59 protein-coding genes and 1 pseudogene (1 of these 60 running past the window's edge) are annotated in these 53,903 nt (G+C 71.1%); 27 read left to right on the top strand and 33 right to left on the bottom strand.

Annotation, left to right across the window (positions count from 1 at the left end):
- The 5 genes from FV226_RS12655 to FV226_RS12635 form a co-directional block, all read left to right on the top strand.
- Positions 1-317, top strand: partial view of a prepilin-type N-terminal cleavage/methylation domain-containing protein gene (locus tag FV226_RS12655; RefSeq protein ID WP_147763172.1) — the 3' portion only. Its footprint begins 85 nt before the window's first position; 317 of the gene's 402 nt are visible here — the last part of the coding sequence; its start codon lies off the left edge, out of view; the stop codon is at positions 315-317.
- Complete coding sequence (locus tag FV226_RS12650; protein ID WP_147763171.1) at positions 310-921, top strand: prepilin-type N-terminal cleavage/methylation domain-containing protein; 612 nt, start codon at positions 310-312, stop codon at positions 919-921. Before FV226_RS12655 ends, FV226_RS12650 begins: the two co-directional genes overlap by 8 nt.
- Positions 918-1,814: a type II secretion system protein GspK gene (locus FV226_RS12645; RefSeq protein WP_246685525.1), complete on the top strand. Its 897-nt coding sequence runs from the start codon at positions 918-920 to the stop codon at positions 1,812-1,814. The genes FV226_RS12650 and FV226_RS12645 overlap by 4 nt, the downstream gene beginning before the upstream one ends.
- Positions 1,815-2,041: 227 nt before the next feature.
- Complete coding sequence (locus tag FV226_RS12640) at positions 2,042-2,725, top strand: SCO family protein (RefSeq protein WP_147763170.1); 684 nt, start codon at positions 2,042-2,044, stop codon at positions 2,723-2,725.
- Between the two features lie 252 nt (positions 2,726-2,977).
- Positions 2,978-5,683, top strand: a complete 2,706-nt coding sequence (locus FV226_RS12635; RefSeq protein ID WP_246691588.1) for an RICIN domain-containing protein — start codon at positions 2,978-2,980, stop codon at positions 5,681-5,683.
- A 177-nt stretch (positions 5,684-5,860) separates the two neighbouring features.
- On the opposite strand, the gene FV226_RS12630 is transcribed toward FV226_RS12635, so the two are convergent.
- The 15 genes from FV226_RS12630 to FV226_RS27960 all read right to left on the bottom strand — a co-directional run bounded on the left by FV226_RS12630 (position 5,861) and on the right by FV226_RS27960 (position 21,645).
- Complete coding sequence (locus tag FV226_RS12630; RefSeq protein WP_147763168.1) at positions 5,861-7,180, bottom strand: MFS transporter; 1,320 nt, start codon at positions 7,178-7,180, stop codon at positions 5,861-5,863.
- A gap of 190 nt (positions 7,181-7,370) precedes the next feature.
- Positions 7,371-8,294, bottom strand: coding sequence for a hydroxymethylglutaryl-CoA lyase (locus tag FV226_RS12625; RefSeq protein WP_147752079.1), 924 nt, complete (start codon positions 8,292-8,294; stop codon positions 7,371-7,373).
- Complete coding sequence (locus FV226_RS12620) at positions 8,291-9,508, bottom strand: CaiB/BaiF CoA-transferase family protein (RefSeq protein WP_147763167.1); 1,218 nt, start codon at positions 9,506-9,508, stop codon at positions 8,291-8,293. The genes FV226_RS12625 and FV226_RS12620 overlap by 4 nt, the downstream gene beginning before the upstream one ends.
- A 109-nt stretch (positions 9,509-9,617) precedes the next feature.
- Positions 9,618-10,541 (bottom strand): LysR family transcriptional regulator, encoded by a 924-nt coding sequence (locus FV226_RS12615; RefSeq protein ID WP_147763166.1) that lies wholly within the window; start codon positions 10,539-10,541, stop codon positions 9,618-9,620.
- A gap of 28 nt (positions 10,542-10,569) precedes the next feature.
- Positions 10,570-11,619 carry a 2-dehydropantoate 2-reductase N-terminal domain-containing protein gene (locus tag FV226_RS12610; RefSeq protein ID WP_147752076.1) on the bottom strand — a complete coding sequence of 350 codons (1,050 nt, stop codon included), beginning with the start codon at positions 11,617-11,619 and terminating at the stop codon, positions 10,570-10,572.
- A gap of 162 nt (positions 11,620-11,781) precedes the next feature.
- Entirely contained in the window at positions 11,782-12,921 is a 1,140-nt protein-coding gene (locus tag FV226_RS12605) for a metallophosphoesterase (RefSeq protein WP_147763165.1), read from the bottom strand.
- A gap of 96 nt (positions 12,922-13,017) precedes the next feature.
- A complete protein-coding gene (locus tag FV226_RS12600) occupies positions 13,018-14,160 on the bottom strand; it encodes an FAD-binding domain-containing protein (RefSeq protein WP_246691587.1) in 1,143 nt (380 codons plus the stop codon).
- Positions 14,161-14,257: 97 nt separating this feature from the next.
- On the bottom strand, positions 14,258-16,477 hold the full coding sequence (gene paoC / locus FV226_RS12595; RefSeq protein WP_147752073.1) for an aldehyde oxidoreductase molybdenum-binding subunit PaoC: 2,220 nt from the start codon (positions 16,475-16,477) through the stop codon (positions 14,258-14,260).
- A 3-nt stretch (positions 16,478-16,480) separates the two neighbouring features.
- Positions 16,481-17,431, bottom strand: coding sequence for a xanthine dehydrogenase family protein subunit M (locus FV226_RS12590; protein ID WP_147752072.1), 951 nt, complete (start codon positions 17,429-17,431; stop codon positions 16,481-16,483).
- Positions 17,428-18,078, bottom strand: coding sequence for an aldehyde dehydrogenase iron-sulfur subunit PaoA (gene paoA / locus FV226_RS12585; protein ID WP_147763164.1), 651 nt, complete (start codon positions 18,076-18,078; stop codon positions 17,428-17,430). The genes FV226_RS12590 and paoA overlap by 4 nt, the downstream gene beginning before the upstream one ends.
- 886 nt (positions 18,079-18,964) lie before the next feature.
- On the bottom strand, positions 18,965-19,207 hold the full coding sequence (locus FV226_RS12580; RefSeq protein ID WP_147752071.1) for a hypothetical protein: 243 nt from the start codon (positions 19,205-19,207) through the stop codon (positions 18,965-18,967).
- A gap of 334 nt (positions 19,208-19,541) precedes the next feature.
- On the bottom strand, positions 19,542-19,952 hold the full coding sequence (locus FV226_RS12575; protein WP_147752070.1) for a helix-turn-helix transcriptional regulator: 411 nt from the start codon (positions 19,950-19,952) through the stop codon (positions 19,542-19,544).
- A gap of 374 nt (positions 19,953-20,326) precedes the next feature.
- Positions 20,327-20,635 (bottom strand): hypothetical protein, encoded by a 309-nt coding sequence (locus FV226_RS12570; protein WP_147752069.1) that lies wholly within the window; start codon positions 20,633-20,635, stop codon positions 20,327-20,329.
- A gap of 12 nt (positions 20,636-20,647) precedes the next feature.
- Positions 20,648-20,935 (bottom strand): hypothetical protein, encoded by a 288-nt coding sequence (locus FV226_RS12565; protein ID WP_147752068.1) that lies wholly within the window; start codon positions 20,933-20,935, stop codon positions 20,648-20,650.
- A gap of 542 nt (positions 20,936-21,477) precedes the next feature.
- Positions 21,478-21,645: a hypothetical protein gene (locus FV226_RS27960; protein WP_187273660.1), complete on the bottom strand. Its 168-nt coding sequence runs from the start codon at positions 21,643-21,645 to the stop codon at positions 21,478-21,480.
- 157 nt (positions 21,646-21,802) lie between these two features.
- Here FV226_RS27960 and FV226_RS12560 point away from each other — a divergent pair, with 157 nt between their 5' ends.
- Entirely contained in the window at positions 21,803-22,078 is a 276-nt protein-coding gene (locus FV226_RS12560) for a hypothetical protein (RefSeq protein WP_147752067.1), read from the top strand.
- 111 nt (positions 22,079-22,189) lie between these two features.
- On the opposite strand, the gene FV226_RS12555 is transcribed toward FV226_RS12560, so the two are convergent.
- The 6 genes from FV226_RS12555 to FV226_RS12530 all read right to left on the bottom strand — a co-directional run bounded on the left by FV226_RS12555 (position 22,190) and on the right by FV226_RS12530 (position 25,513).
- On the bottom strand, positions 22,190-22,927 hold the full coding sequence (locus tag FV226_RS12555; RefSeq protein ID WP_246686182.1) for a Crp/Fnr family transcriptional regulator: 738 nt from the start codon (positions 22,925-22,927) through the stop codon (positions 22,190-22,192).
- Positions 22,928-23,404: 477 nt separating this feature from the next.
- Complete coding sequence (locus tag FV226_RS12550) at positions 23,405-23,653, bottom strand: hypothetical protein (protein WP_147752066.1); 249 nt, start codon at positions 23,651-23,653, stop codon at positions 23,405-23,407.
- A 141-nt stretch (positions 23,654-23,794) separates the two neighbouring features.
- Complete coding sequence (locus FV226_RS12545) at positions 23,795-23,980, bottom strand: hypothetical protein (RefSeq protein WP_147752065.1); 186 nt, start codon at positions 23,978-23,980, stop codon at positions 23,795-23,797.
- 334 nt (positions 23,981-24,314) lie between these two features.
- Positions 24,315-24,614 carry a hypothetical protein gene (locus FV226_RS12540; RefSeq protein WP_147752064.1) on the bottom strand — a complete coding sequence of 100 codons (300 nt, stop codon included), beginning with the start codon at positions 24,612-24,614 and terminating at the stop codon, positions 24,315-24,317.
- A 33-nt stretch (positions 24,615-24,647) separates the two neighbouring features.
- On the bottom strand, positions 24,648-24,944 hold the full coding sequence (locus FV226_RS12535) for a hypothetical protein (RefSeq protein WP_147752063.1): 297 nt from the start codon (positions 24,942-24,944) through the stop codon (positions 24,648-24,650).
- A 101-nt stretch (positions 24,945-25,045) separates the two neighbouring features.
- Positions 25,046-25,513 (bottom strand): hypothetical protein, encoded by a 468-nt coding sequence (locus tag FV226_RS12530; protein WP_147752062.1) that lies wholly within the window; start codon positions 25,511-25,513, stop codon positions 25,046-25,048.
- Positions 25,514-25,724: 211 nt separating this feature from the next.
- Between FV226_RS12530 and FV226_RS12525 the strand changes: the two genes are divergently transcribed.
- Genes FV226_RS12525 through FV226_RS12515 form a run of 3 tightly spaced genes read left to right on the top strand, consistent with a single transcriptional unit; the run spans position 25,725 to position 28,439 of the window.
- Positions 25,725-26,477, top strand: a complete 753-nt coding sequence (locus FV226_RS12525; RefSeq protein ID WP_147752061.1) for an NUDIX domain-containing protein — start codon at positions 25,725-25,727, stop codon at positions 26,475-26,477.
- A gap of 21 nt (positions 26,478-26,498) precedes the next feature.
- Positions 26,499-27,485 (top strand): SPFH domain-containing protein, encoded by a 987-nt coding sequence (locus FV226_RS12520; protein WP_147752060.1) that lies wholly within the window; start codon positions 26,499-26,501, stop codon positions 27,483-27,485.
- Positions 27,486-27,545: 60 nt separating this feature from the next.
- Positions 27,546-28,439: an NAD(+)/NADH kinase gene (locus FV226_RS12515; RefSeq protein WP_147752059.1), complete on the top strand. Its 894-nt coding sequence runs from the start codon at positions 27,546-27,548 to the stop codon at positions 28,437-28,439.
- 12 nt (positions 28,440-28,451) lie between these two features.
- Here FV226_RS12515 and FV226_RS12510 read toward each other — a convergent pair whose 3' ends face one another.
- A complete protein-coding gene (locus FV226_RS12510) occupies positions 28,452-28,895 on the bottom strand; it encodes a PACE efflux transporter (RefSeq protein WP_147752058.1) in 444 nt (147 codons plus the stop codon).
- 90 nt (positions 28,896-28,985) lie between these two features.
- On the opposite strand from FV226_RS12510, the gene FV226_RS12505 reads away from it, so the two are divergent.
- Positions 28,986-29,894, top strand: coding sequence for a LysR family transcriptional regulator (locus tag FV226_RS12505; RefSeq protein ID WP_147752057.1), 909 nt, complete (start codon positions 28,986-28,988; stop codon positions 29,892-29,894).
- Between the two features lie 33 nt (positions 29,895-29,927).
- Here FV226_RS12505 and FV226_RS12500 read toward each other — a convergent pair whose 3' ends face one another.
- Both FV226_RS12500 and FV226_RS12495 read right to left on the bottom strand, forming a co-directional pair.
- On the bottom strand, positions 29,928-30,572 hold the full coding sequence (locus FV226_RS12500; RefSeq protein WP_147752056.1) for a hypothetical protein: 645 nt from the start codon (positions 30,570-30,572) through the stop codon (positions 29,928-29,930).
- Positions 30,573-30,582: 10 nt separating this feature from the next.
- Positions 30,583-31,215: a hypothetical protein gene (locus FV226_RS12495; RefSeq protein ID WP_147752055.1), complete on the bottom strand. Its 633-nt coding sequence runs from the start codon at positions 31,213-31,215 to the stop codon at positions 30,583-30,585.
- Between the two features lie 98 nt (positions 31,216-31,313).
- Here FV226_RS12495 and FV226_RS12490 point away from each other — a divergent pair, with 98 nt between their 5' ends.
- Entirely contained in the window at positions 31,314-32,297 is a 984-nt protein-coding gene (locus FV226_RS12490) for a hypothetical protein (protein ID WP_147763176.1), read from the top strand.
- Positions 32,298-32,319: 22 nt separating this feature from the next.
- On the opposite strand, the gene FV226_RS12485 is transcribed toward FV226_RS12490, so the two are convergent.
- Both FV226_RS12485 and FV226_RS12480 read right to left on the bottom strand, forming a co-directional pair.
- Positions 32,320-33,513, bottom strand: a complete 1,194-nt coding sequence (locus FV226_RS12485) for a glycosyltransferase family 4 protein (protein ID WP_147763163.1) — start codon at positions 33,511-33,513, stop codon at positions 32,320-32,322.
- Positions 33,513-34,553, bottom strand: coding sequence for a glycosyltransferase family 4 protein (locus tag FV226_RS12480; protein ID WP_147751370.1), 1,041 nt, complete (start codon positions 34,551-34,553; stop codon positions 33,513-33,515). Before FV226_RS12480 ends, FV226_RS12485 begins: the two co-directional genes overlap by 1 nt.
- 60 nt (positions 34,554-34,613) lie before the next feature.
- On the opposite strand from FV226_RS12480, the gene FV226_RS12475 reads away from it, so the two are divergent.
- The 10 genes from FV226_RS12475 to FV226_RS12430 all read left to right on the top strand — a co-directional run bounded on the left by FV226_RS12475 (position 34,614) and on the right by FV226_RS12430 (position 44,941).
- Positions 34,614-36,668: an HAD-IIB family hydrolase gene (locus FV226_RS12475; RefSeq protein WP_147763162.1), complete on the top strand. Its 2,055-nt coding sequence runs from the start codon at positions 34,614-34,616 to the stop codon at positions 36,666-36,668.
- Positions 36,658-37,545 carry a glycosyltransferase family 2 protein gene (locus tag FV226_RS12470; RefSeq protein WP_187273659.1) on the top strand — a complete coding sequence of 296 codons (888 nt, stop codon included), beginning with the start codon at positions 36,658-36,660 and terminating at the stop codon, positions 37,543-37,545. Before FV226_RS12475 ends, FV226_RS12470 begins: the two co-directional genes overlap by 11 nt.
- A 21-nt stretch (positions 37,546-37,566) precedes the next feature.
- Positions 37,567-38,724: a glycosyltransferase gene (locus tag FV226_RS12465; protein WP_147763161.1), complete on the top strand. Its 1,158-nt coding sequence runs from the start codon at positions 37,567-37,569 to the stop codon at positions 38,722-38,724.
- A 23-nt stretch (positions 38,725-38,747) separates the two neighbouring features.
- Positions 38,748-39,665 carry a galactosyltransferase-related protein gene (locus FV226_RS12460; protein ID WP_147751364.1) on the top strand — a complete coding sequence of 306 codons (918 nt, stop codon included), beginning with the start codon at positions 38,748-38,750 and terminating at the stop codon, positions 39,663-39,665.
- Positions 39,662-40,732: a glycosyltransferase gene (locus tag FV226_RS12455; protein ID WP_147763160.1), complete on the top strand. Its 1,071-nt coding sequence runs from the start codon at positions 39,662-39,664 to the stop codon at positions 40,730-40,732. The genes FV226_RS12460 and FV226_RS12455 overlap by 4 nt, the downstream gene beginning before the upstream one ends.
- A gap of 229 nt (positions 40,733-40,961) precedes the next feature.
- Positions 40,962-41,303, top strand: coding sequence for a hypothetical protein (locus FV226_RS12450; RefSeq protein WP_147751362.1), 342 nt, complete (start codon positions 40,962-40,964; stop codon positions 41,301-41,303).
- 44 nt (positions 41,304-41,347) lie between these two features.
- Positions 41,348-42,628: a DUF3829 domain-containing protein gene (locus FV226_RS12445; protein ID WP_238272795.1), complete on the top strand. Its 1,281-nt coding sequence runs from the start codon at positions 41,348-41,350 to the stop codon at positions 42,626-42,628.
- A 76-nt stretch (positions 42,629-42,704) separates the two neighbouring features.
- The gene (locus FV226_RS12440; RefSeq protein WP_147751360.1) at positions 42,705-43,757 is read left to right on the top strand and encodes a zinc ribbon domain-containing protein; all 1,053 of its coding nucleotides are present in this window, start codon (positions 42,705-42,707) and stop codon (positions 43,755-43,757) included.
- A 131-nt stretch (positions 43,758-43,888) separates the two neighbouring features.
- On the top strand, positions 43,889-44,176 hold the full coding sequence (locus tag FV226_RS12435; protein WP_147751359.1) for a hypothetical protein: 288 nt from the start codon (positions 43,889-43,891) through the stop codon (positions 44,174-44,176).
- A 276-nt stretch (positions 44,177-44,452) separates the two neighbouring features.
- Positions 44,453-44,941, top strand: coding sequence for a response regulator (locus FV226_RS12430; RefSeq protein WP_147763158.1), 489 nt, complete (start codon positions 44,453-44,455; stop codon positions 44,939-44,941).
- Between the two features lie 31 nt (positions 44,942-44,972).
- Here FV226_RS12430 and FV226_RS12425 read toward each other — a convergent pair whose 3' ends face one another.
- Together FV226_RS12425 and FV226_RS12420 are read right to left on the bottom strand one after the other, a co-directional pair.
- Positions 44,973-45,152 carry a DUF2934 domain-containing protein gene (locus tag FV226_RS12425; protein WP_147751357.1) on the bottom strand — a complete coding sequence of 60 codons (180 nt, stop codon included), beginning with the start codon at positions 45,150-45,152 and terminating at the stop codon, positions 44,973-44,975.
- A gap of 4 nt (positions 45,153-45,156) precedes the next feature.
- Positions 45,157-45,450, bottom strand: a complete 294-nt coding sequence (locus FV226_RS12420) for a hypothetical protein (protein ID WP_147751356.1) — start codon at positions 45,448-45,450, stop codon at positions 45,157-45,159.
- A gap of 466 nt (positions 45,451-45,916) precedes the next feature.
- On the opposite strand from FV226_RS12420, the gene FV226_RS12415 reads away from it, so the two are divergent.
- Positions 45,917-49,261, top strand: coding sequence for a DEAD/DEAH box helicase (locus FV226_RS12415; RefSeq protein ID WP_147763157.1), 3,345 nt, complete (start codon positions 45,917-45,919; stop codon positions 49,259-49,261).
- A gap of 143 nt (positions 49,262-49,404) precedes the next feature.
- Positions 49,405-49,815: a DUF1236 domain-containing protein gene (locus tag FV226_RS12410; RefSeq protein WP_147751354.1), complete on the top strand. Its 411-nt coding sequence runs from the start codon at positions 49,405-49,407 to the stop codon at positions 49,813-49,815.
- 110 nt (positions 49,816-49,925) lie between these two features.
- Here FV226_RS12410 and FV226_RS12405 read toward each other — a convergent pair whose 3' ends face one another.
- From FV226_RS12405 to FV226_RS12395, 3 genes are all read right to left on the bottom strand, one after another.
- Positions 49,926-50,300, bottom strand: coding sequence for a response regulator (locus FV226_RS12405; RefSeq protein ID WP_147751368.1), 375 nt, complete (start codon positions 50,298-50,300; stop codon positions 49,926-49,928).
- Positions 50,301-50,508: 208 nt separating this feature from the next.
- Entirely contained in the window at positions 50,509-50,865 is a 357-nt protein-coding gene (locus tag FV226_RS12400; protein WP_147751353.1) for a hypothetical protein, read from the bottom strand.
- A gap of 55 nt (positions 50,866-50,920) precedes the next feature.
- Positions 50,921-51,211, bottom strand: coding sequence for a hypothetical protein (locus FV226_RS12395; protein ID WP_187275088.1), 291 nt, complete (start codon positions 51,209-51,211; stop codon positions 50,921-50,923).
- Positions 51,212-51,388: 177 nt separating this feature from the next.
- Between FV226_RS12395 and wrbA the strand changes: the two genes are divergently transcribed.
- The 4 genes from wrbA (at position 51,389) to FV226_RS12375 (ending at position 52,976) form a co-directional block, all read left to right on the top strand.
- Entirely contained in the window at positions 51,389-52,036 is a 648-nt protein-coding gene (gene wrbA, locus FV226_RS12390; protein WP_238272793.1) for an NAD(P)H:quinone oxidoreductase, read from the top strand.
- A gap of 96 nt (positions 52,037-52,132) precedes the next feature.
- Entirely contained in the window at positions 52,133-52,324 is a 192-nt protein-coding gene (locus tag FV226_RS12385) for a hypothetical protein (protein ID WP_147751350.1), read from the top strand.
- A 102-nt stretch (positions 52,325-52,426) separates the two neighbouring features.
- Positions 52,427-52,609 (top strand): hypothetical protein, encoded by a 183-nt coding sequence (locus FV226_RS12380; RefSeq protein ID WP_147763156.1) that lies wholly within the window; start codon positions 52,427-52,429, stop codon positions 52,607-52,609.
- Positions 52,610-52,739: 130 nt separating this feature from the next.
- Positions 52,740-52,976 (top strand): hypothetical protein, encoded by a 237-nt coding sequence (locus FV226_RS12375; RefSeq protein ID WP_147751348.1) that lies wholly within the window; start codon positions 52,740-52,742, stop codon positions 52,974-52,976.
- Between the two features lie 109 nt (positions 52,977-53,085).
- Here the strand turns inward: FV226_RS12375 and FV226_RS12370 are convergent, their stop codons facing one another.
- Both FV226_RS12370 and FV226_RS12365 read right to left on the bottom strand, forming a co-directional pair.
- The gene (locus FV226_RS12370; RefSeq protein WP_147751347.1) at positions 53,086-53,391 is read right to left on the bottom strand and encodes a hypothetical protein; all 306 of its coding nucleotides are present in this window, start codon (positions 53,389-53,391) and stop codon (positions 53,086-53,088) included.
- A gap of 15 nt (positions 53,392-53,406) precedes the next feature.
- Positions 53,407-53,775, bottom strand: a pseudogene (locus tag FV226_RS12365) (ABC transporter substrate-binding protein); the annotation flags it as partial.
- Between the last annotated feature and the right edge of the window lie 128 nt (positions 53,776-53,903).

Raw genomic sequence — 53,903 nt, 5'->3', positions numbered from 1 at the left:
CGGCCCTCGCCATGATCGCGGCGATCGAGGTCTCCGGGGCGGTCGCCATGGGCGTCCGGCGCGTCGAGGCGGCGCGGGTCGCGTCCGACGAGGCGGAGGGGGTGGTCCTGGCCCGGTTCGCGGCGGGGCCGCCCCAGGCGGGCGTCGAGCGGGGCACGTTCTCGGACGGGTCGGCCTGGACCCTGCGCATCGCCGACGCCGCGCCGGCGATGGGCCTCGGCCGCGTCCCGCCGCTCTGGCTCGTCCGCTTGAGCCGGGGACCGGTCGAAGGCCGGCCGATCTACACGACGCTCGTCCCGGGAGAGATCCGTGAATGAGGCGCGGCCAGAGGCGGGCCAGGCCGGCTTCACGCTGGTGGAGGTGGTCGTCTGCCTCGCCCTGGCCTCGCTGATCGGTCTCCTGCTCGTCCAGACGTTGCAGATCGCATCGCGCGCGTCCGGCGTGGCCGGGCGCGTCGCCGCCGCCGAGGAGGTGCAATCCGTCCGCGATCACCTGCGGCGCACCCTCGGCAGCCTCGTCCGGCGCCGCACGGACGGGCGGCGGCCTTTCTTCCTGGGCCGTCCCGACGGCCTCGCCGCCGTGATCGCCCCCGATGCGGCCGCCGAGCGTCCCGCCGAGACCCAGGTCACCCTCGCCGGCACTCCCCGCACCGATCTCCGCCTCGATCTCGTCGAGCGCCGCCGGCTCGCGGAGCCCGGGGCCGAGGTCGGCGCAGGCGACGAGGAAGTGCTGCTTGCCGGCGTGACCGGCCTCAGTTTCCGCTATTTCGGCGTGCCGACCGGCAACGCGCCGGCCGTCTGGCTTGCGCAATGGACCCGGCCCGACCGGGCGCCGAAGCTCGTCGAGATCCGCATCGCGTTCGACCCAAGTGATCGCCGACGCTGGCCCCCGTTCCTCGTCGCCCTCGGAGACCGACCGTGACCGAGGAGCACGGCCGCGACGGCGAGGCGGGCTTCGTGCTGCCCTCCGTGCTGGCGATCCTGATCGTGGTCTGCGCCCTGCTGGCCGCGACCGTCATGCGCGTCCGCTCCGGCACCGCCCTGACGCAGGCCCGCGCCGACCTCACCCGGGTCCAGGGCCTGGCCGACGGGATCGCTCGCCTCGTCGCCTACGACCTCGGCCTCCAGCGGACCTACCGCCTCCGCGGCCTGCAGATGCCGGAGGACGGCTGGCCGATCGCCTGCGACCTGGCCCCGCGGGAGCGGTTGCTGATCGCCCTTCAGGACCAGGGCCTTCTCGTCGATCTCAACGCCACGCCGCGGGCCGGGCTCGAGACGGCCTTGCGCGGGGCCGGCATCCCCGACGCCACCGCGCTGGCGCTCGCCGCGGAGATCGTCGACTATCGCGATGCCGACGACGTGCCCGAGCCGAGCGGCGGGGCGGAGGCGCCGCAATACCGGGCGCGCGGCCTCGGCTACGGGCCGCGCAACGCGCCGTTCGTCAGCGTCGACGAGATCGGACGGCTGCCCTCGATGACCGAGGACATCGCCGCGCGGCTCAAGCCGTTGCTGACGATCTACAATGAATCCGGCCGCGTCGCTGGAGCGTCGCCGGACCCGGCCAAGGCCGCGAGAGGGCAGGGCGCGCGAACCCCGCAGGCGCCCCCGGCGCCGTCGCCGCGGCAATACTTCCGCATCGACGTCCTAGTCGAGGAGCAGGGCGTCCGCGCCGGACGTTCGGGCACCTACGCGCTGGGCGGCGGGAGCTCCGGCATGGATTTCCTGGCCTGGCAGCCGGGCATCCCGACGCTGCCGCCGGCCTTGGAAGGCCATCCCACCTGCGGCGTGATCGGGGCCGCCCTCCAGGCCCGCTAGGACGATGTTCGCGGTCTCGTCACAGGCACCGCGCCGTCGCCTTCACGGAGGCCGACGCTCCGAGGCGACGGCTTAACCAGATCCGTTGGCAAATCCGAAACGGTGCGAGAATAAACAGACAGGCTAGTGGGCCGAGTGCGAAAATCTTCCGACCTCCGTGAGCCGGCTGCAAGCTCCCAGCTCCCCGAAGTTCGGCCGTCCGAAGCCAACCGTAGGTGTATCTCGTGATGCGCGGCGTTCTTTCACGCGGGGGCCTTGCGACGCGGCTGCTGCGCCGGGTCCTTCCCGTCCTCGGCGCCGGCCTGCTTGCGGCCGGCGCGACGTCGTCCGCTCCGGGCGGGCGTAACGACGCGCTTCGGCCGGAGACCGCGCTGTCCGACCTGCTCTGGTCGGGCGACCCGGTGGCGGCCCCTCGGATCGATCAGTCGGGCCGCGTCCTCGCGCCGTCGTCCCTGCGCGACCGGGTGGTCGTGCTGTCTTTCGTGAGCACCGACTGCCTGATCACCTGCGTCGCGCGCACGCTCGCCCTCGCCGACCTCACCCGCGACCTGCCCCCGGACGTCCGGGCGCGGACCGTAGTCCTCGCCGCCAGCGTGGCGCCGGATCGGGACGACGTCGCGGCCCTGCGCCGGTTCGCCGAAGGGCTGAGGATCGACGCAGGGAAACTTCGACTCGTCACGGGGACCGCCGCGGCGACGGCCAGCGTGATCGCGGCGCTGCGCTACCCGGCGGATCGATTGCCCGAACCGCCGCCGACCGTCCTGGTCTTCGACCGCCGCGGGCAGATCGCGATGACCTATGGCGGCGACCCCCTCGACGTCCCGCGGCTCCGACGCGACATCGGCGTGCTCCACAGCCTCGAGGACGGCGTCGGGCATCCGCCGCGCCCTGCGGCGTCCGCCGCACCGTAGAGCCGCCCGATCGCCGGATGGGAATTTTAACCACCCCTCGCAACGGCGCGACAACGGTTCCCGGAATATTGGTGTTCCCAGCCGCTCGATCCGCATTCGAACGTGGTCGTCGAGGTGGAAGACTGCGGTCCGACACCGATGACGACCGCCGGCGGGTGTTCCATCGACGTCGAAAAAGGGGAATGCAGGATCATGATACCGAAATCTTCCCGGCCGCGTCCGCGAGCCGGACGCGCCCTCGCGCGGTCGCTCATGTCGGCGACGATGCTGGCCGGGATGGCCGGCCTGTCCGCCGAGGCGGCCAAGTTTCCCGTCGTCGTGACTCAGGTGCAGGACCCGTTCGGCACGCCGACCGCGATTCCCGACACGGCACCGGCTCAAGGCATGTGGCGCGGCGTCTTCGCTTGGCCCCTGAACGCGATCAGCATGGGCCTGTTGCCCTCCGGCAAGCTCGTCTCGTTCGGGTCGCCGCCCGACGACGCCGCCGTCCAGAGCGGGCGCTATTACGACATCTGGGATCCTTCCAAGGGCTTCGACCCGAGCGGGCACACGATCCTTCCGGCCGTCGCGAACGTGAACAGCTTCTGTTCGACCATGGCCTTCCAGGCGGACGGCTCGCTGATGGCCGCGGGCGGCATCTTCGAGGCCGGCGTCGACAAGGGGGCCGCCGTCGTCAACGGGCTGGGCACCGGCGTCTCGCCGCTCGGGGCGCAGATGGCCGCGGACCGCTACTACTCCACGATGCTCAGCCTGCCCGACGGTCGCCAACTCATCATGGGCGGCTCATACCCGTACAACGGCGGCTGGGCTGATCCCCAGGGCAGCATCAACAAGGGCTTCATGAGCGGGATGACCCCGGAGGTCTACGACGGCACGCGCTGGAGCAGCCTGTTCGGCGCCAACAGCCGCGACGCGTTCGGACCCGAGAACAATCGTTGGTGGTATCCGCGTGCCTGGATCGCGCCGAACGGCAAGGTGTTCGGCATCAGCGCCGAGAAGATGTGGTACCTCGATCCAACCGGAAACGGCTCGATCGCGGTGACGCCGTTCAAGGAGCCGCAGCGGAGCGCCAATTCGGCGGCCGACGCCCCGAACGTCGGACCGAGCTCGACGGCCGTGATGTACGACACCGGCCGGATCCTCCAGCTCGGCGGCAACAGCTACGACAACAGCAGCGGCTTCCTCGCCAGCAGCCGCGCCACACTGGTCGACATCACCGGAGGCAACCCTGTCCTCACGGAGACGGCGCCGACCAAGATCGGTCGCTCCTGGGCGAACGCGACGGTGCTGCCGACCGGCCTCGTGGCGGTCACCGGCGGCAGCCTGTGGGACGACCAAGCCGACGGCAACGCGGTGCTGCCGATGGAGATGTGGGACCCGAAGACCGGGGCGTGGACCCTCGGCCCGGCGGCCTCGATCTATCGCGGCTATCACTCGACCGCGCTGCTGATGCAGAACGGTACGGTCCTCACCAGCGGCGGCGGGGCGCCCGGTCCCGTGAACAACAAGAACGCCGAGGTCTACTACCCGCCCTACCTGTTCACCAGCGTCAACGGCAAGGCGGCGCTGGCACCGCGCCCGCAGATCCTCAGCCTGACGACGAACCGCCTGAACTACGGCCAGTGGATGCAGGTCGAGGTGACCGCGCAGGCCGGCGTCTCGCAGGTTGTGCTGCTCGGCCTCGGCCTCGTCACGCACAGCTTCAACGCGACGCAGCGGCGCATGGTGCTCAACGCAGGGGTGAGCTCTGACGGCACGGTGGCGGTCCAGGCGCCGGCCTCGGCCAACGTCGCGCCCCCCGGCTACTACCAGTTGGTCATGATCGACCAGAAAGGCGTGCCGTCGCCCGGAATCATCGTCGCGATCGGCCCGAACACGGCGGCCCCGCCGTTGGCGAGTGCGCCGACCCCGGCCGTGATCGCCGTCGCGAGCAACGCCGGCGGAACCACGGGCGGCGCGTCAGGCGGCGCGGCCGGCACCGGCGGTACGACGGGTGGGACTGGAACCGCCACCGGCGGCACGGGCACCGGCGGTACGGCTACGGGCGTGACGCCGACGGCGGCGATCAGCCTCGAATCCGCGAGCAAGCCCGGCACCTACGTCCGGCGCGTGTTCGGCGAGTTGATGGCGTCGGCGCCGGCGACCAACGCGACCGATCGCCAGGAGGCGAGCTTCAAGCTCGTCCCGGGCCTGAGCGGCAAGGGATCGAGCTTCCAGATGACCCGCGAGACCACCCGATATCTTAGGCACGCCGGCTTCGCGCTCTACAGCAATCCCGTGATGTCCATCGGGACGAGCCCGGACGCGAGCTTCACCCGCCGCACCGCCCTTGCGCAGACCTGCGGCTGCAACAGCGGGCCTTGCGTGTCCTACGAGTCGGTCAACTTCCCGAACTACTTCGTCAAGGTTCGGCCCGACACCACGCTCGGGATCGATGGTTTCGTCGAAACGCAGGACTACCGCCAGCAGGCTTCGTTCTGCGAGCGGCCGTCGCTCGACACCACCCTGACGCCGACCCCGGCGCCGACCGCGAGCACCAACACGACCCTGCTCAAGGCCGCCCATTCCGGGATGTGCCTCGCGGTGCCGGCCGGCAACACCAACGACGGGGCGCCCGTGACCCAGCAGGTCTGCACCGGCGGCGCCGAGCAGCAGTGGAAGTTCACGGCCGTCGCCGGCGGCTATACGGTGACGAGCGCCTCCACCGGCCGCTGCCTCGATGTCTGGGGCGTCTCGCAGGCTGTCGGTGCGCAGGCCTGGCAGTGGAGCTGCACCGGTGGGCCCAACCAAGTCTGGGCGACCAAGGCCCAGGGGAACGGCGTCGCGCTGGTCGCGAAGCATTCGAACCAGTGCCTCGACGTCGGCGGCGCGTCGACGGCGAGAGGAGCCGGAGCCATCCAGTGGGCCTGCCACGGCGGCCTGAACCAGACCTTCGTCGGCCCGCAATCGGGCTGGTAGGGCGCAAGACATGCTGCTTCCCGCGTGGAAGCGGCATGCTGGATCCGAGCGATGTAACGCTCCGGTTTCCCGCAAGCCGTACGTTGCGGGTCCGCGGCGGCGCAGCGAACGGGGATGTGACGGGCTCGCGCCCGGACGACGCCCGGCGGGTCTTCCACCCGCCGGGCGTCGTCGCGTTCACGGGTTGCGGTCGTTGCGGCGCAGGCTCGCGGGCGAGGCGAAGATCAGCAGCCCGGCCGCGACCAGGCAGAGGACGCCGATGCCGTAGAGCGCGAGCGTCGTCGAGCCGGTGAGATCCTTCACCCAGCCGACCGCCACGGGGCTGACGATGCCGCCGAACTGGCCCAGCGTGTTGATCAGCGCGATGCCGCCGGCGGCGCCGACGCCGGTGACGAGCTTGGCCGGAAGCGTCCAGAAGGTCGGGATCGAGGCGACGATGCCGGCCCCGACGAGCGCCAGCGCGATCATCAGCGGCACGATCTGCTTGTCGAACAGCCCGGCGGCGAAGAAGCCGACGGCCGCCGCGACCGCGAGGCCCGCCACGAATTTCGGCCGGTCGCCGGAGGCGTCGGAGAGGCGCCCGACGACCATGCTGATCGCGCCGCAGATGTAGGGGATCGCCGTGAGGAAGCCGACCGAGGCCGCGGTGCCGCCGGTGGCGGTCTTGATCAGGTCCGGCCCCCAGAAGTTCAGGCCGTACGAGCCGACCTGGAGCAGGAAGTACACGAGCGCGATCAGCAGGAAGCCCGGCTGCTTGATCGCCCCCCAGAGCGAATGGTCGCCGATGTCGCGATTGTGGTGGGCGATCTTGGAGGCGAGCAGGTCCTTCTCCGGCTGCGTCAGCCAGCGCGCATCCGAGATCCGGTCGTCCAGGCGCAGGAACACCAGCACGCCGAGCACGAGGCAGGGCAGGCCGCCGGCCAGGAACAGCCACTGCCAGCCGGCAAGACCCATCGTGCCGTTGAGGCCGCCGAGGATCAGGCCCGCCACCGGTGCCCCGAAGATGCCGGAGAAGGCCGAGGCCACGAACAGGAACGAGGTGACACGCCCGCGGAACGAGGCCGGGAACCACAGGGTCAGGTAGTACAGGATGCCCGGGGCGAAGCCGGCCTCCATCGCGCCGATGATGAAGCGCAGCACGTAGAAGTGCCACTCGGTGGAAATGAACACCATCAGCGCGGTGGCGATGCCCCACGAGATCATGATCCGGGCGATCCAGCGCCGTGCGCCGACCTTGTACAGCAGCAGGTTCGAGGGCACCTCGAAGATCACGTAGCCGACGACGAACATGCTCGCCCCGAGCCCGTAGGCGACGTTGCTGAAGCCGAGGTCGCTCTGCAGCTGGAACTTGGCGAAGCTGATGTTGATCCGGTCGAAGAACGCGAACATGTAGCAGACCATGATCAGCGGCATCAGCCGCCACGCGGCCTTGCGGACGATGCCGCCCTCGGTGATCTGGTCGGCACCCGCGAGCGGGCCGGTCGTGGCGGCGGTCATGGTTTCCTCCTGGAACGGGCGGCATGCGCGACCCCGCCGGCCGGTCTTGAAGACCGAAGGCAGGATGCGCGCGAACGCGGCGGCGCCGCCTTCTGCGGGGGCTATCCGACACGGATCGAGGTTTCGGGCGGCTCGCGCCGCCGGGTTGCAGCTTCCGCGGCTCACGCCGCCTCGTCGCGGTGTTTGCGGCTCAAGCCGCCTGGGGAACCGGGTGCAGGTCGCCGGGGCGGCCGGCCTTGGCGACCTGGCCGGGCACGTCGTGGCCGACGAGGCGCGGCAGGTCGCGGGAGAGGCCGATCAGCGCGTCGAGGTCGAGGCCGGTGGCGATGCCCATCTCGTGGGCCATGCTGACGAGGTCCTCGGTGCAGATGTTCCCGGTGGCGCCGGGCGCGAACGGACAGCCGCCGAGGCCGCCGAGCGCCGCGTCGAACCGGCGCGCGCCGGCGCCGTAGGCCGCGAGCACGTTGGCGAGGCCAAGGCCGCGGGTGTTGTGGAAGTGCAGGGTCAGCCTTTCCGCCGGCACGATCGCCAGCGCGCGGGCGACGAGGCGTTCCACTTGCCGCGGGTTGGCCATGCCGGTGGTGTCGGCGAGCGTGACGCCGCCGATCCCGAGGGCGAGGTAGCGCTCGACCTGGGCGATCACTTTGTCGGTCGGCTGGTCGCCCTCGAACGGGCAGCCGAAGGCGGTGGCCACCGTGGCGTTGGTCGAGACGTGGGCGCCCTTCACCGTCTCCATGATCCGCGCGAACCCCTCGATCGAGGCCTCCGGGGTCATGCCCATGTTGGCGCGGTTGTGGGTCTCGCTCACCGAGGCGACGAGGTTGACCTCGCCGACGCCGGCCGCGAGCGCCCGCTCGGCGCCCTTCGGGTTCGGCACCAGGGCGACGTAGACGGTGCCGGGCCGCCGGCCGATCCCGGCGAAGACTTCAGCCGCGTCGCGAAGCGCCGGCACGGCCTTCGGCGAGACGAAGGACGACACCTCGATCCGCGAGAAGCCTGCGGCCGAGAGCGCGTCGACCAGCGCGACCTTGTCGGCGGTTTCGACGTAGCGGGGCTCGATCTGGAACCCGTCGCGGGTGGCGACCTCCTGGATCAGCATGGCATCGCCCGTCATTGCACGGCTCCCTCGCGGCGCAGGCGCTCGATGGTCTCGGTGTCGCGGCCGAGGTCGGCGAGCACGGAATCGGTGTGGGCGCCGAGCGCCGGCCCCTGCCAGCGCACCGCGCCGGGGGTGCCGGAGAGCTTGGGCACGATGCCGGGCATCTTCACCTTCGTGCCGCCGGGCAGCTCCGCGTCGAGGATCATGTCGCGGGCGGCGTAGTGCGGGTCGGCGACGATGTCGGCCACCGAGTAGATCCGGCCCGCCGGCACGTCCGCCGCGTCGAGCACCGCCAGCGCCTCGTCCACGCTGCGCGCGCGGGTCCAGTCTGCGATCACGCCGTCGAGCATGCCGGCGACCTTCGAGCGGCCGTCGTTGTTGCGCAGCGCCGGGTCGTCGGCGAGGTCCGGCCGGCCGATCGCCGTCATCAGGCGCCGGAAGATCGGGTCCGAGTTGCCGGCGACGACGACGAAGCCGTCGTCCTTGGTCGGATAGGTGTTCGAGGGCGTGATGCCGGGCAGCGCCCCGCCGGTCCGGGTGCGGATTTCGCCCAGCAGGTCGTATTCCGGAACCAGGCTCTCCATCACGTTGAACACGCTCTCCACGAGCGAGACGTCGATGACCTGGCCCTGGCCGCCGGCGGTCTTCACGTGCAGCAGCGCCATCAGCGCGCCGATGACGCCATGGAGCGAGGCCAGCGTGTCGCCGATGCTGACCCCGACGCGGGCGGGTGGGCTTTCCGGGCTTCCGGTGGTGAAGCGGATGCCGCCCATCGACTCGCCGATCGCGCCGAAGCCCGGCCGGTCGCGGTAGGGGCCGGTCTGGCCGTAGCCGGAGATGCGAACCATCACGAGCTTCGGGTTCAGCTCGGAGAGCACGTCCCAGCCGAGGCCCAGCTTCTCCAGTCCGCCGGGCCGGAAGTTCTCGACCACCACGTCGGCGCTGCGCACGAGGTCCTTCACGATGTCGAGCCCATCGGGCGACTTCAGGTTGATCGCGATCGACTTCTTGTTGCGCGACTGCAGGTACCACCAGAGCGACGTGCCTTCGTGCATCTTGCGCCACCGGCGCAGTGGGTCGCCGTCCTTCGGGGCCTCGACCTTGATCACTTCGGCACCGAACTCGCCGAGGATCTTGGTGGCGAACGGCGCCGCGATCAGCTGACCGAGCTCGAGGACCCGGATTCCGTCGAGCGGGCCGTTGGCCGAAGCTTGCACCGGGCCTGGCATCGGCGTTCCCTCCATCGTCTTTGGACCGATCGGTATGGGATCGGCCGCAGGGTGTCCAAACGCGATGCACCAGCCTGCGTTCTCCTAACGCGAACGCAGGTCTTGCCGTTCAGGCGTCCGCGGTCAGCCGCAGGTGGTCGAACAGCATGGCCGCCGCCGGCGATTGCGCGCCCGGCCGGACGACGAGGCTGAGCGTCCGCCGTGCCCACGGGTCGGTGAGCGGCACGGCGACGACGTTCATCTGCGGCCCGAGCAGGGCGTGGACCCGCTCGGGCACGACGCCGAGCCCCATTCCGGCCTGCGCCATCCGGCAGATCGCGTCGAAGCTCGGCACGTGGACGCGCAGGCGCAGCGGCCGCCCGAGGCGCCGGGCCTCGTCGCGGAGCGTGCCGTAGATCGAGCTTTCCCGGTGCATGCCGACATGGTCGTAGTCGAGGGTGTCGGCGAAGGCGAGGGCGTCTCGGCCGGCCAGGGGATGGCCGGCGGGCACGACGAGGACGAGGCGGTCGCCGCGATACGGATAGGCCTTGAGCGAGCGCGGATCGGTGCGGCCGGCGCAGATGCCGAGGTCGGCGGCGCCTTCCTCGACGCCGGCGACCACGCCGCCGCTCGGGCGCTCCTCCAGGTCGACGCCGATGCCGGCCTGGGCGGCCAGGAAGGCCTGCAGGTCCTCCGGCAGGAACTGCACGATCGCCGAGAGGTTCGCCAGCACGCGGACGAAGCCGCGCAGGCCGCTGGCGTGCTCGGCGAGTTCGAGGGCGATCTGCTCGGCCGACCCGAGCATCCGGCGGGTGTGGTGCAGCAGCGTCTCGCCGGCCGGCGTCGGGCGCATGCCCCTAGGCTCGCGGGTGAGCAGCGTGCAGCACAGCGCCCGCTCCAGCTCGGCGAGGCGCTTGCTGACGGCCGACGGCGCGATCGCGGCCCGCCGCGCCGCGCCGTTGAGCGTGCCCTCCTCGCAGATCGCTGCGAACAGGCGCAGCGTCTTCAAGTCGAGGCGGTTCAGGATGAACGGGGTCGGCGTTCCCTCCGACATGGTCCCCGCTCTCCCGCCGCTCCGGGAATCAGCCCGGGATGATGCGCTCGTCGAGCTTGCGGTCCACGATCTCGACCGTGCGGTCGATCTCGGCCTCGGGCATGTCGAGCTGGTGCGAGATCAGCTTGAGCAGCAGGTCGACGCGCTCGATGTACGGCGCGCCGCTCTCCACCGCGCGGGCGGCCGAGGACGGCTTCAGGAGGCCCTCGGCCGCCTTGGCGTACTTCTCGAACGGCACCTGGTCGGCGGGGTCGGCACCGAGGCGGCGGGCCAGCGCGTCGACATGCTCGTAGATCGCGCGCGAGCGATCGAGGTCGCCGTGCACCGCATCGCGGATCGAGCGCGGGGCCTCGGGGGTGATGCAGCGATAGTTGCCGGTGAGCAGCATGGACCACTTCGCCAGCGGCACGAACAGCGAATCGAACACCTTCAGCTTCACGGGGACGTCGTGCCCGTCGACCCGCACCGCGTCGATGCCCGCTTCCAGCTCCCGGAGCAGTTTGTTGTGCTCGGGGTCGGCGAAGGTCGCCGCCTTGAAGTTCGTCGGCAGCCCGACATGGAGGACGTTGGCGGGCTCGTCCGGCGGGCGGAACGCCTGCGGATCGGGCGAGCACAGCGACATCAGGCCCGGCTCGAAGCGGTCCCAGACGCCGGCATTGGTGTAGGCCTCGCGCAGGTCCATCTTCGCCAGCGCCGGAATCCGCTCGAGATAGGGCAGCGGCGGCATGTTCATGATCGACAGGCACGGCAGCTTGGCCGCGGCGATCTTGATCATCAGCACACGGATCGTGTGGTTGTTGTACTGCGGCTCCTGCATCGCCAAGCCGACGAGGTCGTAGCGCGACACGTCGACGTCTTCGGGCGGCATCGCGTCGACCTTGCCCGGCAGGTCGCGCGAGTGGAACGCCCGGTGCGTGGCCTCGTCGCGCAGCTTGATGCGCACCTCGGTGCCCTGGCTGTTGATGAGATCCGCGGTCTTCCGACGACAGACGAGCGTCACGTCGTGACCGGCCATCAACAGCTTCGTCGCAAGCAGCGAGCCGTAAGATGCCCCGAGGATCAAGATTCGGCGCGGCATGATTTCATCCCTGAGAGTTAGGTTATTGTTTTTGCGTCGGACGATCATCCGGCGTGTATCTGGTATACCCAGTCGTCCGGCTCGCACGCAAGCCACGCTTGGCATGACGCGCAACGCGATCCACGGCGCCGACGTGGCGGCAGCGCTCTCGTTCAGCGCGACTTATCGGGTCGGCGCCGGGTCGGCGGCGTCATCGCCCCGGCGCAGGGTGATGCGCGTCAGCTCGGAGGGGCGCCCGAGCCTCAGGGCGAAGCCAGGCCAGAGCCCGGTGCCGTTGTTGACGTAGAGAATCATGCCCCCGACCGCGTAGCGGCCCGAGACGAAGCCGCCGTTGGCGCGGGCGAACAGCCGGTCGAACCCTGCGATCATTCCGCCATGGGTATGGCCGGAGAGCTGCAGCGCGACGCCGCGCGCGGCCGCCGCCCGCGCGCCCTTGGGCTGATGGTCGAGGAGGATGATCGGCGCGCCCGGAGGCGCGCCCGCGAGCGCGGCGTCGAGATCGGGTCCCGGGTGGCCGGTCTGCGGCGCCGAACGGTCTGTGACGCCCGCGAGCACCAGGACGGCGTCGCCGCGCCGCAGCACCGTGTGCCGGTTCGCGAGCACCCGCATGCCGAGCTCGGCATCGTGCCGCATCCAGGCGGGGTAGTCGAAGAAGTACTCGTGGTTGCCGGGCACGATCCAGACGCCGTCCGGCGCGCCGAGCCGGGCGAGCGGCGCCACGTCGGCGCGACGCGAGGCCAGCGCGCCGTCGATCAGGTCGCCGGTGATCACGACGAGGTCCACGCCGAGGCGGTTGGAGCGCGCGACCACCTGTTCGGTCCAGGGGGCCGGGAAGAGCCGGCTGATGTGGAGGTCGGTCAGCTGCAGAAGCGTGTAGCCGTCGAAGGCGTCGGGGAGGTTCGCGATCCGCACTTCGACGTCCAGGAGCGGCGGCAGCCGTACCGCCTGCCGCACCGCCAACGCCGACAGCAGCAGCGCGAGCGCAGCCGCCCCGTCGCGGCAGGCAGCGGGGATCGCCCAGCCGCCGAACGGCCACGCGACCAGCGCAGCGGCGTCGAGCGCCATCTGCATCCCAGCGAGCAGCAGGATGGCGCCGAAGGCCCCGTTGAACAGCACCACCAGCCAACGCGGGAACTCGGGCGCGAACACCGAGCCGGAGGAGAGGCGGCACCACAGGTGGTACTGCGAGGCGACGAGCAGCAGCACCGCCACGGCGGCCTTCGCCGCGGGCGGCCCCGGCAGCGGCCAGAGCACCCGCGTGACGACGTACAGGCAGGGGAGGCTGAAGATCAGATGGAACATGGCCGTCCGGCTACGCCGAAAGCCGGCACCGGGGCCAGGGCCTTCGCATTCGGGCGCCAGCGCGCGGCGCCTCGCGAGGCGCCGCCGACAGGGGCGTCAGGCTGCGGTCAATCGCGGAATCGCGGAGCGGAGCCTGGAATATCCGCGGTTCGAGAGCGGCCAGGCCGCCTCGTCCCAGGGTCGGCGCAGCCGCAAGACCGCTTCGGGCAGCACTGCCGCCGACGGGCCGACGGGCGCCCAGGCGGTGACGACGGGAAGCACCCCGGCCCAGGCGCCGGTCGCCGGTCCCGCCGAGCAGTCGAAACGGGCCGCCGCCCGGTCCAGCGCATCGCGCATCGCGGCGGCGTCCGCCGCCCGGACGGCCTCGGACGCCCCCTCGGCATGCGCGATCAGCCCTCCGACCCGCACCACGCGCGCCGCGCCCAGCGGCAGGCTCTCCGGGTGCAGGTCGTCGAGGTGCAGGAGCAGGGCGACGTCGCCCGAGGGCGCGGCGTCGGCGGCCGGCAGGGCGACCTCGCGCGGCGGCATCGGCTCGTCGAGGGCGTCCGGATACTCGTCGAGGTTTCGAGGGTCGAAGCGATCCTCCGTGTAGCGCCGGATGTTCTCGGCACGCGCCACGTAGTGCTTGCCCCGCGTGTGCAGGCCCGCCACCCAGCGCCAGGACAGGGTGTTGCTCGCCGGGTCGCCGTCGAGGAGGTGGCGCAGGAAGAAGTCCGCGCCGAGCGCCCAAGGCAGGCGCAGGGTGAAGATCCAGATCGAGGCGAACCACATCCGGGCATGGTTGTGCAGCCAGCCGGTCTCGACGAGTTGCTGCGCCCAGTCGTCGAAGCCGTCGATGCCGGTCCGGCCCGCGATCGCGGCGTCGAAGGTCCGGCGTAGGCCGGGCTCGGCCGCAAGCCGCCCCCGGTCGGCCGCGGCAAGCGCCAGGAAGTCCGTCCAGGCTGCTGGATGGGTCTCGAGATGGCCCTTGAAGTAGGTCCGCCAGAAGACCTCCGACACGAACTTCTCCGCGCCGCCATCGCCGAAGGCGGCTTCGGCGGCGGCCACGACCTCCGCTTCCGTCACGAGGCGCCGGCGCAGGTAGGGCGAGAGCGCCGAGGTGGTCGGCCGCGCGTCCGGCCCACGGTCGGTGTTGCGGGCGGCGGCGTAATCCGCCCCTGCCTCCGCGAGGAAGGCCGAGAGGCGGTCGAGCCCGGCGGCGCGAGTCATCGGAAAGGTGAGGGGAAAGCTTCGATCCATGCCGTCGAGCTAGCGCGGCGCGAGAGGGCATGGATGCGACCGATTTCCCTGAAAACCCCCGGTGCCGGGATCGGTCCGGCTCCGGGGGGGATTGCGCTCAGGCCGCCTCGGGCAGCCGGTCGAGGAACTTGTCCAGGGTCAGCGGATAGTCGCGGACGCGGATGCCGGTGGCGTTGTAGACGGCGTTCGCCACCGCCGCCCCGACGCCGCAGATCCCGAGCTCGCCGACGCCCTTGGCCTTCATCGGCGAGGACATCGGATCGACCTCGTCGAGGAAGATCACCTCCTGGTGCGGGATGTCGGCGTGCACCGGCACCTCGTAGCCCGCGAGGTCGTGGTTGGCGAAGAAGCCGCGCTTGGTGTCGACCGCAAGCTCCTCCATCAGCGCCGCGCCCGTCCCCATCACCATGCCGCCGATGACCTGGCTGCGAGCCGACTTCGGGTTGAGGATGCGCCCGGCCGCGCATACGGCCAGCATCCGGCGGACGCGGATCTCGGCGGTGTCGGCGTCGACGCCGACCTCGACGAAGTGGGCGCCGAAGGTCGATTGCTGCTGCTTCTTGGACAGGTCGCCGAACTCGATCGTGTCCTCGGCCGACAGCGCGCCCTGGGCGGCCGCCTCGCCGAGCGGCACGGCGCGGTTGCCCGCCCGCACTTGCCCGTCGGCGAACACGGCGTCTTCGGAGTTGATGCCGAGCCGCTGCGCCACCGCCTCGCGCAGCTTCACGCAGGCCGCGTAGACGCCCGCCGTCGACGAGTTGGCGCCGAACTGCCCGCCGGACCCCGAGGAGACCGGGAAGGCGGAATCGCCGAGGCGCACCACGACCCGGTCGAGGGTCACGCCCATCATCTCGGCGGCCGTCTGGGCGATGATGGTGTAGCTGCCGGTGCCGATGTCGGTCATGTCGGTCTCGACCGTCACCGTGCCGTCGCCGTCCAGGCGCACCCGGGCGCCGGACTTCAGGACCATGTTGTTTCGGAAGGCCGCCGCCATCCCGTGGCCGACGAGCCATTGGCCGTCGCGGACCTGGCCGGGGCGCGGGTTGCGCTTGGCCCATCCGAAGGTTTCCGCCCCGAGCCGCAGGCAGCCGACGAGGTCGCGCTTGGAGAACGGCCGCTTCGGGTCCTGCGGGTCGACCTGGGTGTCGTTGCGGATGCGGAACTCGACCGGGTCCATCCCGAGTTTCTCCGCCATCTCGTCCATGGCGACCTCGAGCACCATCAGGCCCGGCGCCTCGCCGGGCGCCCGCATCGCGTTGCCCTCGGGCAGGTCGAGGTGGGCGAGCTTCATCGCGGTCAGGCGGTTGGCGCCGGCGTAGAGCAGCTTGGTCTGGCTCACAGCCGTCTCGGGATCGCCGTCGGGAAGGTTCCCGGACGTGCTCTCGTGGGCGATGGCCGTGATCGTGCCGTCCTTGGTCGCGCCGATGCGCACCCGCTGGATCGTGGCCGGCCGGTGCGTGGTGTTGTTGGCGATGAGGGGACGCGTCAGCGCGACCTTCACCGGCCGCTTCAAGGCCTTCGCCGCGAGGGCGGCGAGCACCGCGTCGGCGCGCACGAACAGCTTGCCGCCGAAGCCGCCCCCGACATAGGGCGAATCGAGGCGGACGTTCTCCTTCGGCACGCCGAGGATCTTGGCCAAGCTGCCGTGGCCCCAGCCGATCATCTGGTTCGAGGTCCAGAGCGTGACCTTGTCGCCGTCCCACGCCGCGATGGTCGCGTGCGGCTCCATCATCGCATGGCTCTCGTCGGCGGTGGTGTAGCGCTCGTCGAGCGTGACCGGCGCCTGCGCGAAGGCCCCCTCGAAGTCGCCGACGCGCTCCTCGCCGTCGCCGCCGCTGCCCTCGCCGCTGTCGCCCGGCACGGGCGGAGCGCCCTTCGCCTCGACGGCGAGGTCGAACTTGCCGGCATCCGGGGTGTAGTCGACCGCGACCAGGAAGGCTGCCGCGCGCGCCTGCTCGAAGGTCTCGGCCACCACCACGGCGACGGCCTGATGGTAGTGCTGGATCTGGTCGCCGCCGAACAGGTAGGCGGCGTTCATCATGCCCCGCTCGAGCCGCGGGGTCTCGAGTGTCGTCACGATCCCGAGCACGCCGGGGGCGCGCTTGGCGTCCTCCGTGTGGATCGCGCGGACGCGGCCCTTGGCGATGCTGGCGCCGAGCACGTAGCCGTAGGCCTGGTTCGCCGCCACGTCGTGGCGCTCGTAGGCGTAGGGCGCCGTGCCGGTGGTCTTGTATTTGCCGTCGATGCGGTCGGTGGGCTTGCCTACCACCTTGAGTTGATCGATGGGGTTCTGGCCGGCTGGCTGATCGAACTTCATGGCTCAGGCCCTGGCTTGGTTGAGCGCGGCGGACAGGGTCCGCTCGGCGAGCTTCAGCTTGTAGGCGTTCTCTTGGGTCGGCTCGGCGTCGGCGAAGACCGCGTCCGTCACCGCCTTCGCCCCGCGCGGCAGGTCGGCCTCGGCCGCCTCCACCCGCCAGGGCTTGTGCGCCACCCCGCCGAACGCTACGTGCCCGGCGCCGTCCTTGCCGAGGATCGCCGCCACCGAGACCAGCGCGTAGGCGTAGGAGGCGCGGTCGCGGACCTTGCGGTAGATGTGCGTGCCCGCCACCGGCTTCGGCAACGTCACCGCCGTGATCAGCTCGCCTGAGCGCAGCGTCGTGTCGAGCTCCGGCGCGTCGCCGGGCAGGCGATGGAACTCGGCGATCGGGATCCTGCGCTCGGCGCCCTTCGCATCGATCGTCTCGACGGTGGCGTCGAGGACGCGCATCGCTACCGCCATGTCGCCGGGATGCGTGGCGATGCAGGCGTTGCTCCCGCCGACGACCGCGAGTTGCCGGCTCACCCCGTCGAGGGCCGAGCAGCCCGAGCCGGGCTGGCGTTTGTTGCAGGCCTGGGCCGTGTCGTAGAAGTACGGGCAGCGGGTGCGCTGCAGCAGGTTTCCGGCTGTGGTCGCCTTGTTGCGCAGTTGCCCCGAGGCGCCGGCGAGCAGCGCCCGCGAGAGCACGCCGTAATCCTTTCGGACGCGCGCGTCGGCGGCGAGGTCGGTGTTGCGCACCAGCGCGCCGATGCGCAGTCCGCCGTCCGGCGTCGCCTCGATCCGGTCGAGCCCGAGCCCGTTCACGTCGACGAGGTGGGTCGGCGTCTCGATCTGCAGCTTCATCAGGTCGAGGAGGTTGGTGCCCCCGGCGATGAACTTGGCGTTCGGCGTGGCGGCGACGGCGGCTGCGGCTGCGGCCGCCGTGTCCGGGCGCTCGTAGGTGAAGGACCTCATGCGTGCCTCCGGCCGGTCTCGAGGCCGGCGACTTCGCTCATCGCCTCGACGATGTTGGAATAGGCGCCGCAGCGGCACAGGTTGCCGCTCATGCGCTCGCGGATCTCGGCCTCGGTCACGGTGGTCTGCGCGGTGAGGTCGGCGGTGACGTGGCTCGGGATGCCGGCCTCGATCTCGGCGAGCACCGCGACGCCGGAGCAGATCTGGCCCGGCGTGCAGTAGCCGCACTGGTAGCCGTCGTGGCGGATGAAGGCGGCCTGCATCGGGTGGAGTTTGTCGGGCTGGCCGAGCCCCTCGATGGTGGTGATCTCCGCGCCCTGGTGCATGACCGCCAGCGTCAGGCAGGCGTTGATGCGCCGACCGTCGACGATCATCGTGCAGGCGCCGCACTGGCCGTGGTCGCAGCCCTTCTTCGAGCCGGTGAGGCGCAGGTGCTCGCGCGCCGCATCGAGCAGGCTGGTGCGGGTGTCGAGCTCGAGTTCGCGACGCTCGCCGTTGATCGTGAACGACACCGTCGCAAGCACCGGCTGGCCCGTGGCGGCGCCCTCGGCGCGGGCGCCCGAGGGAAGAGTGGAAAGGGCCGCCGCCGCGGTCGCGGTGGCGACCACGTCGCGTCGGCTCATGTCGAGGTCTCCAGGTCGTCCCATCATGGTCTCCGAACCTGTTGCGGGGGGGGGGGCGACGGCCGCCGCAGGGCGTCGCCATCGAAATCGGAAATGCCGGGGGCAACTCGGACAGCCTGGATAAGCTCCAAACGACCGCGGACTTCCGACGCGGGCATTTCGCCTCGGCGAGAAGCGGATGGGTCGGCATGGCGAGGGCGGCGTGCGGTCCGTTGCCGATTCGGGTCCGAGCCGACGGTCTCGGTCGCCACTTGATCCATGATTTCAGCGGAGCCGCCCCAATTCGGGCTTGCGTAGGCAGGTGCGCGGTCGGCGCAGACAGAACCAAAGTTTGCCGCCGGCTTCGACCGTCATGTGCTTGTGCGGTTGGATGGCGGAGGCGAGCGCCGGGGCGATGGGCGGGACCCGGTCCCAGAACCGTACTCGGGCCTTCCCAATCCCAAGGCGCGCCGCAAGCTTGCAAGGGGCCTTAAGCCTTGCGCCGGTCCTCGTTCCGAGGGTCAAACGCCCGGCTCGGATCGGCTTCACGCGAGAAGAAATTTTGGGAAGTGCTGCGGGGCGGCGACCGCCTAACCGTCGTGCTCGACGGCCGAGGCCACGTCCTGCGTTCGGCACGTCCTCGGGCGCGCGACCGACCCCAGCGTGACGATCACGTCTTCGTTTTCGGTTCCACGCTGCTGCCGGGCGGGAGGCCGCGCAACGGCAGATCCGATAGGGCGAGGTTCCGCGCTACGGATTTGCGATCGACGCGGTCTCCTTCGCGGAAGAGACCGGCCGCGCCGTGCGTAGAATATTCAGACCGTCAAACGCGATCCGCCGGAGCCCCGCCCGCGCCGGAGGCGGGCGGTGTTCCGGCGCAAGGTGGCCGCGGGCTCGTTCGAGGAGCCGCGTCGGCCGTCCGATCGCGGGATCAGCGGGCGGCGCTGGCCTCGGCGACCACCTCGACGACGCGGCGGGCCTCGACGGGCTTGGCGGCGATGACCGGCTGCGGCGTGGTGAGCATGTCGCTGGTCGCGCGGGTCTGCCGGATCGTCCGGGCCTGCTCGCGGTAGAGCGGCGGGGTGAGGTTGAGCGGCTCGCCGGCCATCGCGGTGCCGGCGACGAAGGGCGCCGAAACGAGGGCGACAACGGTGAGGGCGTGGGTGAAGCGCATGACGAATCTCCGGTTGGGTCGCCTGCAGAGCCGACCGACCAAGAGATTGAAACACGGAAATGGTGCGGTGCGATATGCGGATTTTGCAACGCAACATAATGCAGGAAATTCGTAGTTCTTCTTTTATACTGCCGCCCTTCGACCGCATTCGTCCATCGAAGACCAAGTCACGCCATGCGCTGCGCGCACATGGCAATAAAACGGCGGCGCAGTATCAAAAATATCTTGTCTGGGACTAAAAGATAATTTGTGAGGCTGTACGCGTTCAACGCGCGACGACTGAAAAGTCGGTTGTACCGTCCGACACCCCGAACCCGCCGCGGTCGGAGCCGCATCACTCGACCGACGCCGGAGGAGTGGTTGCGAGGCTGGCGGCGGCCTTGACGATGGCGAGAACGTTGCGGCGCGTCGCCGCGTCGGAGATGCCGGCGAAGGTCCGGACCAGGCTCATCACCTCCGGGTCCTGCAGCAGGTGCTGGATCGACTCGCGTCCGTCGACGGCCTCGGCCGGCTCATCGAAGAAGGTCGAGACCGGTACGCCGAGAAAGTCGGCGATCGCCTGAAGGCGGGCGGCGCCCACGCGGTTGCGGCCCTTCTCGTATTTCTGGACCTGCTGGAACGTCACCCCGAGAGCCTGACCGAGCGCAGTCTGGCTCAGGCCCTGCGCCGTCCGATACGCCGCGATGCGGCTTCCGATCGACCGATCGCCATCGGTGGTGAGCTTCGGCGCATGCGTGGGCATCATCGGAACGGTCGCTTTCAGGTCGGAGGAAGCCGAGCCGGCGTCGTCGCCGGTCCGGACACGACCCAATACGCATTGCGCGCGATTGAGTTTCACACCTGAGATCAACCCGGGGTTGCAAATTCGACATAGCTTGACCGTTAGCCGGTCGCTGTGCCTGCGCAGATGCTACTGTTGCGACCCGCCGTCAGTATTCGTCCTCCGCCGCAGGCGGGCTCCGCGCGGTCCGTTCGCTGCAAGCGTTTACTGCGCTGACCAACACCTCTCGCGACGTTGCAAGCAGCGAACGTGAGAGAAAAGGCATCGTCGCCCGCGGTCGATCTCATCCGGCTGCGACCTGCGATCACTCTGCTGGCCTACGGCCGATCGGTGATCGGTCAGGCTGCGATCGGCGAGCGCCGCATCGTCGAAGCTTCGCCTTCCGCGATCGTCCGGCTGGCGCGGTCGATCGCCCGGCGCAGGATCACGATCGTATCCTCGACTGCGGTCTTCGTCGATAGCTTCGCTCCCTCGGGCCCGGTCAAACCTCGAAGGGCTTGGACGAGCGAATGCTCGTAATGGTCGAGCGCCTCTTCGGCCCGTCCACCCGAGAGTTCGCCGAGGCGGACCAGGGCGACCTGCAAGGCGACGCCGAGGAAACCTTCGACGGCTCGTTTCTCGAAGCCGGCGCTGCGGTCGACGGTCATGATGCGATCTCCCTAGGCGGCGCGGACGTGCGACGGGCGTCCATGCGCCTGGTCCATGATCTCGGCGATGCGCTCGCCGACCGCGAGCGCGATCACCTCCGAGCGCTCGCCTTCGGACCGGGTCCGGCACAGGAGGGTGAGGACGTCGGTCACCCGTTGCTCCATCACCGCCAGGAGCGCGGCCGCGGCCTGGGGTTTGGCCGCCTGCACCACCGCCGCGAGGTCGTAATAGGCGTCCTCGACAAGACGGAGCGTCAGCCTCTCCACCGCCTGTTCTTCGAGTTGCGCAAGACCAGCCACGTGATCACCTGTCTTCGAGAACCTGTAATATCAACTTCCGGTTGCAATGGTTAACGCGCCGTAAACGAAACGCCGGTTCGTCGCCGGACGAAAGTCTACGGCGCGAGGTGTGGCTCGCGAGAGGCGGCATGCTCGGCCTACAGGTCCATCAGGCGACGAGTGGAGTGGGATAGTTTGGTCCACCGGTCGTCAGGGTCTCCGCGACCGGCAACCGAGACCGCGACCACCATGAGGGCGCAGGGCATCATCAGTGCGGCGATCAGCGGGAGGTACATCGGCCAGACGCAATCGAGGGTTGTTTTCTTGGTTATCCCTCGTCGTAGTAAAGGCTTCGTTAAAGCTGCGTTCTCTTCGCACTCTATGCTTCTGAGCGTCTTGAACGTCGTTCGCGCCCGCCGAAGGGGAAAGGCACTTGAGCAAAGCGGGGGCATTCGCATCACGGGAGGCGCGCGCCTCACGTTAGACACCCTCGACTTCGCCGAAAGCGTCATAAGTGAATCCGATTCGGACGATATGCCGGCGAAAAATCGGTCCACCTGCCGTCAATGCTTTGCCTCTTCGGCGAAAGCAGCCAACTGTTCGGCAAGATCCAGAAGAAGCATGTCGAGGAGTAGGCGCGTCTTCGACGACGTATGCGCTTCAAGCCGCTCGCGAGCCTGTATCAGCAGGTCGACGGCGTCGCCAATGGCGCCAATGGTCTCTTCCTGCACCTTGACCTCTATCGCCATTGTGACCGTGGGGTTACATCTTGCGTCGTTCGATGCATAAGGCTAGTCCTGCCCATCACCAATATGGGTCATATCCCGCCAGAGTGCTCGGTGTCGAGGACTCTGTTTACATAGGTTAGCGATGTATGCCGGGGGGAGCATGGTCCGATACTACTTCGACATCCATGACGGCATCGACCTCCGGGACGAGGCGGGCACGGAGCTGTCGGACATCGAGGCGGCGCGGGCGCACGCGATCTCGTGCGCAGCTCGCTACGTCTCCGACCTCGATGGCGACGGACGCGGTGGCTTCATCGTGGTGACGATCCGCGACGCCGACTCCACGCTGCTCACGCTGCGCCTCGTCTGCCACATCGAAACCTCCGGCTCGTCCGCGGTCGAAACGATCCACGCCCTGCGCCGTCAAACCCAATGATCCCGGCCGCCGGCGCGGCACGTTCGTGTAGGCGGCTGCACCGGCCCGTCCGCGCCGTATCACCCCCGCCCGATGCGCCGACCGACCGCTCGCCATCCGCAGCCCGGATCGTCAGATCAGGTGAAGGTAGGACGGGTCGAACTCCGCAGTCGTCGCGAGCCCGCTCCAGTCCTGAATGATCAGCTCGCGGCGGTGGAGCGTGACCAGCCCCATCTTCCTGAGTTCCTGCAACGAGCGGTTCGCGTGCACCGACGACAGGCCCAACGCGTCCGCCAGTTCGGCCTGGGTCAGCGGCAGCAGGTAGCGCAGGTCGTCCGCCAGGGCGACCGTCCGCAGGCGGACGTACATCTCGCAGAACAGGTGCGCCATCCGGCCGACGGCCTGCCGCCGGCCGAGGCTGATCACCCGCTCGCGGCAGCGGGTGGCGTCGATCAGGGTGTCGCGCCACAGGGCCATCGCGACGTTGGTGTTGCTCTGGATCAGGGCGCGCATGTCCTTGTGCGCGACGAAGGCCACCGTGGTCTGGGCGATCGCCACGAGGCCCTGGTCCATCACGTGCAGGTGCAGGCTCTCGATGTCCGGCATGTCGCCGGGCACGTAGAACGCGAAGATCTGGCGCTGCCCGTTGGCGAGGGTGCGGCAGCGATAGGCCCACCCGTCCAGGATCAGGCAGCACTGCTTGGGCGCATCACCCTCGTGGACGATGCTGGTGCGCCCCGGGAAGGTGCGGACCGCGAATGGCAGCATCCCGATCGCGCCACGATCCCTATCCGAGAGCTGCGCGGTGCTCGCCAGTTTGCGGATCAGCAGCGCGGGCGGCGACTGGTCGGAGCCGAGCGCGTCGCTCACCAGCGGATCGATCCGAGGCGCGGCGCCCGCGCGGACATCGGACGCCCGGCATCCCCGGAGATCCGGGTGCGTCGGCCGAAAGGTCGAAGCGCGCGGAACTCGCCGCTCCCGCTCACATCGGTCCAGCTGTCGCCATCCTCGCGGGCGAAATGAGCGCAGGGCAACGTCGTCTCCGATGGGCGAAGGGGCGGGTATCCCGATTGGCCAACCAGAGATTGCGACCGGCCCGTCCTTCGAGCCGCATAGCGAAGCCCTCGCGTCTCTACGTTATCATAAGTTAAATCTGCAATGCCTGGTTGAAGCAGGGATGTCGCAAGGGAAGGACGGCGCCAGTCCCGTCGTCACGGGAAAAGCTCGCGGCCTATCCCGCGGTGTCTCGGCGATCAGCGCCGACGAGGCCTCCCGATGCCCCGCGCGGGAGCCCGATCGCGGCGCTCTGTGATCGGCCGGTCCGGTGCCGGCCGCCCGATTCGAAGCCTACGCCGCCATCAGCCGCTTGGTATTTTGGGCTACGTGCTCGCGGTATCGCGCGATCACGACCTCGGGCGAGCCGCCCATCATCAGCGTGCCGGCGGCCTCGATGCCCGCTTGGATCTTCTCGACCACCATCGACTGCATCTCGGCCGTGCCTTCGCGGCCGCCCCAGGCGAGCCGGACAAGGCGAAGCTCGACGACCTTCTGGGCTTCGAAGGCGAGCATCATCGACGAGAAGAAGGGATTGTACACGGCGTACTCCAGGCCGCTGACGGACGCGGCGCTGATCAACCGGCGCACCCGTCGAAAGGTCCCGGATCACTCGGCGACTCCGACGTAGCCGCGATCCGGGATACCGCGCGCCGGTCCGGAAGCGTCGGCGAAAATCTCCCCTCAGCCGAACGATCCGACGGCGGGCAGGGCCTTGCTGGTCGTGACCTTTCGGGCGCCGAGCGCGATGTGCGGGATGCGGGTCAGCGCCGTGCCGTACTGCTCACGGATGTGCTTTGGGACGAGCGGCGGCACCGAGGCGGATCCAGGGGCGATCCGTGCGGCGGCGCGGTGTTCGAGGTTCGACATGGTGGCTCTCCGGGTCGGGCGCACCGGGGTGCGACGGTCCATGACTGCGTTGCACCAGAGATGGGGCGCGCCGTGCTGCAGTGCAGCGAGGATGCATGCCGCGCGGCGATCTGTCCGTCCTCGTCGACGGCGGGATTCCGGCGAACCCGGGCGTCGCACGGTGCGGACGCTGAGGCTTGTACGCCCGCCGGCATGACCGCCTCGTGAAGCTCCGGCGAGACCCGTCGCGTCGGCCCCGCAAGCGGCCTTGATCGGTCCGGCGCACAAACAAAAAGCCCTGCCGGGCGAGACCGGCAGGGCCATCGGACGATCGAAAAAGGCCGTTCGACGGTGGTCAGCAGTCGTTGCTGCCCGGCTTCACCACCTTGCCTTCCGCCGGCTTCTGCTCGCCGTCGGCCGGCTTGGTGCCGGCGCCGACGTTGTTCAGGGCGCCGACCGTTCCGGGCGTCTCGGCCTTCGCGCCGGGTGTGGTCTTGGCGGTCGAGGTGCCGTCGGCCAACGAGCTCTTGTCGGCGGAGGACGACGCGCCCTGGTTGTTGGTGGTCGTGCCTACCGCGCAAGGGGCGGCGAAGGACGCGCCGGCCGTCAGCATCAGGATCGCGGCGGCGCCGGAAAGCGTGGTGATCTTGGTCATGTCTTCTCCCAGTGTGTGCCGAGAGAAGCCGACCTAGGAACGAGAGTTCCGAAACGGCCGCAGGAACCTCTTGAGGCCTTTGGCCGGATCCGCCTCGTCCGGCGCATCCGACGTGTCATCGTCCGAGTCGCCGGTCGGCGAAACACCGTCGCGATCGAGCCCATGCAGCACCTGGAGCAGCATCGGCGGCAGGGCGATGTCGTGGTCCTGCAGGAGGCGCGCCGCGTCCGCCAACGCCGCGACCTGGACCGCCGGCACCGGCCGCTTCATGATCTGGGCATCGAGCACCTCGTCGGACAAGGTTCCGATGAGGCGCAGGACCTCGGACATCTGTGTTGCGTCCCCGTGTTGCTCGGTCATGTTCGGTCCCATCAATACGCCACAGGTCGAGACCGGTACAGATCTCCTCATAAGAACGGCCAGAGACGCGCTCAGTTCTCCGGCGAGCAGATGGCACCGGAAGGTCCGAGGACGACGTCGCCCTGCTTCGGGTTGTTCACGGTGAAGGGCGCCGTATTCGTCGTCCCGAAGAAGCCCGGGCCGAGCTCCGGCTGGAAGAACCCGTCGCCGAACTTCATGAAGCAGCGGTCGAGCACCGCCTCGTAATCCAAGTGGAGCCTTGCGGCCTCCCGTCCGCCGGCGACCGGGCGTCCGAAGCGGTCCACCGATGAGCAGTACGCCGTCAGGTCGATCTGCCCGGGCCGCGACAGGCGCACGGTGGCCGAACGCCCCGGCGGGACGACGAAGGCGGGGCCTCCGTCCTGGCTCGCCACCAGCACGGCGGTCGAGCGGTTGTAGACCCGCCGCAGGCAGTCGGCGGAGGCGGTGCTTGTCAGGCTCGCCGCGACGACGGCCGAGATTGCCAGGGCCTTCACGCTCTTCGATCGGATGCAGGTCATGACAGGTCTCGCGGTGTTTCTCGAAGGCGAGCGCCCTGGGCGCCGCCGATCCGAGTCGTCAACGCGGAAGCGGCTGTGACGATCAAATTTTGCTGGGAGTTCGTTCACGTAGCGAGGGACGTCGCACCAGGCACGGCAGAGCCGACCGCACAGCTTGACATATATCTGTTCTGCATCTTAGTTAGATGCAGAACAGATATATGGTGTCGCCATGGACGAGGATGCCTTTCTGAAGGCCTACGATCCCACCGCTTTCGAGCGGCCGGCGCTGACCGTCGACCTCGTCCTGCTCGGTCTTAGCGATGGCCACCCGGCGGTGCTGCTGATCGAGCGCGCCGAGCACCCGCATGCCGGGCGCTGGGCACTGCCGGGCAGCTTCGTTCGACCGGACGAGACCCTCGACGGGGCGGCGGCGCGCGTGCTTCGCGACAAGGCCGGCTTCGATGCGATCGAGGCCGAGCGGACGCGCCTGGAGCAGCTCTACACCTTCGGCGCGGTCGATCGGGACCCGCGCATGCGGATCGTGACGGTCGCCTACCTGGCACTCCTGCCCGAGGCCGTGTTCGCGCAGGTCGAAGAGGAGAACGCGGCGCTGTCGGCGGCCCGCATCGCCGTGTCCTGGGCCGGCGAGGCGGGCGGGCCCGTCGCAGCCTTCGCGGTGCGCGACCGGGCGGGCCACGAAGCCCTGCCGCTCGCCTTCGACCACGCCGACATCCTCGCCCTGGCGATCCTGCGGCTGCGGGGCAAGCTCGACTATTCCGACGTCGGATTCGCGCTGCTGCCGGAGAGCTTCACCCTGCGCCAACTTCAGGACGTGCACGAGGCGATCCTGGGCACGTCCCTGAACAAGCCCGCCTTCCGCCGCCGGATGCTCGACCGCGGCTGGCTCGTCCCGACGGGCGCCCGCGAGGCCGGCACCTCGTTCCGGCCGGCCGAACTCTACCGTTTCCGCAAGCCGCTCTGATTCCAGCGAAAGGAGGCTCCCATGGCCACGATCCGCAACCTCGGCCCGGTCGCCCAGCTCAGGAGCGAGGCGAGCAGCCACGTCATCCGCTACCGCAACGGCCGCATCCGGCAGAGCGGGCGCGGCCTCGTGTTCTGGTTCCGGCCAGAGACCGCGAGCATCAGCGAGGTGCCGATGGACGACCGCGAGACCACTTTGTTCGTGCGCGGCCGCAGCCGGGACTTCCAGACCGTGGTGGTCCAGGGCACGATCGGCTGGCGCGTCGTCGATCCGGTGCTTCTGGCGAGCCGTGTCGACTTCTCCCTCGGGCTGCGCACCGGCCGCCCGCAGGGCGAGCCGATCGAGCGCATCGAGGCGCGGCTCGGCGGCATCGCCGGCCAGACGGTGATGCAGGCGATCGGCGGGAGCCCGGTCGGCACCCTCCTCGACGCCGGCCCCGAGCCGCTGCGCCTCGCCCTCGAAGCCGTGCTGGGGGCGGCCCCGGCGTTGGCGGAGATCGGCATCGCCGTGGTCTCGGTGCGGCTCACCAACCTCGCGCCGTCGAGCGAGCTGGAGCGCGCGTTGCAGACGCCGACCTTCGAGGCGTTGCAGCAGAAGGCCGACGCCGCGACCTTCGCGCGCCGCGCCCTCGCGGTCGAGAAGGAGCGGGCCATCGCCGAGAACGAGCTGGAGACGCGCACGGAACTGGCCCGGCAAGAAGCCGTGCTCATCGCGCGGGAGGCGGAGAACGCCCGCGACCGCGCCGCCGGCCTCGCCGAGGCGCAGGGGCTCGAGGCGGCCGCCGAAGCCGAGCGCATCCGCCTCGTCGAGGGCGCCCACGTCGAGGCCGAGCAACGCCGGGCCGCGATCTACCGCGACCTGCCGCCCGCCGTGCTCCTCGGGCTCGCCGCCCGCGAGTTCGCGGGCAAGCTCGAGACCATCGAGCACCTCAACGTGACGCCGGACCTGCTGGCCGCCGCGCTCGGCGAGTTCCGCAGGCCCGCGCCGTCGCCCGCCTTGCCGCGCTAGGGGCGTGGCATGATGGGAGGCGTGCCATGAGAGGAAGCGTGCCATGAGAGGAAGTGTGCCATGGCGGTGATCGCCCCGCGCGCGGTGTTCGTGATCCGCGAGACCGATTACGAGGCGCTGCTCGCCCGGCACGCGACCCGCGGCCAAGCCCGGTTCTTCCTGGGGAGCCGAGGCCAAAACCTGGCCGAGGTGGAGGCGCGCCACGCCCGCTTCCACGCAGTGCTCGCGCAGGCGCGGGCGGCGGTGCCGGGGGAGTGGCGACAGGCGCTGGCGCGACGCGGCGACCTCGACCGCTTCCTGTTCGCTCCCGAGGATGTGGTCGTGACGGTGGGCCAGGACGGGCTCGTGGCCAACGTGGCCAAGTACCTGCGCGACCAGCCGGTGCTCGGCGTCAACCCGGCGCCCGACCTCTACGACGGCGCCCTCGCACGTCTCGCGGTGGAGCGCCTTGGTGCGCTGCTGCCGGCGAGCGCCGCCGGGGCGGCGCCGGTCGAGCGCCGCACCCTGGTGGAGGCGGTGCTCGACACCGGGCAGCGGCTGCTGGCGCTGAACGAGATCTTCGTCGGCCATCGCAGCCACCAGTCGGCGCGCTACCGGATCGAGGCGGAGGGCGCGGCCGAGGACCAGTCCTCGAGCGGGCTCATCGTCGCCTCGGGGACCGGCCTGACCGGCTGGGCCCGCTCGATCGGGGAGGCGACGCGCCTCACCCTCGGGATCGGGGCGGAGGAGTCGGCGGTGGGCTACTGGGTGCGCGAGCCCTTCCCGAGCGTCGCCACCGGCACCACGGTGCGGGCGGGCAAGCTCGCCGGCACGGCGCTGTCCATCACCTCGCGGATGAACGAGGGCGGCGTGGTCTTCGCCGACGGGATCGAGCAGGACTTCATCGCCTTCGATTGGGGGCGGCGCGTCGAGCTCGGGCCGGCCGCGCGCAGGCTCAACCTCGTCGTCGCGTGAGCGCGCTGCGGTTCAGGCCGTGGGCTCCGCTGCGACCGCGCCCCAGCTTCGCAACGGAAAGGCCCAGTCGTAGGCCAGGTTGAAGAGGAAGGCGTACGCCACGTAGAAGCCCGCGATCGCGAGGTCCATCACCAGCGCCTCGACCAGCGAGATGCCGAGGTACCAGGCGATCGGCGGCAGCAGGATTACCAGCAGCCCGGCTTCGAACAGCACCGCGTGGCCCACCCGCAGGAGGAGGCCCTTGCGCGTGTGCCCGGTCAGCCGCTGCAGCGCGCGATCGAAACCGAGGTTGTAGACGTAGTTCCACGCCATCGCGACGAGCGCGCTGCCGACGCCGATCACCCCCATGTCGGAGGCGGGAAGGCCGAACAGCGTCGAGCCGAGCGGGATGACGAGGGCGAGCCCGATCACCTCGAACAGGATGGCGTGGCGGATGCGGTCGCGTGTGGTTCGCATGGTCTCGTCTCGTAAAGCTGGTATAGGTTGAGCGCGTTCTATCTGCGATACTCGTGCTCGCAAGTTGGAACCTATCTCGGAATTCGATGGATGGCGGTCTCCCTCGACCAGCTCCAGGCCTTCGTGGCGGCGGCCGAAGCCGGCTCCTTCTCGGGCGCGGCGCGCATCCTGAGGAAGGCGCAATCCGCCGTCAGCACCCAGGTCGCCAACCTCGAAACCGATCTCGGCCTCGCCCTGTTCAGCCGGGCCGGCCGCAACCCGGTGCTGACTCCGGCGGGGGAGCGCCTGCTGCTGGAGGCGCGCGTGGTGCTCGACCGCCGCGAGCACCTGGTCGGCGTGGCGCGCAGCCTCGAGCAGGGGGTGGAGAACCGCCTCGTGGTGGCGATCGACGAGCTCTACCCCGAGCATGCCCTCGGCGCCCTGTTCGCGGACTTCGCCAAGGCCTTCCCGAACGTCGAGCTGGAACTGCTGTTCCCGCTGATGGAGGATGTCAGCCGCATGGTGCGGTCCGGCGCCGCCGACCTCGGCGTGATGTGGCGCCAGGAGGTCCTGCCGACGGAACTCGGCTTCCAGACCATCGGCTGGGTGCCGCTCAAGCTCGTCTGCGGCCGCGACCATCCGTTGGCGAAGGCGCGGGTGGAATGGGAGGAGCTGAAGCGCCACCGCCAGATCCTGGTCGCCGCACGCGGCGACGGGCCGGAGAAGCGCCGCCTGCGGGTGGCCGCCGAGGTGTGGTGGGTCGAGAGCCACTGGGTGATCCTGGAGATGGTCAAGCACGGGATCGGCTGGGCCTTCGTCACCGACCACGTGATCGCCGCCTCGCAGACCGCGCCCGACCTCGTGACGCCGGACCTGCAGTTCGACGCGGGCGACTGGCCGATCGCCCTCGAACTGGTCTGGCACAAGCAGCGGCCCTGCGGCCCCGCGGCCGCCTGGTTGCGCACGCGCTTTGCGGCCGAGCGCGTCGGCAGCCTCTCGGGCGAGAAGCCGCCGAGCTGAAAAGCGACTTCGCCGGCCCCCCGCGCGGGCCCGTCAGGGCTCCGCCCAGGCGGTGTGGACTGGGCCGGCGGCGGTGTCGGGCTTGGCATCGCCGATGAAGATCACCACCGGCCCGTGCTCCGCACGCCGCGGATCGTAGAAGTCGAGGAGGTCGGGGTAGAGCCGCTGGACGAAGGCCGGCCGCACGCCCGCCCGGCGCATCAGGTGGTCGATGACGACCTGGTCGCCGTGCACGCCGTTCGGCACCGGCCCGCAGGAGCCGGCCGCCATCCAGCGTTCAGGCTCGGCGGCGAAGGCGGCGTGGAGGAAAGCGAGGTCGTCGCCATCCCAGCGCAGCAGCGCGCTGGAGAGCCGGTCCTTGTGGAAGTAGTCCTCCATCGCGGCGAGGCCCGGCTCGGCCAGGGCGTCGGCCGGGCCGGTGAAGACCGTGTCGAGGTCACACAGCAGCGTCGTCCCCCGCGTCAGGCCGGGGCGGAACGCCTCCATCTTCGCCCACCACGCCGGCCAGCCCTGCCGAAGCGCGACCCGCTCGACCCCGGGGACTTCGAGCGGAAGGTCCGTGAGGCAGAGGATGCGGTCGAAGGCCGGGGCATGGCGCCGAACGCCCCGGGCAAGGCGTTCGACCCAGGTCGCGTCGTAGCGGCCGCCGCCTTTCAGGACGGTGACGAGCGTCGTCATGCGAGAAACCTCATCGTCCGGCTTCGTGCAGGCGGAGCCGGCCCGCCGCCTCGGCCTCCGCGAACCAGGCGCGCTCGGCCGCCCACGGATGCCCGGGCCAGCCGGCGAAGCCGAAGCCGTAGGCGTCGACCGGCTCCGATCCGGCGGGCCGCGCGAGGAGGAGCGCCAGCGTCACCAGGTATCCGGTGCTCGGGTTCGGCCTGCCGGTGGTGCCGGGAGCGAGGCGACGCCGTCCTTCTTCGTGCAAGGCTTCGGGCAGGACGTGGACCGGCTTGCCCAGGGGCGCGAGCCGGGCCAGCGCCTCGCGGGTCCAGCAGGTCTGCTCGGGCCGGTTGTGCTCGGCGGGGAGCATCGGGAACGGCAGGATGAAGGCTTGCGCTGCGCGAACCACAGGGCGATCGAGGAAGCGCGGATCGGCCAGCCACGCGCGCATCTGCCCGCCGCGGTTGACGAGGGCGAGGTGCGTGACGCGGGAGCCGGCGGCTCCGCCGAAGCCCGCCACGTTGTTGAAGCGCACGATGCAGGCCGCCGCGTCGATCGCGGCTGCGGCCTCGACCCCCGGCGCGTTGCCGACGACGGCGAGCGGCCGGTCGAGGCGCGGAAGCGCGTCGCCGACGAAGGACGGATCGACGGGAGCGTTCACGTGCGGCAGGGGTTTGCGGACTTTGTGCGGGGAAAAGCGGAGGTATGGCGTCGGCCCCGCGCGGCAAGCCGGGGCAGGTCGAGGATCGGAAATCGATGATGCGCCGCTGCTTCGTCTGCGCCGCCGACATGCTGGAGCCGAGCGTGCGGCACCTCGCGTATCCGGGCGGCGAGCGCCGCGACTTCCCGATCGCTTGCGCGTCCTGCGGCCTGCTGCTGGCGCCGGACGCCGACCCGGCCCGCTGCCGCGCCGACCTCGCCGCGCGGCTCGCCGGCCCGACCTTCGTCCCGGACCCGGCGGGTGCCTACGGGCTCGACCTCTACACGTTGCGTAGCGCCGCGACCGCCCTCGGGCTCGGCATCCGCCCGCAGGACGCCGCGGGCCGGGCGGAGCTTCGCCGGCCGCACGCGGTGCGGGCCGCGCAGGCCGACCTCTACGCCCTCGATGGGCGGGAGCGGGTGCCGGTCTCCCTCGGCCTGCTCTGCCGGCCGCCCGACCTCGACCGCGTGTTGGCGGCGGTCGCGGCCCACGCGGCCTGGACCGACGACGTGGTCGTCCTGCTCGACGCGGCGGCTGCGTCGCCGCGCACCGTCTCGGACGAAGGGTTTCCGCATGATGCGGTCCGCGTGGCGGCCCGTCCGCTGGATGGCGATTTCGCCGCCCAGCGCAACGCCCTCCAGGATCTCGCCCACCATCCCTGGATGCTGCAGCTCGACGCGGACGAGACCCTTGATCTTGCAGTCGGCCGCCGCCTCCCGGCGCTTGCGGCCCTGGCGGAGGCGGGCGACGTGCTCTCGGTCGGGCTTGCGCGCCGCAACCGGGTCGACGGCCTGCTGTCGGACGTCTTCCCGGACGTGCAGTACCGGCTGAACCGCAAGGCCGTGCGCTATGAAGGCCGGGTGCACGAGCGGCCTGCCCTCGACGGCGGCTGGCCGCGAAGCTTCGTCGCGCTGCACGGGGCGATCGAGCACCACCTCGGCCGCGCGCATGTGCTGGCGCGCTCGCGCCGCTACGAGAGCCTCGCCCCCGGGCGCGGGCGACCCGAGGAAGAAGCGGCGCTGCTGCGCCCGTTTCGCGCGTAGCGCTCGCCTCCACACGTCCGCTTCAACGCGCCTGTCGCGATTGCGCCGAGGCAAGGGCGCGGGCGTAGAGGTCGAGGGTCTGGCGCGCCAAGCCCTCGCGGGTGAAGCGGCCCGCCGCCGCGAGCGCGCGGGCGCGATAGGCGACGCGCACGTCCGGGTCGGCGAGCAGCGGGCGGATCGCGTCGGCGAGCGCGGCGCCGGTGGCGTCCCGCGCCAGCGGCCCGGCACCGGGATCGCCGACGAAGGCGCGCGCGCTCGCGTCGAGCGCGCAGGCGACCACCGGGCGGCCGTAGGCCAGCGCCTCCTGGTAGACGAGCCCGAAGCTCTCGTAGCGTGAGGGCGCGAGCACGACATGGGCCCCGGCGTAGGCCTGCGCGAGATCGTCTGCGGGCACCCTGCCGAGCGGGCGGATGCAGGCCCGCGCCGCCGCGGGAAGATCGGCCGGCAAGTCCGCCGCCGGCACGCCGACGAGATCGAGCCGGACGGACGGCCCCGACCCGCGCGCCGCCTCGTCGGCGAGGATCGCCATCGCCCCGAGCAGGGCGTCGAAGCCCTTTCGCGCCTCCGCCCGCCCGACGAAGAGCAGGCGCACCGGCTCCTCATGTTCCGGATAGGACGCGCCGCGCGCGGCCTCCGTGATCGCGGGAGGCAGGCTCAAGCCGATCACCGCCCCCGGTTGCGGGCCGGACAGGCCGTAGGCGCGCGCGATCACCGCGCCGTGCTCGGCGGTGTTGGCGACGAGCCCGGCGCTGCCCCGCGCCTGCCTGCGCTCCAGGAAATCGGCGGTTCGGCCGTCGAGGCGGTCGCGCAGCGTGGCGGGGGCGTCGCGGGTGAAGGCGGCGGGCGTCGAGCTTCGCGTCACCAGCGGCAGGTCGCGGCGTCCCGCGAGCAGCACGGCGGGGGCGTACCAGTTCGTCGCCTCCGCCACGTCGAACGGCTGGCGGGCGTGGGCCGCGAGCACCGCACGTCGAAAGGCGAGGGGGGCCGCGAGGTGCCCGGCCGAGCCCCGGCGGCGTAGGCGTGCCAGCGCGCCACCCGGCGGTAGGGCAAGCCCGACCACGTCGACGCCGCCGACGCGGTCGCACCCCGTGCGGTCGAGGGTGAAGACGGTCACGTCGGCGCCGGCCTCGGCGAGGCTCTCGGCGATCTCGCGGGCCGTGGTCGAGAGGCCGCTCGGGGCCGGCGGGTAGTCCCAGGCGAGGTAGGCGACCCGCATCAGGCGGCGAGCAGGCGGCGGTAGAGGGCGAGGTAGTCGGCCGCCATGCGGTCGGCGGTGAAGCGCGCCTCGAAGCGTGCGCGGACCCGGGCGCGGTCGAGCTGACCGATCCGCCCGAGCGCCGTCACCGCTTCCGCCTCCGAGGAAACGATGAAGCCGGTGACGCCGTCCTCGACGATCTCCGGCACGGAGCCGCGGTTCCAGGCGACCACCGGCGTGCCGCAGGCCATCGCCTCGATCATCACGAGCCCGAAGGGCTCCGGCCAGTCGATCGGGAACAACAGCGCCCGTGCGCCGCCCAGGAGGTCGGCCTTGCGGCGGTCGTCCACGGGGCCGAGGTAGGTCGCGTCGTCGCCCAAAAGCGGGCGCACCCGCTGCTCGAAATAGTCCGGGTTGCCGACGTCGACGGTGCCGCCGAGCCTGATCGGCAGGCCGGCGGCGCGCGCGACGCGGATCGCGGTGTCCGGCCGCTTCTGGTCGGTCATCCGCCCGACGAAGGCGACGTGCGCCTCGGGTCGCCGACTCAGCGCGTAGCGGTCCCGCGCGATGCCGTGATGCACGATCCCGGCCCGGTTCGCGGCCGGGATTTCGGCCGCCTGCGCCGCCGAAATCGCCGCCACCGGCAGGTCCGGGAAGCCCGCGAAGAACAGCGCCCGGTCGAGCTCGTCCACCCGCCAGTGCACCGTCGTGAGACTGTGGCGGCGGCGCGCCCCGAGGAGCGCCGCATGCGCGAACTCGCCGTGGCAATGCACGATGTCGAATTGGTCGAGGCGCAGCCGCAGCGCCTCGAGCTGCAGGGCGTCGAGCGCAGCCGGGACGCCTGGCGCGACCCGCCCGTGGCGCCGTTCCAGGGCGGCGAGGCTCGGGTGGTTGCCGACGCGCGGCAAGTCTGTCGCACTGTCGGAGGGGGCAAACAGCGTTACCTCCACACCTATAAGACGCAGCGCCGTGCCGAGATCGTGGATGACCCGTTCCGTGCCGCCGTGATGCTCGGGGGGAACGGGGAAGATGTTGGGGGCGACTTGGGCGACGCGGATCACGGTCGAGACCTCACCTGTAACGTTTCCTCGCCCGGTCACGGCTGAGACGCCGGCCGCCTGATGTTCGTCCTGCATGTCGCCCTGCAAGGCTGCCTTCGCGGCGGTGGAGTCGCGTTCGGCCTGACCGCCGACACCGGTGGCCACATCCGCTACCTGCTCGACCTCGTGGCGGCCTCCGCGCAGGATGCCGACATCGCGCGGATCGTCATGGCGACGCGCCTGTTCGACGGCATCCACGGCCCCGACTACGCCGTGCCCGAAGAGCGGATCTCCGACAAGGTGGAACTGGTGCGGCTCGCAAGCGCGTCGCCGGCCTACCGTTCCAAAGAGGAAATGCACACGGAGGTCGCGAGCTTCGCCCGAAACCTCGTCGCCTGGATCGCCCGGCAGCCGCGGGCGCCGGACATGATCCACGCCCACTATGCCGACGCCGCCTCGGTGGCGGCGCTTGTCCAGGACGCGCTCGGCATCCCCTTCGTGTTCACCGCGCACTCGCTCGGGCGCGTGAAGGCCGCGCTGATGGGTGCCGGCGCGGAGGACGCCCCCGACCTCGTGCATCGCATCGCCGCCGAGGAAGGCGCGCTGGCACGCGCGAGCCTCGTCGTCGCCTCCTCGCGCGACGAGGCGGAGGTGCAGTATGCCGGGTACACCGCCTACGATCCCGGGCGCATCCGGGTCCTGCCGCCGGGCAGCGACCTGGCGCGGTTCACCGCGGCCCAGCCGCTGGCGCGGGTCGACGCCACCATCGACCGCTTCCTGCACGAGCCTGAGAAGCCCGCGCTGCTGGCGCTGGCCCGGCCGGTGGCGCGCAAGAATCTCGCCGCCCTGGTGCGGGCCTACGGCGAGAGTCCCGAGCTTCAGGCGCGTGCGAACCTCGTCCTGATGGCGGGCATGCGCGAGGACATCGACGCGCTCGACGGCGACATGCCCGCCACCCTGCGCGAGATCCTGGTGCTGATCGACCGCTACGACCTCTACGGGCGTGTGGCCTACCCGAAGACCCACGATCCCGAGGACGTGCCGGCGATCTACGCCTACGCCCGCGCCCGCGGCGGCGTCTTCGTGAACCCCGCGCTCAACGAGCCGTTCGGCCTGACGCTGCTGGAGGCCTCGGCCGCCGGGCTGCCGCTGGTGGCCACCGACAGCGGCGGCCCCAACGACATCGTCGAGACCTGCGGCAACGGGCTCCTCGTCGACCCGCGCGCGCCCGACGCCATCGCGGCGGCGTGCCTGCGCATCCTCCGCGAGCCGGCGCTGTACGCCGATTGCGTGGCAGGCGGCGCCCGCGCGGCCGCCGCCTACGATTGGGACCAGCACGCCGCACGCTACCACGCCCTGCTCGGTGCGCTGCTAGCGCCGCAGCCGCCCCTGGCGGCGCCGCGCCAGATGCTGGTCTGCGACATCGACAACACGCTCGTCGGCTGCGCGGCGGCGCTCGGCATCTTCCGGCGCTGGCGTAGCCGGCAGGCCGGGCTCGCCTTCGGCGTCGCCACCGGCCGGTCGTTCCACAGCGCGATGGCGATCCTCGAGCAGCAGATGAGCCCGCGGCCGCAGGTGATGATCACCTCGGTCGGCTCCGAGATCTACCATCTCGAACCCAACGGCGTGACCTACGCCGCCGACCTCGCGTGGCGCACCGCCGTCTCCGCCGACTGGGACCGGGCCGGCGTCCACGCGGTCCTGGCCGGCCTCGACGGGCTCGTGCCCCAGGGGCCGCTGGAGCAGCGCGGGCACAAGCTGAGCTATTTCGCCGACGCCGCGGCGGCGCGGGCGGTGCGCGCCCGCCTCGCCCTCGCGGGGCAACGCGCCACCGTGATCCACAGCCACGGCCGCTACCTCGACGTGCTGCCGGCGGCGGCGTCGAAGGGCACGGCGGTGGCCCATGTCCGCGCCCTCTACGCCCTGCCGGAGCGGGCGGTGTTCGTCGCCGGTGATTCCGGCAACGACGTCGAGATGCTGCGCGCCGGGGCGCAGGCGATCATCGTGGCCAACTACTCCGACGACCTGGCGAGCCACGCCGGCTTGCAGCACTCCTACGTCGCCCGCGCTTCGCACGCCCGCGGCATCATCGAGGGCGTCGGGCATTTCCGCCGGATGCTGGCCGATGCCGTCTGACGCGTCCGACGGGCCGTCGGCGAGCGTGCTCACCCTGGTCCGCGGCCGGGCGGACCGGCTGCGCAACCTCATGGCCGGGCTGGCGCGGCAATCCGTGCCACCTCGCGAGCTGGTCATCGCCTGGATGCAGCCGGAGCGTGCCGCCGACTTGCCCGACCCGGGCTGCCCCGTCCGCCATCGCCACGTCGCCGGCGAGCCGATGCCGCTCGCGGCCGCCCGCAACCGCGCGGCCGAGGCCGCTTCGGGCGACCTCCTCGTGTTCCTCGACGTGGACTGCATCCCGTCGCCCTGCCTCGTGGCGGCCTACCGGCGCGCGGCGGCACAGGCCGAGGGCCTGTTCCTCGGCGAGGTTCTGTACCTGCCGCCCGGGCTCGACGCCGACGTCGCCGCCGACGACGCCGCGCTCGCGCGGCTCGGCCGGGCGCATCCGGCCCGTCCCCCTGTTCCTGCCGAGGGCCTGCGACGGGAGCCGGATCCGGGCCAGCTCTGGGGCCTGTCCTTCGCCCTCCCGGCCCACGCCTGGCGCGCATGCGGCGGCATGGACGAGGCTTACGCCGGCTATGGCGGGGAGGAGACCGACCTCGCCATGCGCCTCGCAGCCTCCGGCCTGCCGACCTTCTGGGTCGGCGGCGCGCGCGCGTACCACCAGCACCATCCCGTCCACGTGCCGCCGCTGCAGCACTTCGACGCCATCCTCGCCAACGCCGCCCGCTTCCGGCGCGCGCACGGGCGCTGGTGCATGACCTACTGGCTCGACCAGTTCCGGGCCGCCGGGCTGATCGCCTGGGACGACGACGCCCCCGCGATCCAAGTCCTGCGCCGGCCGGACCCGACCGAGATCGCCGCCGCCCTGCGGCCCGACGCCCTGTTCTCCTGACGGATCGCGAATCCCACAGCCATGAAGAAGCCCATCGCGTTCTTCGTCCACCATCAGGGACGGGGCCACGCCAACCGCACGATGGCGGTGGCGGCCGAATTCGCAAAGGACCGGCCCGTCTCCGTGCTGACCGCCGGCCCGTCGCTGTTCGACGGTTTCTCCCGCGACATCGAGATCGTGCCGCTGCCGAACATGATCGGCGCGTCCGTGCCGACGCCGCGCCTCTACGCGGAGCCGACGCCGCAGGTGATGCACTGCGTGCCGCTGGGGCTCGCCGAGATGCGCCGGACCATGCGGCGCATCCTGGACCACCTCGACGAGCGCGACGTCGGCCTGTTCATGGTCGACGTCTCGGCGGAGATCGCCCTGCTCGCGCGCATCGCCAGCGTGCCCGCGGTGCAGATCCGCATGCACGGCGACCGTTCCGACATCGGCCATGTCGGCGCCTACGAGGCCTGCGTCGGGATGCTGGCCCCCTTCGACGAGCGCATGGAGCAGGACGACTACCCGGCCGCCCTGCGCGCCAAGACGTTCTACAGCGGTGGCCTCTGCACCAGCGTCGAAGGCGTGCCCGACCGAGCGGAGGCGCGGGCGAAGCTCGGCCTCGATGCTGAGCGCGAGATCGTCGTGGCCATCACCGGGGGCGGGGGCAGCGGCACGCCCTACGCACCCCTGACGGTGGCGGCGCGGGCTGCGCCCGACACCCTGTGGCTGACCCTGGGGCCGACCCACCGCGAGGGCCACGAGACCGACTTCGTCAACCTGCGCGAGCTCGGCTGGGTGCCCTCCGTCACCGACTACCTCGCCGCCGCCGACATCGTGGTGGCCTCGGCCGGCGACAACACGATCCACGAGGTCGCCCGCGTCGGCGGCCGGCTGATCGTGATGCCCGAATGGCGCTACTTCGGAGAGCAGACCCGGAAGGCCGAGGCCCTGGTCCGGCTCGGGGCTGCGGTCCAGGCCCCAATCTGGCCCGGCGACCTCCAAGGCTGGCGCGACCTCCTAGACCGGGCGCGCGGCCTCGACCCCGCCCCCCTGCGCAGCCTCTACGCGCCGGACGCCGCCGCGCGCGCCGCCGGATGGCTCGAAGGCCTGACCGACGAACTCTGGCACGGCGCGGCCGAGCCTGCTCCGCTCACGGTCGTCGCCGGCCGCATGCCCGCATCCCGCACCGCCTGAACCTCCCGGAGCCAGACCGCCCCATGTCCACCGTTTCCGTCGTGACCCTGGCCAAGGGCCGGCCGGCGCACCTGCGCAACGTGCTCCGCGGCCTGGAGCGCCAGACGCAAAAGCCCGCCGAGTTCGTCGTCGCGGTGATGCAGGACGCGCCCTACGACCTGCCCGAGGTCGGCTTCCCGGTGCGCCAGATCCTGGTGCCGGGCACGGAGCTGCCGCTGGCTGCGGCGCGCAACCGCGGCGTCGCGGCGGCGGGCGGCGACGCCGTGGTCTTCCTCGACGTCGACTGCATCCCGGCCCCCGACCTCGTCGCCGACTACGCGCGCGGGCTCGCCGAGCTCGACGGGTTGCTGATGGGCGAAGTGCTCCACCTGCCCGAGCGCGCCACCATCGGAGACTGGACCTGCGAGGCCTTCGCGACGGTCGCCGAGCGCCATTCCGACCGGCGCGGCCCCCCGGCGTCGGGCCTGGAGATCTGCGACGACTACCGCTGCTTCTGGTCCCTCAACTTCGCGGTCCGGCGCGCCACCTTCCTGGCCGCCGGCGGCTTCGACGAGCGCTACACCGGCTATGGCGGCGAGGACACGGATTTCGGCAAGGTCCTCGACCGTGCGGGCATCCCCATCGCCTGGATGAAGGGCGGCCTCGCCTACCACCAGTACCACCCGCACCACATGCCGCCGGTCCACCACCTCGACAGCGTGGTGCGCAACGCCGAGCTGTTCGAGGCCAAGTGGGGCTACCGCACGATGGGCCACTGGCTCTACGCCTTCAAGGTGATGGGGCTGATCGACGACGCCCCCGACCGGCCGATCCGCATCCTGCGCCGCCCGGAGGCCGGCGACCTCGCGCTGACCGGCCAGCAGAGCCACCAGCCCTACGGCAATTCGGCCTCCGTCATCCGCTTCCTCGAAGCCCAGGCCGCCGCCGCGGCGACGGCGTGAGGATCGCGCTGCTCGCCCATCTCCGCCATCCCGTGGCGCCGCCCTTTGCGGGCGGCATGGAGGCGCATACCTGGGCCCTCGCCGAAGGCCTGACCGCGCGTGGACACGAGGTCGTCCTGTTCGCCGCCGGCGACAGCGACCCGCGATTCGCCATCGACCCGGTGATCCCGGTGCACCACGAGCGCAGTTTCCCCGGCCTCGAGCATCGGGGCGATGCCGGGCTCAAGGCCCATGTCGATGCCGGCTACGCCGCCGCCTGCGACCGGATCGCGGACGGCGGCTTCGACGTACTGCACAACAACTCCCTCAGCCGCCTGCCGCTGGACGGCCTCCGCCTCGCGGCGACGCCCACCGTCACTTCGCTCCACGTGCCGCCCTACGACGCCCTGCGCTGGTTCGTGCAGGACAGCCTCGTGCCCGGCCATCGCGTCACCGTCACGTCGGAGGCCCAACGCAGGTCGTGGTGGCGGGAAGCGGCGCCCGCAGGCGTCTCGGTCCTCCACAACGGGGTCGATCCCGCGTCTTGGCCCTATCAGGATCGCGGCGACGGAACCGCCGTCTGGTCCGGCCGCATCGCGCCGATCAAGGGCACGCATTGCGCCGTCGCGGCGGCCCGGCGCGCCGGCATCCCCTTGACCCTGTTCGGCCCGGTGGAGGACCAAGACTACTGGGACGCGCAGGTCGCCCCGCATCTCGGCGGCCCGATCCGCTACGGCGGGCACCTCTCGGGCGCGGCGCTGGCAAGCGAAGTCGGTCGTGCCTCGGTCTTCCTGTTCACGCCCTGCTGGGACGAACCCTTCGGCCTCGTGGCGATCGAGGCCATGGCCTGCGGCGTGCCGGTCGCCGGCATCGCCATGGGGGCGGCCGCGGAGGTCGTCGGCGAGGCCGGTTGCCTCGCGCCGCCGAACGACGTGATCGCGCTTGCAGCCGCACTCGGTCAGGCGCTCGCGATCCCGCGCACGGTCCCGCATGCCCGGGTGATGCGCCTGTTCACCCGCGACCTGTGGCTTGCGCGCTGCGAAGCCCTCTACGCACAGGTGCGAGCGGAGCACGAAAACCTCGTCTGAGCCGGCTTCGGCGACGCGTCGAGACAAGCGAGGCTTGGCCGTCCCGGAGTTCCGTTGCAGATCACGCCGCCGTGAACACAGCGTCGCCGCATTCGCACGCCCAAGACAATCCCGCGGTCCGAATCCGGTAGCGGCAGGCTTGATGCGCAGTCGTGGCTTTTCCGGATCGCACGGGCACGTCCTTACGCGTGTTCGACCGCGACCGCGATCGAAAAGTCAGGCTCTGGCGATGCTGTTCATCTGGTCCGGCTGGGGAATCCTCGTCCTGCCCGTGGTTGCCGTCACCGCCATCCTCGTCGGGGCGGCGGGAGGTCTGGCCTTGCGTGCGGCCGGCCATCCTGAACTGACGTTCCTCGCCGTCAGCCTCGGCTTGTTCGCTGCCGCCGCCGCCAACTGGTTCGTCGGCCGGCGCCTCAACGGCAAGCCGCCGCGCGAACTCGTCGATCCGGTCACGAACGAGCGCGTGCTGCTGTACAGCCTCCACAAGCTGTTCTGGATGCGGATGGAATACTGGTCGATCCCCGTGGCGCTGGCGGCCTTCGTGCCCCTTCTCGCCCTGCGCAACCTGTGAGCCGGCCGACGGCCGGATCGGCCCAGACCCGGAAGGTCATGCCCATGACGACCACGCGCAAACGACGCGTTCCCCACCTCGCGGCGGCCTGCCTGGCCGTCGCCCTGGTGACGCCCGCGGCGGCGGTGACGCCGGTCACGCCGGTCGGCATCGAGAGCTGCGACGCCTTCTTCGAGGCCTATGCGCAGTGCGCGGCGAGCCCCGGCGTGCCGGAGGCCGTCCGCCCCAACATCCGCCAGGGCATCGACAATCTGCGCGAGAGTTTCCGCGAGGCGGTGACCCGCAACGAGGCGGTCCGCACGACGATCGCGCATCAGTGCGCCCGGGCGCACGAGACCGTGCGCAAGAGCATGGTCGAGGCGTTCAAGTGCGACTTCCCCGGCCTGCCGCCGGCGTCGCAGGCGATCCTGCAGGCCGCGCCGCCCGCGGTCGCCGCCCGGGCGCCGGACACGAGGCCCGCGCGATCCGTGACCCCGCCGGCAAGCCCGGAGGCGCAGGCGGCGGCCAAGGCCGACGCCTACACCGAGGCGCAGAACCACCTCGTGCGCTCGCACCCGATCGAGCGCCAGCTCGCCGACTACCGGCGCGACAACGAGCGGGTCTTGAAGCCGAAGTTCAAGCCCGGCGCCGACGCGTGGTACCATTTCGGCATCGTCGACTTCGACGGGGTGATCGGCGAACTGGAGACGGCAATCGCCCTGCCCGGCGTCGTGCCGGAGGTCGACGCCCCGGCCGCGATCCTCCTCGCGAGCCTGCGCACGCTCAACCCGACCTTGAAGGCGCTGACCCGCTATCAGACCACTCGCGAGTTCAAGGTGGACGGGTTCCGCCTCGCGCGCGAGCAGCACCCGATCCTCGTGCCCCAGGTCGAGGCGGCGGCCAAGGCGATGGACGCCTACGGCACCGCTTTGTTCGACCGCGAGATGGCCCGCGACCAGCGGCGCGCGGCCGCCCTGCCGGAGGATGCGCCGGCCCGCCGGCTGCTGGACACCAGCCTCGCCCTGAAGCGGGCGGTGAAGCGCTTCGAGGCGCTCGGGCCGAAGTCGGACGTGGCGCCGTTCCTCGCCGCGCTCGGCGAGGTCTCGACCGCCAACCGTCAGCTCGGGACGACCTTCGACGCGCTGGCTCCGAAGGCGGATTCCGCGTGTACCGGCTACGCCGACACGGTGGCGAGCGTGATCGGGCACGGCCGCGACGTCGCCCGGGACATCAAGGCGAAGGGCGACCCGAGCCAGCCGGCGCAGCTGTTCAACGACACCTACAACCGCTCAGTGCGCGACATCGAAACCTGCATCCGCAACGAAATGCGCGCGCGGCCGGGCTGAACGTCCGCCTGCGTTTCGCCGTCCCGAGGTCCGGGGCATGCCCTAGCGTTCCGTCATAACCTGAGGAGAGCCCAGCGTGGCCAACGGCACCCGCGTTTCCGAGCGTTGGTTCAACGCCGCCCTGTGGCTCGTCGCCCTGCTGTTCGCAGGCTTCCTGATCGGCCTCGGCTCGCTCGTCGTCGGCGACCTGCCGCAGGTCGAGCACCGCTACACCGTCGAGCAGTTCCTGGACCGCGAGCCGGCCCGCGCCTCGGATGCCGCGCTCAAAAAGGTCCGGCGCGAGCAGGACGACGCGCGGCGGCAGGCCGAGGCGGCGCAGCTGGCGCTCGACGCCGCCCGCTCGGCCACCGAGGCGGCGCGCGAGACCTTCGCGAACTGGCTGAAGACCCGCAACGCCACGCAGCGCGTCGATCAGGACCCCGGGCTCGTCGCCCGCACCGAGGGACTGGACCAGCTCAAGGCGGCCGAGCGCACGGTCGAGGAGCGGCTCGAGCAACTGAACCGCACCGCCTTCGACCTCGGCGAGCGGGAATCCGCGCTCGAAGCCGCCGACACCGGGTTGCGCGCCGAGGCGCAGGCCAAGCTCGATGCGGCGGAGCGTGGGCAGGAGCTGCGGGTGTTCGGCTACCGCCTCGCCCTGACCCTGCCGCTCCTGCTCCTGGCCGGCTGGCTGCTGATGAGGCGGCGCAACACGCGCAACTGGCCGTTCGTGTGGGGCTTTGCGCTGGCCGCCGCCTTCGCGTTCTTCGTCGAGCTGGTGCCCTATCTCCCGAGCTACGGCGGCTACGTGCAGTACGGGGTCGGCGCGGTCCTGACCCTCGTCGGGGGCCGGGCGGCGATCAACGCCCTGCACGCCTATCGGGAGCGGCAGGCCCTGGTCGAGGCGCGGCCCGACGCCGAGCGCCGGACCGAGATCGCCACCGACGAGGCCTTGGCGCGGCTCGCCCGAAAGGTCTGCCCGGGCTGCGAGCGCGGGATCGCCCTCGACGACCCGGCCACGAACTTCTGCCCGCATTGCGGGCTCGGGGTGTTCGAGCGATGCCCGGCCTGCGCACAGCGCAAGAGCACCTTCGAGCGGTTCTGCCGCGGATGCGGCGAGCGCCGGCCGATCACGGCGACCGCGGCGTAGCCGCCCCGGGGCGAGATCGCGGGGGGTGGGCGGCGGAACGCCCTTTTCACGCGGGCGATTGGGTGGTCCCATGCTGATTTCGGTCCCCCGCGCATAGGCCCGAGGCCGCCCGCGCCGACAGAGGATCTCCGATGAGCCGTCCCCACCGCGTCGGCGTGGCTTGGTACAGCCCCGAGCACTACGACGGCCTCCGCCGCGGGCTCGCCGACGGCGCGAACCTGCCGGAGACCTATGAGGCCTGGCGGATGTCGGCCGAGCAGGTCGAGCGCGAGGTGTCGCGCAGCGGCGTCGACGTCGTGCGGGTCCCGCTGGAACTCGCCGCGTTCACGGCCTGGTGCGAACGGACGGGGTCGGTTAGCGACGGCGCTTCCCGCGCGCGCTACGTGGCGGAACGTCTCGAAGCACAGGCCGGCGCCTAGCGACGCCGTGCGACGCTGCGTCCCGATCCGGTACGGCCGCCGCGTGCGTCGTTCTGCCGATCGACACGTCTGGCGCCTAAGCCGGCGCGCGATAGACAAATGATCGTTAATCTTGCAAGCGCCTCCGCAGAGTTCGTCGCGGGACTAGGAGGTTTGCATTTGCTGCGTTAGTGGTGCTTTCAGCCTCCGAAATTCGCGGGCGGCTGGATCGTCACGCCGAATTGCCCGTCGCTGCCCATGGCCGCGACCGCAAGATTGGTATTGGGAGTAAGTTCCTTGACCGCCGCCGACGGACCTGTCGCCATCCTCATCGTGGAGACGGACCAGATCGTCAGCCTGGTCACCGCCGACATGCTGGCGGATGTGGGCTTCCGGACCATCGAGGTCCGCACCGCCTCAGAGGCGCTGTCCGTGCTCGAACGATCCGACGACGTGCGCGTGCTGATCACCGGGCGCAGCATCGCGGGGGACGGCGTCGCCCTCGCGCAACTCGTTCGCCACCGTTGGCCGGCGATCGGCATCATCGTGACCTCGGGCGCGGGCGGCGATTTCGAGCGTGCGTTGCCGCCGGGCACGCGGCTCCTCCGGAAGCCGTACCATTTTGCCGACGTGATCCGGGAAGTGGAGGCCGAGCTCTCGCGAGAGAAGGAAGAGCCCTCGGCGGCCCCGATGCTGCCGATCGGGTTGCCGCCTCGTTCGGGAATGGAACTCGGCATCGGCATCGGGGCCGTCGCTGCGCCGGTCGCCGAACCGGACAAGACTTGAGGCTCGACCGCGGCGCGCCGGCGTCGATCCGTCAGCCCTGAGACGAATGCGAGGCCGGGCCGTCCCGCCGGGTCCGGCGCTCCGCCCTCAGCTCCCGCTCGGCCAGCACCCAGAACCGCATTTCCTGCCCCTCGGGGCGGTGGTGCCGGTCCCACAGGTCGTAGGCGCGCTGCCGGATCTCTTCGATCGGGATGGGGCCGTCGTCGTCCATGCGTTCACAGATCTTCGTTGGGCAAAAGCCGCATTCCTGCGCGATCCGAGGATCGCGCCCTGATGGTCCGGACCTGCGCAGGGGCAGGATCCGGCTCGAACCGGTCGATGAACCGTAGCTGGTCCCACAGGTCGACACTGTGACCGTCCACCAACGCCAGGGCCTGCGCCTTCGCGTCGTCGTCGCCTTCGGCCGCGATCACCGCCTGAAGCACCATCCGGCCGTCCGCTCCGAACATCATCGCCCGGTAGGATGGTGGACCGTCGGGTTCGGCGGAGGGCGGACGACCTGCGCTCATGATCGGGATGCCTCGGCCGGATCGGACGCTTGCACCGTCGCGATACGCCGCGGCGCCGTCGTCTCGAACGTCGAAATCGCAACATGCCATGGGCTTCGCCGCTCCGGGACGGCGGGAGCACGAGTGTCTCGCAGGCGCTGACGGCCGGTCCCGTGGTCAGCGATGGTCTAGAACTGCACCTCCGCGCGCGGCACGCACTAACATACGATATGGCCGTGCGCGGGGCCGGACGTCGCACGCCTCCGATCCGAGTATTTTCGCGCTGCGTCGATGCGTCCACGCGGCGCCGGAATGCCCAGCTCGCTCGCCTTGAGAGCCCGCGGCCTGCGGCGCCTTCGCGAGGCGGTTTCCAGGGTGACGGGCGTCCGCAGGTCGCACGCATGATCTGTGAATAGCCGGCTTTCCCGTGGGACCGGCGCGAACCGAACCGCGTTGCCGAGTCCAAGGGTTGAGGACGGAGTCACGAATGGCCGAGCGTCGACGAAAGGCTGCCGAGCGGAGCCCCGCGCCGATGGAGGATGCGCCCCTCGTTCCGATCGGGGCGCTGGCCGTTTCGCTCCTCGACATCGCGGCACAGGACGGGTCGGGGCGCCGGGCATCGGCCAAGCCGGTGGTGCACGTGGCGCGCGATGCGCGGCGCCTCGACGAGCTCGCCCAGGTCCTGCGTACGCTGGCGCCTGCGGCCGAAATCCTGGTCTACCCGGAATGGGACTGCCTGCCGCTGGACCACGCCTCGCCCTCCCGGGCGACGATGGGCCTGCGCGCCGCCGTCCTGCGCCGGTTGAGCACGGATGCCTCTCCGCCCGACTTCGTCATCACCACCGGGCCTGCGCTGGCGCAGCGCGTCCCGCCGCGCGAGACCTGGGCCGACGCGCACGTGTCGCTCGCGGCCGGCGACCGGATCGATCCGGAGGCGATCACCGCCACCCTGGTCCGCCTCGGCTACGTCGTCGACGAGCGGGTCGACGAGCCGGGCGAGGTCGCGATCCGCGGCCGCACCATCGAGGTGTTCCCCGCCGACGCGTCGCGCCCGTCCCGCATCGAGCATGCGGACGGCCGCGTCACCGCGATCCGGGTCTACGATCCGATCACGCAGCGTTCGGTCGGCGACGCAGGTCGGCTGGTGATCGACCCTGCTACCGAGATCGTCCTGGCGGAGGGCTCGGAGGATCGCCTGCGCCCCTTCACCGGCCAGGAGCACGCCCTGGCGCGCTTCTACCCGAACCTCGTCGCGCCGCTCGACTACCTGCCCGACGCCGGGCTCGTGGTCGAGGAGGGCGCCTCAGTGCGGGCCGCCGCCTTCTTCGAGCAGATCGACGAGGCGCGTGCCCTGCGCGATGCCGGCAAGGGGAGCCGCAACGGTGTGGCTGGGCGCGGGGAGGACCTCTACCTCTCGCACGCGGCGTGGACGCGCGCCGTCGAGGCCCGCACGATCATGGCCGCCACGCATGCGGCCGCCGAGAGTGTCGGCCTGTCGGGGCTCGCGGGCGCCGCACGCCCGGCAGCTGCCTTTGCCAAACTGCTGCGCGCGCAGCTGAAGGCCGGGCGGCGGATCGTGCTCGCCGGCCAGAGCCTGCCCCTGCGCCGGCTCGTGCGCGAGGCCTCCGCCGTGGCCGACCGCGCCGTGCGCCTGATCGACGGCTGGGCGGAAGTTGCCGCGGCTGCGCCCGGCGAGCTGCTGGCGTTGCAGGTGCCCCTCGCGGCGGGCTTCCACGCCGACGGCGCGACGGTGTTCGCCGCAGCCGACCTCTACGGGCCGGACGCCGCGCCGGCCGGCCCCGCCGGCCATGTCCTGCCGCTCTGCGAGGTCGACCTTCGGCCCGGCGACGTGGCCGTCGACCGCGACCGCGGCCTGTGCGTGTTCGAGGGGCTGGAGCCGGTCGCCTCCGTCGCCGACCGGCCGGCGACGGAGGCCTTGCGCCTGCGCTTCGCCGATGACGCGGTGCTGATGGTGCCGGTCGCCCAGGCCGACCGGATCTGGCGCTACGGCTCCGAGCCGGCCGCCGTGACCCTCGACAAGCTCGACGGCGGCACCTGGGCGCGTCGGCGCCTCGCGGCGGAGGCGACCCTGGCGCGCACCGCCCGCCACATGCTGGAGACCGCCCGGGAGCGCCGGGAGGCCGGCGTCGCGGCGATCCGGCCGCCGGCCCGCGAAATGGAGCGGTTCGCGGCCGGCTTCGGCTTCCCGCCGACCCACGACCAGGCCGCGGCCTTCGACGCCGTGCTCACCGACCTCGCCTCCGGATCGCCGATGGACCGCCTGGTCTGCGGCGACGTCGGCTTCGGCAAGACCGAGGTGGCCCTGCGGGCGCTCGCCGCAGCCCTGTTCGCCGGCCGGCAGGCGGTGCTGATCGCGCCGACGACGGTGCTGGCGCGCCAGCACGCCGAGACCCTGCGCCGGCGCTTCGCCCGCTTCGGGATCGAGGTGGCGCAGCTCTCGCGCCTCGTCTCACCGGCCGAGGCCAAGCGCGTCAAGGCGGGTCTCGCCGACGGCACCGTGCGGCTGGCGGTGGGCACCCACGCGCTCGCCGGGCGCGGCGTCGCCTACGCCGACCTCGGCCTGACGGTGATCGACGAGGAGCAGCGCTTCGGCGTGAAGACCAAGGCCGACCTGCGGCGCCTCGCCGGCGGGGGGCACGTCCTGACGCTCACCGCGACGCCGATCCCGCGAACGCTGCAATCCGCCCTCGTCGGGCTTCAAAGCCTGAGCATCCTGTCGACGCCGCCGGCCCTGCGCCAGCCGGTCCGGACCCTGGTCGCGGGCTTCGACCCCGACGCGGTCCAGGATGCCCTCGTCCGCGAGCATCGTCGCGGCGGGCAGAGTTTCGTCGTGTGCCCGCGCATCGAGGACATCGCGCCGATGGCCGAGCGCCTGCGGGCCCTCGTGCCGGACCTCGACGTCGTCGTCGCGCATGGCGGATTGAAGCCGGCCGAGATGGACGAGGCGATGGTCCGCTTCGCCGACGGCGGCGGCGACGTGCTGCTCGCCACCGCGATCATCGAGAGCGGGCTCGACGTGCCGCGCGCCAACACGATGCTGGTTTGGGACGCCGCGAAGTTCGGACTGGCCCAGCTTCACCAGCTCCGCGGCCGGGTCGGGCGCGGCCAGCGCCGCGGGGTCGTCCACCTGCTGTTCGACCCCGCCGCGCCGCCGAGCCCGGCGGCCGAGCAGCGCATGCGGGCCCTCGAAGCGATGGACCGCCTCGGTGCGGGCTTCGCGATCAGCGCCCGCGACCTCGACCTTCGCGGGGCGGGCGACCTCGTCGGCGAGGACCAGGCCGGCCATGCCAAGCTCGTGGGCTTGGGCCTCTACCGCCATCTACTCGAGCTGGCCCTGCGTCTCGCCAAGGGCGAGGAGGCCGAGGATTGGTGCCCCGAGATCGAGATCGGCCTGCCCGGCGCCATCCCGGCCGACTACGTGCCGGAGCCGGAGATCCGGCTCAGCCTCTACACGCGTCTGCTGCGCCTGCGGGACGTGGCGGCGATTGAGGCCCTTGCTGGCGAGGTCGAGGATCGCTTCGGTGCCCCGCCCGAGCCGGTCGCGGCCCTTTTCGCCCTCGGGCGCCTGCGTGCGGCCTGCCGCGAACTCAGTGTCGCCCGGCTGAACGGAGGTCCGCAGGGGCTTGCCGCCGACCTTCGGCCCGGCGTCAAGGTCGGGCCGATGCCGGCCTGCGAGGATCTCGTCCTGCGCGACGGCCGCGTCGTCCTGCGCCGCCCGGTCTCCGAGCCGGCGGAGCGCACAGCACTCGCTATGGACCTGTTGGACCGGTTGCGGGCAGCCTGCGCGCGCGGCGCCGAACGGGCTGCCTGATCGACGCGCCCGGCGAAAAGGCCGGGCGCGCCGGCCCGACCACCCGGGAGTCGCCACCGGCTGCGGATTGCGGGCGATCGATGCTATTCCGACTTCAAACCGCAGCGCCGCGCTGCGGGCTCGAAACGCCCAGGATCGATCCGATGCCCCGCCTCACCTTCACAGCCACCGCGCTCGCGCTCGTCCTCGGCACGGGCGCATCCGCGCAGGGCCTGCAGCAAGGTGCCCGCGAGGGCGCGCAACGCGGCGAGGAGATGGCGGGGCCGCTTGGCGCGGTCGTCGGCGGGGCGCTCGGGGCGGCGGTCGGCACCGCCAACGGCATCCTCGGGATCGACCGGCGCGAACGCTTCCGGATCTATGCCAGCGCCGAGCGGCGCCCGTCCTTCGCCTATCGCGGGCCGGTGCGGATCGGCACGGTGCTGCCGGAGGATGGCATCGTCTACTACGACGTGCCGCGCGAGTTCGAGCTCGCGGGCTACAACTACACCATCGTCAACGACCATCCCGTGCTGGTCGAGCCGGGCACCCGCCGCATCGTGGAAGTGATCGACTGAGAATTGACGGACGCCATCGACGATACGGCGCTCGAAGGCGCAGTTCCTGTCGAAAAATTTTGCGCGCTCGACGACGAGCCGCAGAGGATTTTCCAATCAGGCAGACGCCGTCACGCAGCCTGTTCGAGCGCCTCGACGACCTGGGAGGCCTTGTAAGGCTTCGGCACGAACAGCCCGTGATCGGGAACCTCCTCATCCGCGAGGCGATGCCGGCCGGAGGTCAGGACCAGGCGAATGTCGGGCCACGCCTCGGAGACGCGTTCGGCCAACTTCACGCCGCACATCGTGCCCGGCATGTCGACGTCGGTGAAGACCGCGCCGATATCCGAGCGCTCGTGGAGGATGAACCAAGCCTCGTCGGCCTGGCGGGCCTCCACGACTGCGAAGCCGGCATCCTCCAGCATCTCGACCGCGTAGAGACGCACGAGGTCGTCGTCCTCGACGACGAGGATGAAGCACGTATCGAGGTTACGCTTTGCCGGCATGGCTTTCCAACAAAGGTTACCGTGATTGGTTGCGGGCTGGATTTGCATGCGCCGTATGAATTTTACGGCGATGAGCGAACAATTTTTCTGAATGCCCATGTCCGGTGAGCAAACGAATGCCGACAGAAGGGTCGAGCGCCCTGTCGGAACGATCTCCGCTGTCTGACGCGAACAGGCCGCCAGCGGCGAGCCGCGCGACGACCTCGGATCAGCGCAGCAGGAGGATCGCGGCGCCGACCACGACGGGGATCGCCACCACGGCGCCGTAGAACAGCGGCATCACCCAGGAGCGTTCGCCGTGAACGTCGGCGGCGGCACGGACTCGCTCAGACGCGGCCTCGTTCTCGCGCGCGAGCTTGATCCGTTGCGGGGTCGGCGGCGTGTCGCCGGCCTCGTCGCAGGTCCCGAGCGGCGCCGCGCCGACGTCGCCGTGGCTGACCTTGTCTCCGGTCCGCCCGCTATCGATGTCGGCCTTCAGCTGGGCCGAGGTCGGGTTCTCGTCGTCCGGCGGCGTACCGAAGTCGAGGTTGGCGGGAGAGGGCGGAGTCTCGGAACGCAAGGTCATCGTCGGGCTTCCCAGGAGGATGTCGAACCCGGGAACGGCGGGTTCGACGACGGGTTCAGTTGGCGTCCCGCTTGGCGGGCTGCGGATAGGCCGGGTTGCCAGCCGGCACGGCGCTGGTGTTGGCCGAGGATGGGGCATCGCTCCGGCCGGTCGTGGAACCGGTGATCTGCGCGCGCGACGCGGCCTGGCTCTGGCTCGCGTAGTCGGGCGGGGAGCTGGCGCCCTGCCACACCATCAGTCCGACGAGGGCCGCAACCATCAGTCCCACGCTGGCGACCAGCACGTAGAGGGCGGGCTTGCCGCGCTTGCCCTGTCGGCCGGCCTGTCCGGAGAGTTGTTCTGCCACCGTGAAACCTCGCTCGCCCGATCGCATCGGACTTCGGACGGGCAACGTGCAGCGTGTGCGATGGCTCCACCCCTGTGGCGCTGGCGACCGGCCGCCGCGGCGCGGCCCTTTGGCAGGGCGCGGTCCCGCGGATGCCGGCCGCCCTACGTCGGAGAAATCTCGACCAAGGAAACCACCGTGTCCGATCCCCTTTCCGATCCCGCCCGCGTGCTGATCGTCTTCTACTCGCGCTCCGGTTCCGTCGAGGCGCTGGCCGTGGCGGCCGCGGACGCCGCGCGGGACGCCGGCGCCACCGTGCGTCTGCGCCGCGCCCGCGAAGTCGCCGATGCCGACGCGATGGCGAAGGTCGAGGGCTGGACGGAGAACGCCGCGCGGCAGAACGCGCTGTACCCGGCGCCGACCCACGAGGATGCGGAATGGGCCGACGCGATCCTGTTCGGCACACCCTGCTACTTCGGCGCGATGGCCACCGAGCTGAAGGCCTTCCTCGACCTGCTCGGCCCGCAATGGAAGCGCGGCGCGCTCTCGGGCAAGGTCGGTGGCGCCTTCACCGTCGCCTCCTGGCCGCATGGCGGCTCGGAGGTGGTGACGTTGTCGCTCTACGCGCCGATGGCGCATCTCGGCATGGTCATCCTCCCGCCGGGCTACACCGACGCGGCGATGCTCGAGGCCGGATCGCCCTACGGCGCCTCGGCCATCGTCGGCGCCGAGAACGCCGACCCGCGGCGCGAGGACCTCGACGCCATCCGCCACCAGAGCCGCCGTACGGTGGCGATCGCCCAGGCCCTGATCGCCGCCGGCGAGATGCCCTGCCGGCGTTCGTGAGCGCGATACCAAGCCGCTGCGCCCCGCCGCGAGGTTCTGCCGCACCAACCAACGCCTCTGCGCAGCGTTGCCCGCGGCGAACGTGAAGGAGACGGCATGGCCGACAAGGCAGACGTGACGACCTACATTCTGAAGCAGGCGCTGGCGGCCAAGGTCGGCGACCACGTGGAGATCGCCGTGGAGGCGGAGGACGGGACGACGTTCAAGATCCGCTCCACCTCCGAGCAGCTCGACGCACTGGTCGGCGACCTCGAAGGCATCCTCGACGCCGACGACGCGGACGCCTGACGGCGCCGTCCGATCCCGGGGGCGCCGGCGCGCGGCACCGCGCCCCCATAGGGCCTTCCCCCTGAACGCTTCCCCCGACCTCGTCCCAGAGAGACCAACGTCATGAACCATGCCGACACGCCGATGCCGGGCGAGGATCCGGGCGCCCTGATCGAAGACCCCACGCGACTCGACGAGGTCGTCCCGGCGAGCGAAGAGGACATCGAGGCCGACCCGCAACCCCAGCCCACGGTCCCGGTGGAAGACGATCCCGCGGTGAAGGACACGGAAGTGCAGCCGACCTGACGGCGTCTCGTCGCGAACGAGCCGCACGGGAACGTTCTCGCGCGCGGATGACCGGCGAAGCCTTCGACACCGGTCGGCAGGTCCCGCAGACGCTCCGAGCCTCATCCCTGGAACTGATCGCCTGGAATTGATGGCCAAGGCCATCCTCGGGATCGGCGATGCCCTCGTCACAACTTGCATGGCCGAGACCGGGCTGCCGCACGCGTGGCACGCGGGCGAGCGTGCCCGCACGGTCGGCCGGCTGAGCCTGTTCGCGGACATGCGGAGGCAGCGCGATTTCCTGTACGTTCGGATGAATGCGGCGCAGCTCGACCGAAAGTCGCTCCCGTGCCCAAACCTTTCTCTTTCGCCGTGCCTAGGCCGGTAGCGGTGTTCGGCGCGAGCAACGCCCCGCTCGCCTTCTCGGCCACCGGCGGCGACACCGCCCCGGCCGTCGCGGCGGGCCGTGTCACCTCGCGCGCAAGGGTCGTCTCGGCTCAGTCGGGGATCTCCAAATCGAGCAAGGCCGAGCCGAGGCCCTTGCCGTGTGCGTCGAGCGCCAGCGAGCGGGTCGCGCCGCCGCCGAGGGCGCCCGTCATCACGAAGTTCAGCGCTCCGATCCTGGGCAGCGCGTAGCGCACGACCTGTCCGGTCACGATTTCGCGGAAATGCGCCTGCACCCGCTCCGCCGTGACATGCGCTTCGAGACGGTCGTAATCCGCTGGGTCGTAGGCGATCAGGGAGATGTTCGAGGTGTTGCCCTTGTCTCCGGTGCGGGAGTGGGCGAGCGCGCGTGGCTTCATGATCCGCTCTCCTGCTCAGGCTTCTACGATCTGCACGCGCGGCGTCGCCAGCGTGGACGGGACGAGGACCGACTGCACGGCCACGACCTCGCGGGCCGACTTCCAGGCGCCGCCGCCGCCGGCGGGGCCGTTGGTGTAGAGCGTCTCGACCTCGTTGCCGATCCGCACGGCTTCGGCGAGGGTGTCGGTCCGCCCGGCGACGCGGACCCGGACCTCGTAGGGCTCCCGCCCTTCCGACAGGGCCGGCCCGTGCAGCGCGTCGACGCCGATCAGGTCGCAGCGCAACTCGCGCTACGCCACCCCGGTGAGCGCGAGACGCTCGCGCACGATTTCGAGGGCGAGCCGGCCGCGGGCAAGGGCGCCGGGGCCGGCATAGGAGATCTGGTGTTGATTTCCGCTGAGAGTTGACCCGGCGGAGCCGGAAGTTTCCATCGAGAAGTGACCCGTGTCTGAACCCACCCCTGGCTTTTTGGTCGGGGGGTCATGGAGTGATCGACATGGCGTTATTGAGT

It is taken from the genome of Methylobacterium sp. WL12 (assembly GCF_008039475.1).
In the GTDB taxonomy this organism is placed as follows: domain Bacteria; phylum Pseudomonadota; class Alphaproteobacteria; order Rhizobiales; family Beijerinckiaceae; genus Methylobacterium; species Methylobacterium cerastii.
The sequence above is the reverse complement of the archived record's forward strand: the minus strand, read 5'-3'. Positions and strand labels throughout refer to the sequence as shown.

What these genes read in the sequence shown, in the direction of transcription:
- FV226_RS12640 (WP_147763170.1), top strand. Translation starts at nt 2,042, where the DNA reads ATGCGCGGCGTTCTTTCACGCGGGGGCCTTGCGACGCGGCTGCTGCGC.
- FV226_RS12635 (WP_246691588.1), top strand. Translation starts at nt 2,978, where the DNA reads ATGTCGGCGACGATGCTGGCCGGGATGGCCGGCCTGTCCGCCGAGGCG.
- FV226_RS12630 (WP_147763168.1), bottom strand. Translation starts at nt 7,180, where the DNA reads ATGACCGCCGCCACGACCGGCCCGCTCGCGGGTGCCGACCAGATCACC.
- FV226_RS12625 (WP_147752079.1), bottom strand. Translation starts at nt 8,294, where the DNA reads ATGACGGGCGATGCCATGCTGATCCAGGAGGTCGCCACCCGCGACGGG.
- FV226_RS12620 (WP_147763167.1), bottom strand. Translation starts at nt 9,508, where the DNA reads ATGCCAGGCCCGGTGCAAGCTTCGGCCAACGGCCCGCTCGACGGAATC.
- FV226_RS12615 (WP_147763166.1), bottom strand. Translation starts at nt 10,541, where the DNA reads ATGTCGGAGGGAACGCCGACCCCGTTCATCCTGAACCGCCTCGACTTG.
- FV226_RS12610 (WP_147752076.1), bottom strand. Translation starts at nt 11,619, where the DNA reads ATGCCGCGCCGAATCTTGATCCTCGGGGCATCTTACGGCTCGCTGCTT.
- FV226_RS12605 (WP_147763165.1), bottom strand. Translation starts at nt 12,921, where the DNA reads ATGTTCCATCTGATCTTCAGCCTCCCCTGCCTGTACGTCGTCACGCGG.
- FV226_RS12600 (WP_246691587.1), bottom strand. Translation starts at nt 14,160, where the DNA reads ATGGATCGAAGCTTTCCCCTCACCTTTCCGATGACTCGCGCCGCCGGG.
- paoC (WP_147752073.1), bottom strand. Translation starts at nt 16,477, where the DNA reads ATGAAGTTCGATCAGCCAGCCGGCCAGAACCCCATCGATCAACTCAAG.
- FV226_RS12590 (WP_147752072.1), bottom strand. Translation starts at nt 17,431, where the DNA reads ATGAGGTCCTTCACCTACGAGCGCCCGGACACGGCGGCCGCAGCCGCA.
- paoA (WP_147763164.1), bottom strand. Translation starts at nt 18,078, where the DNA reads ATGGGACGACCTGGAGACCTCGACATGAGCCGACGCGACGTGGTCGCC.
- FV226_RS12580 (WP_147752071.1), bottom strand. Translation starts at nt 19,207, where the DNA reads ATGCGCTTCACCCACGCCCTCACCGTTGTCGCCCTCGTTTCGGCGCCC.
- FV226_RS12575 (WP_147752070.1), bottom strand. Translation starts at nt 19,952, where the DNA reads ATGATGCCCACGCATGCGCCGAAGCTCACCACCGATGGCGATCGGTCG.
- FV226_RS12570 (WP_147752069.1), bottom strand. Translation starts at nt 20,635, where the DNA reads ATGACCGTCGACCGCAGCGCCGGCTTCGAGAAACGAGCCGTCGAAGGT.
- FV226_RS12560 (WP_147752067.1), top strand. Translation starts at nt 21,803, where the DNA reads ATGGTCCGATACTACTTCGACATCCATGACGGCATCGACCTCCGGGAC.
- FV226_RS12545 (WP_147752065.1), bottom strand. Translation starts at nt 23,980, where the DNA reads ATGTCGAACCTCGAACACCGCGCCGCCGCACGGATCGCCCCTGGATCC.
- FV226_RS12540 (WP_147752064.1), bottom strand. Translation starts at nt 24,614, where the DNA reads ATGACCAAGATCACCACGCTTTCCGGCGCCGCCGCGATCCTGATGCTG.
- FV226_RS12535 (WP_147752063.1), bottom strand. Translation starts at nt 24,944, where the DNA reads ATGTCCGAGGTCCTGCGCCTCATCGGAACCTTGTCCGACGAGGTGCTC.
- FV226_RS12530 (WP_147752062.1), bottom strand. Translation starts at nt 25,513, where the DNA reads ATGACCTGCATCCGATCGAAGAGCGTGAAGGCCCTGGCAATCTCGGCC.
- FV226_RS12525 (WP_147752061.1), top strand. Translation starts at nt 25,725, where the DNA reads ATGGACGAGGATGCCTTTCTGAAGGCCTACGATCCCACCGCTTTCGAG.
- FV226_RS12520 (WP_147752060.1), top strand. Translation starts at nt 26,499, where the DNA reads ATGGCCACGATCCGCAACCTCGGCCCGGTCGCCCAGCTCAGGAGCGAG.
- FV226_RS12515 (WP_147752059.1), top strand. Translation starts at nt 27,546, where the DNA reads ATGGCGGTGATCGCCCCGCGCGCGGTGTTCGTGATCCGCGAGACCGAT.
- FV226_RS12510 (WP_147752058.1), bottom strand. Translation starts at nt 28,895, where the DNA reads ATGCGAACCACACGCGACCGCATCCGCCACGCCATCCTGTTCGAGGTG.
- FV226_RS12505 (WP_147752057.1), top strand. Translation starts at nt 28,986, where the DNA reads ATGGCGGTCTCCCTCGACCAGCTCCAGGCCTTCGTGGCGGCGGCCGAA.
- FV226_RS12500 (WP_147752056.1), bottom strand. Translation starts at nt 30,572, where the DNA reads ATGACGACGCTCGTCACCGTCCTGAAAGGCGGCGGCCGCTACGACGCG.
- FV226_RS12490 (WP_147763176.1), top strand. Translation starts at nt 31,314, where the DNA reads ATGCGCCGCTGCTTCGTCTGCGCCGCCGACATGCTGGAGCCGAGCGTG.
- FV226_RS12485 (WP_147763163.1), bottom strand. Translation starts at nt 33,513, where the DNA reads ATGCGGGTCGCCTACCTCGCCTGGGACTACCCGCCGGCCCCGAGCGGC.
- FV226_RS12475 (WP_147763162.1), top strand. Translation starts at nt 34,614, where the DNA reads ATGTTCGTCCTGCATGTCGCCCTGCAAGGCTGCCTTCGCGGCGGTGGA.
- FV226_RS12470 (WP_187273659.1), top strand. Translation starts at nt 36,658, where the DNA reads ATGCCGTCTGACGCGTCCGACGGGCCGTCGGCGAGCGTGCTCACCCTG.
- FV226_RS12465 (WP_147763161.1), top strand. Translation starts at nt 37,567, where the DNA reads ATGAAGAAGCCCATCGCGTTCTTCGTCCACCATCAGGGACGGGGCCAC.
- FV226_RS12460 (WP_147751364.1), top strand. Translation starts at nt 38,748, where the DNA reads ATGTCCACCGTTTCCGTCGTGACCCTGGCCAAGGGCCGGCCGGCGCAC.
- FV226_RS12450 (WP_147751362.1), top strand. Translation starts at nt 40,962, where the DNA reads ATGCTGTTCATCTGGTCCGGCTGGGGAATCCTCGTCCTGCCCGTGGTT.
- FV226_RS12445 (WP_238272795.1), top strand. Translation starts at nt 41,348, where the DNA reads ATGACGACCACGCGCAAACGACGCGTTCCCCACCTCGCGGCGGCCTGC.
- FV226_RS12435 (WP_147751359.1), top strand. Translation starts at nt 43,889, where the DNA reads ATGAGCCGTCCCCACCGCGTCGGCGTGGCTTGGTACAGCCCCGAGCAC.
- FV226_RS12425 (WP_147751357.1), bottom strand. Translation starts at nt 45,152, where the DNA reads ATGGACGACGACGGCCCCATCCCGATCGAAGAGATCCGGCAGCGCGCC.
- FV226_RS12420 (WP_147751356.1), bottom strand. Translation starts at nt 45,450, where the DNA reads ATGAGCGCAGGTCGTCCGCCCTCCGCCGAACCCGACGGTCCACCATCC.
- FV226_RS12415 (WP_147763157.1), top strand. Translation starts at nt 45,917, where the DNA reads ATGGCCGAGCGTCGACGAAAGGCTGCCGAGCGGAGCCCCGCGCCGATG.
- FV226_RS12410 (WP_147751354.1), top strand. Translation starts at nt 49,405, where the DNA reads ATGCCCCGCCTCACCTTCACAGCCACCGCGCTCGCGCTCGTCCTCGGC.
- FV226_RS12405 (WP_147751368.1), bottom strand. Translation starts at nt 50,300, where the DNA reads ATGCCGGCAAAGCGTAACCTCGATACGTGCTTCATCCTCGTCGTCGAG.
- FV226_RS12400 (WP_147751353.1), bottom strand. Translation starts at nt 50,865, where the DNA reads ATGACCTTGCGTTCCGAGACTCCGCCCTCTCCCGCCAACCTCGACTTC.
- FV226_RS12385 (WP_147751350.1), top strand. Translation starts at nt 52,133, where the DNA reads ATGGCCGACAAGGCAGACGTGACGACCTACATTCTGAAGCAGGCGCTG.
- FV226_RS12380 (WP_147763156.1), top strand. Translation starts at nt 52,427, where the DNA reads ATGAACCATGCCGACACGCCGATGCCGGGCGAGGATCCGGGCGCCCTG.
- FV226_RS12375 (WP_147751348.1), top strand. Translation starts at nt 52,740, where the DNA reads ATGGCCAAGGCCATCCTCGGGATCGGCGATGCCCTCGTCACAACTTGC.
- FV226_RS12370 (WP_147751347.1), bottom strand. Translation starts at nt 53,391, where the DNA reads ATGAAGCCACGCGCGCTCGCCCACTCCCGCACCGGAGACAAGGGCAAC.